General features: G+C 68.7%; 50 protein-coding genes and 1 tRNA gene (2 of these 51 only partly in view). 16 read left to right on the forward strand and 35 right to left on the reverse strand.

What is annotated here, in order from left to right:
• Positions 1–673, forward strand: the final stretch of a protein-coding gene (locus VIL67_RS07770; protein WP_332048303.1) for a hypothetical protein. 1,499 nt of this gene lie to the left of the window's left edge; the window shows 673 of its 2,172 coding nt (coding positions 1,500–2,172); its start codon lies off the left edge, out of view; its stop codon occupies positions 671–673.
• 77 nt (positions 674–750) lie between these two features.
• Complete coding sequence (locus VIL67_RS07775; protein WP_332048304.1) at positions 751–2,169, forward strand: mannose-1-phosphate guanylyltransferase/mannose-6-phosphate isomerase; 1,419 nt, start codon at positions 751–753, stop codon at positions 2,167–2,169.
• 10 nt (positions 2,170–2,179) lie between these two features.
• Here VIL67_RS07775 and VIL67_RS07780 read toward each other — a convergent pair whose 3' ends face one another.
• The gene (locus tag VIL67_RS07780) at positions 2,180–3,358 is read right to left on the reverse strand and encodes a hypothetical protein (RefSeq protein WP_332048305.1); all 1,179 of its coding nucleotides are present in this window, start codon (positions 3,356–3,358) and stop codon (positions 2,180–2,182) included.
• Positions 3,359–3,420: 62 nt separating this feature from the next.
• Between VIL67_RS07780 and VIL67_RS07785 the strand changes: the two genes are divergently transcribed.
• A complete protein-coding gene (locus VIL67_RS07785; protein WP_332048306.1) occupies positions 3,421–3,750 on the forward strand; it encodes a hypothetical protein in 330 nt (109 codons plus the stop codon).
• 14 nt (positions 3,751–3,764) lie between these two features.
• Here VIL67_RS07785 and VIL67_RS07790 read toward each other — a convergent pair whose 3' ends face one another.
• The 5 genes from VIL67_RS07790 to VIL67_RS07810 all read right to left on the reverse strand — a co-directional run bounded on the left by VIL67_RS07790 (position 3,765) and on the right by VIL67_RS07810 (position 7,565).
• Complete coding sequence (locus VIL67_RS07790; protein ID WP_332048307.1) at positions 3,765–4,073, reverse strand: hypothetical protein; 309 nt, start codon at positions 4,071–4,073, stop codon at positions 3,765–3,767.
• A gap of 52 nt (positions 4,074–4,125) precedes the next feature.
• Entirely contained in the window at positions 4,126–4,557 is a 432-nt protein-coding gene (locus VIL67_RS07795; protein WP_332048308.1) for a hypothetical protein, read from the reverse strand.
• A 161-nt stretch (positions 4,558–4,718) separates the two neighbouring features.
• Positions 4,719–4,961: a hypothetical protein gene (locus VIL67_RS07800; protein WP_332048309.1), complete on the reverse strand. Its 243-nt coding sequence runs from the start codon at positions 4,959–4,961 to the stop codon at positions 4,719–4,721.
• Positions 4,962–4,990: 29 nt separating this feature from the next.
• Positions 4,991–7,255, reverse strand: coding sequence for a Calx-beta domain-containing protein (locus tag VIL67_RS07805; protein ID WP_332048310.1), 2,265 nt, complete (start codon positions 7,253–7,255; stop codon positions 4,991–4,993).
• A gap of 79 nt (positions 7,256–7,334) precedes the next feature.
• On the reverse strand, positions 7,335–7,565 hold the full coding sequence (locus VIL67_RS07810; RefSeq protein ID WP_332048311.1) for a hypothetical protein: 231 nt from the start codon (positions 7,563–7,565) through the stop codon (positions 7,335–7,337).
• A gap of 261 nt (positions 7,566–7,826) precedes the next feature.
• Between VIL67_RS07810 and VIL67_RS07815 the strand changes: the two genes are divergently transcribed.
• The 3 genes from VIL67_RS07815 (at position 7,827) to VIL67_RS07825 (ending at position 13,706) form a co-directional block, all read left to right on the forward strand.
• Entirely contained in the window at positions 7,827–8,912 is a 1,086-nt protein-coding gene (locus tag VIL67_RS07815; protein ID WP_332048312.1) for a hypothetical protein, read from the forward strand.
• A complete protein-coding gene (locus VIL67_RS07820) occupies positions 8,909–12,004 on the forward strand; it encodes a beta strand repeat-containing protein (RefSeq protein WP_332048313.1) in 3,096 nt (1,031 codons plus the stop codon). Before VIL67_RS07815 ends, VIL67_RS07820 begins: the two co-directional genes overlap by 4 nt.
• A 166-nt stretch (positions 12,005–12,170) precedes the next feature.
• Positions 12,171–13,706: a methyltransferase regulatory domain-containing protein gene (locus VIL67_RS07825; RefSeq protein ID WP_332048314.1), complete on the forward strand. Its 1,536-nt coding sequence runs from the start codon at positions 12,171–12,173 to the stop codon at positions 13,704–13,706.
• 3 nt (positions 13,707–13,709) lie between these two features.
• On the opposite strand, the gene VIL67_RS07830 is transcribed toward VIL67_RS07825, so the two are convergent.
• Complete coding sequence (locus VIL67_RS07830) at positions 13,710–14,618, reverse strand: phytanoyl-CoA dioxygenase family protein (protein ID WP_332048315.1); 909 nt, start codon at positions 14,616–14,618, stop codon at positions 13,710–13,712.
• Between the two features lie 174 nt (positions 14,619–14,792).
• Between VIL67_RS07830 and VIL67_RS07835 the strand changes: the two genes are divergently transcribed.
• From VIL67_RS07835 to VIL67_RS07845, 3 genes are read left to right on the forward strand one after another with little or no spacing between them, the layout of a single operon-like run.
• On the forward strand, positions 14,793–15,752 hold the full coding sequence (locus VIL67_RS07835; RefSeq protein WP_332048316.1) for a glycosyltransferase family 2 protein: 960 nt from the start codon (positions 14,793–14,795) through the stop codon (positions 15,750–15,752).
• Positions 15,749–16,705 carry a lysylphosphatidylglycerol synthase transmembrane domain-containing protein gene (locus tag VIL67_RS07840; RefSeq protein ID WP_332048317.1) on the forward strand — a complete coding sequence of 319 codons (957 nt, stop codon included), beginning with the start codon at positions 15,749–15,751 and terminating at the stop codon, positions 16,703–16,705. The genes VIL67_RS07835 and VIL67_RS07840 overlap by 4 nt, the downstream gene beginning before the upstream one ends.
• Positions 16,705–18,087: an NAD(P)/FAD-dependent oxidoreductase gene (locus VIL67_RS07845; protein WP_332048318.1), complete on the forward strand. Its 1,383-nt coding sequence runs from the start codon at positions 16,705–16,707 to the stop codon at positions 18,085–18,087. Before VIL67_RS07840 ends, VIL67_RS07845 begins: the two co-directional genes overlap by 1 nt.
• Here the strand turns inward: VIL67_RS07845 and VIL67_RS07850 are convergent.
• The 3 genes from VIL67_RS07850 to VIL67_RS07860 are packed head-to-tail and all read right to left on the reverse strand — an operon-like array spanning position 18,041 to position 21,652.
• A complete protein-coding gene (locus VIL67_RS07850) occupies positions 18,041–20,011 on the reverse strand; it encodes a hypothetical protein (RefSeq protein WP_332048319.1) in 1,971 nt (656 codons plus the stop codon). The two genes, VIL67_RS07845 and VIL67_RS07850, sit on opposite strands and share 47 nt — an antisense overlap.
• 54 nt (positions 20,012–20,065) lie before the next feature.
• Positions 20,066–20,815: an ABC transporter ATP-binding protein gene (locus VIL67_RS07855; RefSeq protein ID WP_332048320.1), complete on the reverse strand. Its 750-nt coding sequence runs from the start codon at positions 20,813–20,815 to the stop codon at positions 20,066–20,068.
• A 6-nt stretch (positions 20,816–20,821) separates the two neighbouring features.
• Positions 20,822–21,652, reverse strand: coding sequence for an ABC transporter permease (locus tag VIL67_RS07860; protein WP_332048321.1), 831 nt, complete (start codon positions 21,650–21,652; stop codon positions 20,822–20,824).
• 163 nt (positions 21,653–21,815) lie between these two features.
• Between VIL67_RS07860 and VIL67_RS07865 the strand changes: the two genes are divergently transcribed.
• Complete coding sequence (locus VIL67_RS07865) at positions 21,816–22,382, forward strand: hypothetical protein (protein WP_332048322.1); 567 nt, start codon at positions 21,816–21,818, stop codon at positions 22,380–22,382.
• Here VIL67_RS07865 and VIL67_RS07870 read toward each other — a convergent pair.
• The 15 genes from VIL67_RS07870 to VIL67_RS07940 form a co-directional block, all read right to left on the reverse strand.
• The gene (locus VIL67_RS07870) at positions 22,356–23,651 is read right to left on the reverse strand and encodes a glycosyltransferase family 4 protein (protein WP_332048323.1); all 1,296 of its coding nucleotides are present in this window, start codon (positions 23,649–23,651) and stop codon (positions 22,356–22,358) included. The two genes, VIL67_RS07865 and VIL67_RS07870, sit on opposite strands and share 27 nt — an antisense overlap.
• Positions 23,648–24,784 (reverse strand): FkbM family methyltransferase, encoded by a 1,137-nt coding sequence (locus VIL67_RS07875; RefSeq protein ID WP_332048324.1) that lies wholly within the window; start codon positions 24,782–24,784, stop codon positions 23,648–23,650. The genes VIL67_RS07870 and VIL67_RS07875 overlap by 4 nt, the downstream gene beginning before the upstream one ends.
• A 293-nt stretch (positions 24,785–25,077) precedes the next feature.
• Positions 25,078–26,604: a hypothetical protein gene (locus VIL67_RS07880; protein ID WP_332048325.1), complete on the reverse strand. Its 1,527-nt coding sequence runs from the start codon at positions 26,602–26,604 to the stop codon at positions 25,078–25,080.
• Between the two features lie 37 nt (positions 26,605–26,641).
• Positions 26,642–26,938: a helix-turn-helix domain-containing protein gene (locus VIL67_RS07885; RefSeq protein ID WP_332048363.1), complete on the reverse strand. Its 297-nt coding sequence runs from the start codon at positions 26,936–26,938 to the stop codon at positions 26,642–26,644.
• A 154-nt stretch (positions 26,939–27,092) separates the two neighbouring features.
• Positions 27,093–28,676: a TolC family outer membrane protein gene (locus tag VIL67_RS07890; RefSeq protein ID WP_332048326.1), complete on the reverse strand. Its 1,584-nt coding sequence runs from the start codon at positions 28,674–28,676 to the stop codon at positions 27,093–27,095.
• A 15-nt stretch (positions 28,677–28,691) separates the two neighbouring features.
• Positions 28,692–29,723 carry a glycosyltransferase family 4 protein gene (locus tag VIL67_RS07895; RefSeq protein WP_332048327.1) on the reverse strand — a complete coding sequence of 344 codons (1,032 nt, stop codon included), beginning with the start codon at positions 29,721–29,723 and terminating at the stop codon, positions 28,692–28,694.
• Positions 29,720–30,757 carry a glycosyltransferase family 4 protein gene (locus tag VIL67_RS07900; RefSeq protein ID WP_332048328.1) on the reverse strand — a complete coding sequence of 346 codons (1,038 nt, stop codon included), beginning with the start codon at positions 30,755–30,757 and terminating at the stop codon, positions 29,720–29,722. The genes VIL67_RS07895 and VIL67_RS07900 overlap by 4 nt, the downstream gene beginning before the upstream one ends.
• Before the next feature lie 2 nt (positions 30,758–30,759).
• On the reverse strand, positions 30,760–31,887 hold the full coding sequence (locus tag VIL67_RS07905) for a DegT/DnrJ/EryC1/StrS family aminotransferase (protein WP_332048329.1): 1,128 nt from the start codon (positions 31,885–31,887) through the stop codon (positions 30,760–30,762).
• Entirely contained in the window at positions 31,877–32,536 is a 660-nt protein-coding gene (locus VIL67_RS07910; RefSeq protein WP_332048330.1) for an acetyltransferase, read from the reverse strand. Before VIL67_RS07910 ends, VIL67_RS07905 begins: the two co-directional genes overlap by 11 nt.
• On the reverse strand, positions 32,533–33,507 hold the full coding sequence (locus VIL67_RS07915) for an NAD-dependent epimerase/dehydratase family protein (protein ID WP_332048331.1): 975 nt from the start codon (positions 33,505–33,507) through the stop codon (positions 32,533–32,535). Before VIL67_RS07915 ends, VIL67_RS07910 begins: the two co-directional genes overlap by 4 nt.
• Positions 33,507–34,484, reverse strand: a complete 978-nt coding sequence (gene gmd, locus VIL67_RS07920) for a GDP-mannose 4,6-dehydratase (RefSeq protein WP_332048332.1) — start codon at positions 34,482–34,484, stop codon at positions 33,507–33,509. Before gmd ends, VIL67_RS07915 begins: the two co-directional genes overlap by 1 nt.
• 54 nt (positions 34,485–34,538) lie before the next feature.
• The gene (locus VIL67_RS07925; protein ID WP_332048333.1) at positions 34,539–35,900 is read right to left on the reverse strand and encodes an HlyD family type I secretion periplasmic adaptor subunit; all 1,362 of its coding nucleotides are present in this window, start codon (positions 35,898–35,900) and stop codon (positions 34,539–34,541) included.
• A 1-nt stretch (position 35,901) separates the two neighbouring features.
• Positions 35,902–37,623 carry a type I secretion system permease/ATPase gene (locus tag VIL67_RS07930; RefSeq protein ID WP_332048334.1) on the reverse strand — a complete coding sequence of 574 codons (1,722 nt, stop codon included), beginning with the start codon at positions 37,621–37,623 and terminating at the stop codon, positions 35,902–35,904.
• Positions 37,624–37,805: 182 nt separating this feature from the next.
• The gene (locus VIL67_RS07935; RefSeq protein WP_332048335.1) at positions 37,806–38,615 is read right to left on the reverse strand and encodes a class I SAM-dependent methyltransferase; all 810 of its coding nucleotides are present in this window, start codon (positions 38,613–38,615) and stop codon (positions 37,806–37,808) included.
• Positions 38,616–38,670: 55 nt separating this feature from the next.
• Positions 38,671–39,972 carry a hypothetical protein gene (locus VIL67_RS07940; protein WP_332048336.1) on the reverse strand — a complete coding sequence of 434 codons (1,302 nt, stop codon included), beginning with the start codon at positions 39,970–39,972 and terminating at the stop codon, positions 38,671–38,673.
• Positions 39,973–40,241: 269 nt separating this feature from the next.
• Here VIL67_RS07940 and VIL67_RS07945 point away from each other — a divergent pair, with 269 nt between their 5' ends.
• Together VIL67_RS07945 and VIL67_RS07950 are read left to right on the forward strand one after the other, a co-directional pair.
• On the forward strand, positions 40,242–41,630 hold the full coding sequence (locus tag VIL67_RS07945; RefSeq protein WP_332048337.1) for a flagellar hook protein FlgE: 1,389 nt from the start codon (positions 40,242–40,244) through the stop codon (positions 41,628–41,630).
• Positions 41,631–41,724: 94 nt separating this feature from the next.
• A complete protein-coding gene (locus tag VIL67_RS07950) occupies positions 41,725–41,928 on the forward strand; it encodes a hypothetical protein (RefSeq protein ID WP_332048338.1) in 204 nt (67 codons plus the stop codon).
• Between the two features lie 12 nt (positions 41,929–41,940).
• On the opposite strand, the gene VIL67_RS07955 is transcribed toward VIL67_RS07950, so the two are convergent.
• The 3 genes from VIL67_RS07955 to VIL67_RS07965 form a co-directional block, all read right to left on the reverse strand.
• Positions 41,941–42,210, reverse strand: a complete 270-nt coding sequence (locus VIL67_RS07955; protein ID WP_332048339.1) for a hypothetical protein — start codon at positions 42,208–42,210, stop codon at positions 41,941–41,943.
• Between the two features lie 117 nt (positions 42,211–42,327).
• Positions 42,328–42,591 carry a hypothetical protein gene (locus VIL67_RS07960; RefSeq protein ID WP_332048340.1) on the reverse strand — a complete coding sequence of 88 codons (264 nt, stop codon included), beginning with the start codon at positions 42,589–42,591 and terminating at the stop codon, positions 42,328–42,330.
• Between the two features lie 693 nt (positions 42,592–43,284).
• Entirely contained in the window at positions 43,285–43,638 is a 354-nt protein-coding gene (locus tag VIL67_RS07965) for a hypothetical protein (RefSeq protein WP_332048341.1), read from the reverse strand.
• Between the two features lie 626 nt (positions 43,639–44,264).
• On the opposite strand from VIL67_RS07965, the gene VIL67_RS07970 reads away from it, so the two are divergent.
• From VIL67_RS07970 to VIL67_RS07980, 3 genes are all read left to right on the forward strand, one after another.
• Positions 44,265–44,564: a hypothetical protein gene (locus tag VIL67_RS07970; RefSeq protein ID WP_332048342.1), complete on the forward strand. Its 300-nt coding sequence runs from the start codon at positions 44,265–44,267 to the stop codon at positions 44,562–44,564.
• A 113-nt stretch (positions 44,565–44,677) separates the two neighbouring features.
• Positions 44,678–47,407: a pre-peptidase C-terminal domain-containing protein gene (locus tag VIL67_RS07975; protein ID WP_332048343.1), complete on the forward strand. Its 2,730-nt coding sequence runs from the start codon at positions 44,678–44,680 to the stop codon at positions 47,405–47,407.
• Between the two features lie 399 nt (positions 47,408–47,806).
• Positions 47,807–48,103, forward strand: a complete 297-nt coding sequence (locus VIL67_RS07980) for a hypothetical protein (RefSeq protein ID WP_332048344.1) — start codon at positions 47,807–47,809, stop codon at positions 48,101–48,103.
• Positions 48,104–48,199: 96 nt separating this feature from the next.
• Here the strand turns inward: VIL67_RS07980 and VIL67_RS07985 are convergent, their stop codons facing one another.
• Complete coding sequence (locus VIL67_RS07985; protein ID WP_332048345.1) at positions 48,200–48,385, reverse strand: hypothetical protein; 186 nt, start codon at positions 48,383–48,385, stop codon at positions 48,200–48,202.
• Positions 48,386–48,863: 478 nt separating this feature from the next.
• Positions 48,864–50,417, reverse strand: a complete 1,554-nt coding sequence (locus VIL67_RS07990) for a sialate O-acetylesterase (RefSeq protein WP_332048346.1) — start codon at positions 50,415–50,417, stop codon at positions 48,864–48,866.
• Between the two features lie 911 nt (positions 50,418–51,328).
• Here VIL67_RS07990 and VIL67_RS07995 point away from each other — a divergent pair.
• Entirely contained in the window at positions 51,329–51,589 is a 261-nt protein-coding gene (locus VIL67_RS07995; RefSeq protein WP_332048347.1) for a hypothetical protein, read from the forward strand.
• Positions 51,590–51,617: 28 nt separating this feature from the next.
• Here VIL67_RS07995 and VIL67_RS08000 read toward each other — a convergent pair.
• The 5 genes from VIL67_RS08000 to VIL67_RS08020 form a co-directional block, all read right to left on the reverse strand.
• A tRNA-Asn gene (locus tag VIL67_RS08000) sits at positions 51,618–51,693 on the reverse strand.
• Between the two features lie 46 nt (positions 51,694–51,739).
• Positions 51,740–53,011: a hypothetical protein gene (locus VIL67_RS08005; RefSeq protein ID WP_332048348.1), complete on the reverse strand. Its 1,272-nt coding sequence runs from the start codon at positions 53,009–53,011 to the stop codon at positions 51,740–51,742.
• Between the two features lie 805 nt (positions 53,012–53,816).
• Positions 53,817–54,401, reverse strand: coding sequence for an NUDIX hydrolase (locus VIL67_RS08010; RefSeq protein ID WP_332048349.1), 585 nt, complete (start codon positions 54,399–54,401; stop codon positions 53,817–53,819).
• 113 nt (positions 54,402–54,514) lie between these two features.
• Positions 54,515–55,816 carry a pyridoxal phosphate-dependent aminotransferase gene (locus tag VIL67_RS08015; protein WP_332048350.1) on the reverse strand — a complete coding sequence of 434 codons (1,302 nt, stop codon included), beginning with the start codon at positions 55,814–55,816 and terminating at the stop codon, positions 54,515–54,517.
• A gap of 117 nt (positions 55,817–55,933) precedes the next feature.
• Positions 55,934–56,416 carry the 3' portion of a hypothetical protein gene (locus tag VIL67_RS08020; protein WP_332048351.1) on the reverse strand. Its footprint extends 1,683 nt past the window's final position, so only the last 483 of its 2,166 coding nucleotides appear in the window; its start codon lies off the right edge, out of view; it ends in the stop codon at positions 55,934–55,936.

A 56,416-nucleotide genomic window follows, 5' to 3' on the forward strand; every position in this document is an offset into this window, starting at 1 on the left:
CCACCGAGACGGCTCGGCCCTGTCGATCGACGGGCTGGGCGCCCTGCGGGCGGGCTCGGTCCAGATCGGCCCCGGCCTGGCCGGCTTCCCGCCCCTGGATGTGGCTCCCCCCGTCACCCATCGGCTGGACGCCTCCCGCGCCCTGTCGGTCGATATCGGCCACTACGCGCCGGGAGCCGCAGACAACGAGGTGCTTCTCTCGGACGGCGCCGACCGGCTCGGCGTCTATCTCTACGCCAAGGTGCGGACGAGCTTCACCCTCGGGGCGGGGGAGGACACCCTGCGGATCGCGGTCGCCGCGCCGCCGTCGCAGAACGGAACCGCGCCGGCCTTGGCGAACCTTAGCATCTCGGACGGACAGGTGCGGACCTTCGCGACGGTGCTCGATTTCTCGCCCGGCGACGATCGCCTCGAGCTTGGAGCGCTGGTCAATCAGGCGTCGCCGCGCGGAGCCGGGGCCGGTGACAATCTCGAAGCGGTCCTTGTCACGCTGTCGGGCGGTCTCGCCGCTGGGACGGTGGCGGTATTCGCGTGGGCCGGCGACACGTGGATCTATCGTCAGGACGCCACCGTCGGGGTAAACACCGGCGACGGTCTGATTCGCCTCGTCGGCGTCACGGGCCTGAGCGTCGGCCTGGCTGGCGGGGACTTCGACATTACCTACGGAGGCTGAGCCCTCGCCTGCTCCTGCTCGGCTTGCGGCCGGCGGCGCGCCTGCGGCATAAGCGACGCTCCTTCGAGTTGGGTGACATGTCTCCAAAGATCTTTCCGGTGATCCTCTCCGGCGGCGCCGGCTCTCGGCTCTGGCCGTTGTCGAGGGAGAGCTTCCCCAAACAGTTCCTGCCGCTGGCCGGTGAGCGAACCATGCTCCAGGAAACGGCGCTGCGCGTCGCCGACCCGCGGCGGTTCGAGCCGGTGACGGTGGTCGCGAACGCCGAGCATCGATTCGTGATCGCCGAGCAGCTGCGCGAGGCTGGCGCCCGGCGTCCCACCATCGTGCTGGAGCCCTGCGCCCGCAACACGGCGGCCGCGGTGGGCGCTGCGGCCCTGCTGGCTGCAGAGCAGGACGACGAGGCGATGATCCTCGTGATGCCTGCCGACCACACCATTCCCGAGGCCGAACCGTTCCTGGCGGCTGTCGACACTGGCCTGGGCGCGGCCGCGGCGGGCGCTCTGGTGCTGTTTGGTATCATCCCGGACAGTCCCGCCACCGGCTTTGGCTACATCCGGGCGGGCGCGCCGCTGGGTGGGATGGCCCGGAAAGTGGACGCCTTCGTGGAGAAACCCGATCAAGCCACGGCCGAGGCGTACCTGGCGAGCGGCGACTACTTCTGGAACAGCGGCATCTTCCTGCTCCCGGCCCGCGCCTTCCTCGCCGAGCTAGAAGCGCACGCCCCCGCGGTGCTGGCCGCCGCGCGAGCGGCGGTCGGGCGCGCCACCCGGGACATGGACTTTCTCCGCCTGGACCCGGACGCCTTCGCCGCCAGTCCTTCCATCTCCATCGACTACGCTGTGATGGAGCGGACGACCCGCGCCGCCGTGGTGCCGACGGAGTTCGTCTGGAGCGATGTGGGCGCGTGGTCCGCGCTCTGGGCGCTAGGCCCCCGCGACGGGAACGAGAATGTCCAGATCGGCGACACGCTGGCCGAGAATACGACAGGGTCGTACCTACGTAGCGAGGGGCCGCTGATCGCGACCGTCGGCGTCCGGGACCTGATCGTGATCGCCACCCAGGATGCCGTGCTCGTCGCCGATCGCCACGCCGACCAGGACGTCAAGCGCGTGGTGGAGCGGCTGAAAGCCTCCAATCATGTCGCCGCGGCCCAGACCCGCCGGGTGTACCGCCCGTGGGGCTGGTACGAGGGAATCCACACCGGCGAGCGCTTCCAGGTGAAGCGGATCACCGTCAAGCCCGGCGAAAAGCTTAGCCTCCAGAAGCACTTCCATCGCGCGGAACACTGGGTGGTAGTGAACGGCACGGCCGAGGTGCACGTGAACGGGGAGCAGAGGCTGCTGTCGGAGAACGAGTCCGTGTATATCCCTCTCGGGGCCACCCATCGCCTCTCGAACCCCGGGAAGGTGCCGCTCAACCTGATCGAGGTGCAGTCGGGCCCTTACCTGGGAGAGGACGATATCGTGCGGTTTGAGGACGTCTACGCACGGACCTGAGGCCCACGGCTCAGGCGCCGTTGTACGCCCAGGCCTGTGTCCCGTACACGCCCACCAGGTCGACCGCGAAGCTAGCGCCGTCGGCGACGTCGAACAGGAAGGCGTTGCTTGACTTGGCGTAGATGCCGATGTCGGCCTTTGCCGCCTCGCCAAGAAGCCAGCCGACCATGGCGGCCTTGGTGCCAAGCCCGCTGAGTCCGTCCTGGCCGTAGTACGCGAAGTATTCCGCCCGGGTCATCTGCAGACCGTTGAGGAAGAAGGTCGCGCTGAGGAGGCTTGTCACCTTGCCGTCGCTCGGCGTCCCCCCGAAGATCTCGGCATAGGCCTTCCGCGTGGCTTCGAACAGCGTGAGGTTGCCGTACTCCGAGTTGAACTGGAAGTTGCCTTCACCAAGCTTGCCCAGGTTCACCGCGAAGTTGATGTAGCGGTTCTCAAGACTGAAGTTCTGGTAATATGCGCTGTTCAGGTTGTTGGGGTTCGGGCCAGTCGGCGAAACGAGATAGTCGTAGCCCAGTTGGCTCGGAACCTTGCCCGTGAAGAATTCGTAGCTGAGGGTCGCGACGGTGGTGGTCGCGTCCGCACGCTGGATGATCTGGTCGATGGCCGAGCGGAGGGGAAGGCTTCCTGCGTCGACCTGAGCGGCGAGCCCATTGATGAAGACGTTCTCCGAGGGACTGGGGGCGCTCACTCGCAGCACGTTGCGGTACGCCGTAAGCAAGGTGCCGGTCGAGGAGACGGCGGTGTTGCGTCCGTCGCCGCCGATGTCCTCACCGACGCCCAGGGAGTAGGAGCCGCTCGGGCTAGAGACCAGTTCGTAGCTGACCGCCAGGTAGTAATAGCCGGTGGCTTCCGGTCGGAAGGCGACAATCGAGTCCCAAGGCTGGGGGTCGGGCTGCCCTGCCTGGTCCCCATCGACGAACAGGAGCCGGTATCCTGATGCATCGAAGATCGTAAGCCGCGTCTGGTAGCTTCCGGTTGACAGGATGTTGTAGGTGGCGTCAGCACGCAGGAACACCTTCACGTAGTCGACGGTTTCGCCTGGGGTCAGGGTCCCGTCGAAGACCGCGATATTCTCGTAGTAGAAAGAGGAGCTCGGCGTCGGCGCCAGTTGCGCCGCCGGCGAGCCCCACGCGAGACTGCCTGTGAGAAGTTCCGCGTCCGCGGGTGTCCAGCTGGGATCTCGGGGCATGGTCTCGCCTGGCCTTGATGTGCGGCCCAGCTAAGAGGATGTTCAGCATACCCGCAAGTCGAATGTGGCCACATCGTGGCGGCTGCGCCGCCGCGAGCCCCGCAGATCCGGAGCCGACCCTGACCCACCGCCTGAACACCAATGACCGAGCCGTACACCCCGCCCGCGTCTCGCTGCCGCACAGCCAGCGGCTCGTGTTCGACGTCGCCGGGGCGGAAGGCGCTGTGATCCTCCTGGAGGATGGCCGGCCGCATCAGCGCCACGCCCGTGTTGATGCGGCCGTGCAGGCGGCGCGCGAGCTGGCCGCCGCCGCCTGGATGGCTGGGCTTCGCGCCTCGGTGCGAAGGGTGCACGAGGACGGCGCGATCACCCCGCTTTACGCCTACGGCTGAGCGCGCAGGCTTAGCTACGCCTGCGGAGCCCCGCGTCCGAGCGCGGCCTCGAGCGCGTCGATCGTCTCGAGCGCCTTGCGGCTGACGTTTTCCGACGCCTGCTCGCTTGAGAGCGCCGGGTCGGCGGCGGCCAACTCCTCGGCGCGCCGGCAGGCGCGGATCATCGCGACGCCCGCCTGATCGATTTCGGGGGAGCCCCCCCAATCCGCGCGGATCCGCGTGAAGGCGGCGCTGGCCGCCTCGGCAAGTCCGGCGTGGCTCGGCGTGCGCAGCCGCTCCCGGAGGGCTTCCAGTTCGGCGCTGGTTTCGACGTTCTGACTCATGATCTGTCCTGGTTTCGCACGGTCCCGACGGCGGAGGCCCGCCAACCGGGGGTCATTGCAGCGTCGGCGTATCAACCGCTCCTGACGACGCCGCGCTCGCAGTGTCGCGAAGTGCGACGGCGATCTCCCGCGCGGCCGCCGGGTCAAGCGGGAAGTTGTACTGCAGCCCGTTGGCGAGTTCCAAGCGCAGAACAAGGTCCACGGTGTCACCGCTCCGCCGCACGAGGACAGCCCAGGCTTGGGTCGGCAACATCTCCGGTGGGGCCATGACGGCCGCGTTTGCGTCACCCTGGTAGGTCGCGCGCCGGCGGTCGTCGGCAAGCCTCAGGGCGGTAGACACAGCAGCCTCGAAGGTCGCCTGCAGCGGTCGTGGGACAAGGATCGTCACCGGCTGACCCTCTGCGACAACTGCCACCGCCGCCATCTCCCCGTCGTCTGTCGCACCGGCGGAGCTGATCTGCTCCAAGATCACGCCCTTGCTCATGCGGGGGTCCTACGGGTCACGCGGCGGCAGAGCAACCCTCCTCACGTCGGGAGGGAACCTTGGCCCGGCAGCCGCATTGTCAAGCTGATGGGACCGGCGCGCCGGATCTGATCACTCCAAGAGCTTAGCCCCCGGTCTTAGACCGGGGGCTTTTTGCAAGCTCAGGTGTCGGCGGCTCTCGGCTCCGCAGCCTGCGACGACGGTTCCGGACGGCGCGCCCAGCGCCGGCCGTAGATCGCCTTCATCCGACGATCGACCGTGCGCGGCCCGACTGGGGCCAGGCCGGCGGCCTCCAGCTCCGCATTGATCGCGGCGGTGACGAGGCGCAGCGGCGGGTGCTTGCGCCCGCCGGTGCTGCACGTTTGGCGGATCAGCTGGTCAAGCAGCTGTCGCGTTCTGCTCATGCGCTCGCCCCTCGCCCAACCTCGATCAGTCACAGAATGTAGTCGGGCGATCCATAGGCCGCGATGAGGTCAACGCCGAGGGGCGCGCCGTCGGCAAGATCGAGCAGGAACGCCTCGTTGGCGCGGGCATAGACGCCGACATCCGCCTTCGCGGCCTCAGCCAGCAACCAGCCGACCATGGCCGCCTTGGTCCCCAGGCCGGCGGCGCCGTCCTGGCCGTAATAGGCGAAGTACTCCGCCCGCGTCATGTGCTGGCCGGCCAGGTCGAAGCTGGGCGTGAGGATGGCCTCAAGCTTGGCCTCACCGGGAGCCGACCCAAAGATCGTCGTGTAGGCCGTGCGCGTGGCATCGGCGAGACTGAGGGCCGCATACTTCGCTTCGAACGCAGCCCGGCCTTCGCCAAGCTTGCCAAGATTAACGGCGAAGTTGATGTACCGGTTCTCCAGGCTGAAGCTTTGGTAATAGGCCGAATTGATATTGTTCGGGTTGGGGCCCGACGGCGACACCAGGTAGTCCAGCCCCCCCTTGGTCGGCGTGTGGCCGGTGAAGAACTGGTAGCTCAGGGTGGCGACGGAGGTGGTCGCGTCGGCGGCCCTCAACAACGCGCTCAGCGCGCTGCCATAGGGTTCCGCGCCTGACCCCAGCGTCTGCCCAGGCGCGGGCGAATTGCGCAGGATGTTCTCCTCCGCCCGAGCGACCTGTTCGGCCGCGCTGAGGCCGACGAGCTTGACGACGCGATCCGCAAAGGCGAGCTGCTCGATGTTCACTAGGGTGTCCCGGCCCTCGGGCGTGTAGGTCCGCAGATCCTGCACGATCCACTCACCCGATCCGGTCGACCACCAGGAATAAGACCCGGCCATGCCGTCGTAATCAGCGGTGTCAACGCCCGCTCCCCCATCCAGTCGATCGTCCCCGGCGAACCCTTGCAGGCGGTCATCCGCTGCGCCACCGCGCAGCCTGTCGGCCGCCACCGTGCCGAAGACGGGGCCGTGCACGTCGTCATTCAGGACGACGCCGCGCAGTTCGCGCATGCCGAGCGGCGTTCCGTCAAAGCTGGACAGGGCGAACCGGAAACCCTCGTCCGCTTCCGCGGCGACATCGCCCTGGAGGCTGAACTCGACGAACTGAACGGTCTCCCCCGGCGCAAACACCACCTGACCAGCGGGCAGCGCGCCACCCAGAAAATCCGCCCCATTCACGGGCGCGTCGGTGTCGCCCGTGATGGCGTAGTTCACGCTGCTCGTCGCCTCGGCCGGCTGGCTGCGGGTGACCTGAATTCGCACAAGCGTGGCCCCCGTGGCTCCTTCCTCCACTTCGATCCGGGTGGTCTGCAAGGCGACGGTCGGCTTGGGATCATCATTGCGAATCAGCCCACTCGCGACATCGCCCGTGATCTGCCCCCCCACCGCGCCCGTGAGGCGGACGACAAAGGTCTCGTCGTTTTCATATAGATTGTCGCCGCGGACCCCAAAGCTCACCTGGCGCACCGTCTCCCCGGGCGCGAAGGTCACGGCGCCGGCTGGCAAGGCTCCGCCCTCGAAGTCGCTGGCGGACGTGGGTGCGAAGCCATGGCCCTCCACCCGCCATTGCACGCTCGCGCCCGCTGAGGCGTCGCCGCTCCTTCGGATCTCGAAGCTGAGAGGCACCACGCCCGCTCCGCCCTCGCTCGCGCTCAGCTCCAGAGGCGCGAGGCTGATGGTCGCGGCAGGGGGAGGCGGTGCGGGGGGCGGCGGGGGCAGCGATGGGGAGGCGCCTGCCCCACCGTAAAGCGTGCGCGCCGCCAGGACGTCGTCGCTGGTCAGTCCTCCGTCGGTGTTCTGGGCCGTCATGGCGTAATACATGAGGCTGTTGGGATCGGAGGCGTGGCCGATGCCGATGGTATGCCCCACCTCATGCAGGGCGATGTGGTAAAAGGAAGAGACGGTATAGGCGTCCACGTCAAAGTAGAGCTGCGCCCGGGCGATGGACCCGCCGCTCGACCAGTACTGCGCCTGAGCGAGGGTGGAAGACTGACCGGGGGCGCCCGACCCGTCAATGTACCGATTGCCCACCCGGATGCCGACCTCAGCGGAGTCGTCAACCAGCACGAAATCTATACCGGCGATCGCCTCCCAGGCGTCGAAGGCCGCCTGCACAGAAGCGCGATAGGCGGCGGCGATCGGCGAATCGAAGGCGGCGTAGCCGCCGAACTGCGAGGTGAGGGCGGCGTAGGCGCCGGTCCCGAAGCTCCAGGTGACCGAGGCGGGCGCGCCGTTCGTCGGCGAACCCCACTTGGCGCCCATATAGGCCGGCATGGCTAAGCTCTTGATTGGCGTGGGAAAGAGGGCCTGTCTCTAACCCGCCGGGCGCCCTGCGGGACGGCGGCCAAACGCCTCAGCCCATCCTTGCGGCCAGAGCGATCGTGAGCCAGATGAGCAGGAGCGTGGCCACGGCGATGGACGAGGCGGCGACGAAGCGGGCCAGCGTCTCCTCCAGCCGACTTGGCCTGAGCCGTGACCGCTCCGCGCCGAGAACGACGTCCTCGGGACGCACCACCACGCGCTGCGGCAGGCGCTCAGGCGACTCGCGCGAGTCGCCGGTATCCTCCGGGGCCGGCCGCTGCATGCCGCCCCTATATTATAAAGCATAAGGGGCGTCGTCCCCGAACCCCCGTACGACGGCCTTCGCGCTACGGCCGAGCTGGGTTAACGGGCGGTTGGCGGGGCCGCGAATCCGACGCTGCCTGGCCACAATCCGCCGACGTGTGGCATTTCGGCGCCGCCCCACATATCGGGGGTTGCGGGACTATGGAGTTTACTGTAGCCAGACACTCGACCCACCGTGCGATAGAGCGCGGGGGGAGACGCTCTTGGAGAGATCCCACTAATGGCTTACACGTCAGCCGAACTCATCACGTTCTTCACGAACGCGAATGCGGGTAAGGCTCCGACGGCTGCCCAGCAACTGCTGCTGCAGTCGTACGCGACCCAGACCCAGACCGGCGCCCTGTCTGACACGGCGGCGCTCGATCGCATCATCGACCTGCTCGACAGCACGACCGCCGTGGCTGTGCAGTCCTACCAGTTCTTCACTGGTTCGACCCCGAGCGCGGCCGGCATCGACTATCTGGTCGACAGCCCGCTGAACCCGAACGACCTGAACGACGCGACGGGTCAGTACGCGGTCCTCAACACTGAGAACCGCTACATCAACTTCGCGATCAATCTCGGCGCCACCGCCGAAGGCGCGGGGCGGGCCCAGTTCGCCGCCACCTACGGCACCCTGAGCTTCCGTGACGTCGTCGCGGTCGCCTACGAGACGATCATCGGTTCGTCGGCCGCTGCGGCCGCCGGCATCGATATGCAAGCGGCCATCAACTACCTGTCGCGTCCTGAGAACGAAGCCTACCTGCGCGCCTTCGTGCGTGAGAAGGCTCCGGGCGTGGACGTGGAGCTGGGCATCCGCGCCGCCGTCGTCGGCCAAATCATGTCGGCCGGCGCCACTGCGGACGTTGGCAATTACAACGCCGCAACCGAGCGTCTCCTCACCGACATGATGGATGGCGCCTTCGCCGGCGGCATCACCAACGACGCGGGCGTGAACCTGCTGACGGCCTATCCGAACGCGCCGACGGGCGGGAAGACCTTCACCCTGACGACCGCCCCGGACACCGCCGCTGTCGCCGGCTCCACCGGTGATGACGTCTACGTCGCCACCAACACGACCCTCAGCGCAGCTGACGTGCTGAACGGCGGCGCTGGCAATGACACCCTGCTGTACGCCTCGACGGGCAACGCCGCGGTGAACCAGGCTGGCTTCCAGTCCTCGAGCATCGAAACCTATGCCATCACCAGCGACGCTGTGGGCGGCACGACCTTCGACGCCTCGAACGCCAACGGCCTGACCAGCATTGTCAACGACAACAGCTCGTCGGACCTGGTGGTCACCGGCCTGAACAGCGTCCCAACGTGACGGTGAAGAACACCAGCCAGCCCTCCGGCGCGACCGTGAACACCACGGTCAACTACAACGCCGCCGCGGTGCAGGGCGCCACGACCGTCCAGCAGGTCACCCTCGAGAACGTCTTCAATCCGGCCTTCCCGGCTGGCGCGGTGTCGTCCTCGACCGTCACCGTGAACGGCGTCGAGACCTTCAACGTGGTGGGCGCCGGCACGGCGGCCTCCAACCTGAACGCCTTGGTCTCCAACACCCTGAAGACCGTGAACATCTCGGGCGGTCAGGCTGTCACCATCGGTGCGATCACCTTCGCGGGCGCCACCGGCGTCGTTGATGCGAAGGCGAACACCGCCGGCGTGGACGTCACCCTGACCAACTCGGGTGCTGGCGTTGACGTGTCGGTGACCGGCGGTGCGGGCGCTGACCGCGCTGACTTCTCCGCCGGCTTCGGCGCGAAGGACAGCTACGTCGGCGGCGCGGGCACGGACACCATCGTCCTGCAGAACGCCACCGCGGTGGCCGGGGTGACCGGAACCCTGAGCGAAGTCGAGGTTCTCGAGATCTCCGACGCCGCTTCGGGCACCGTCGCTCTTGACGCCTTCACGGGTGTGAACCGCGTGACCTACGCGGGCGGCCTCGGCGGCGCCACCACGCTGTCGAAGACCGGCGCTGCCGTTACGGTCGACACGGCCGTCGGTGCGACCGCTCAGAACCTGACGATCGCGGCCAAGACGGACAGCGCGGCGGACTCCGTGACGCTGAACCTGACCGGCGTGGGCGCCAACGACAAGCTGGGCGTGGTCTCCGCGAACGACGCGGAAACCATCACGATCAACGTGTCGGACGATGCGGCCGTGCTTGGCACGGGCGTCTTGACGATCGACCAGATTGTGGCGGGCGACGCCAAGGCGATGGTGATCAACAGCAACGCCGACCTGGTGGTTTCGGCCACGACCTCGGCTGCGCTGACCTCGCTGAACGCCTCTGGCTCCACCGGCGACCTGACCATCACGGCGGGCCTGTCCACCACCTCGGCGGCGACCATCGTGCTCGGCGCAGGCGATGACCAGCTCCTCAGCGGCACCACCAAGTTCGCGGACACCGTGACCCTGGGCGCTGGAGACGACGTCCTGGCCTACACCAGCGTTGCTCAGTCGGACGACGACATGGACACCGTGACGGACTTTGTGTCCGGGACGGACGCCCTTGACCTGTCGAACCTGAACGGCGCCGGCACCGGCACCACCCTGAACGGCATCGTTTCGGCCACCCAGTTCGTCGGCAACCGGGAAGGCTTCGGCCTCGCCCAGGGCGCGCTGACGGCCGGCGACGGCGCGATCGAGGCGGTCTACGACACCGACGCCCAGATCCTCTGGGTCGACTCGGATGACAATGGGCAGCTCGACAACGCCGACTTCCGGGTGAAGCTCTCGGGCGTCACGAAGCTCACTGCGGCGGACCTGAACGTCCAAATCGCGGGTGCGACTGTGACCCTGGCGGCGGGCGCCTCCAACGTTGGCCCCACCGGTACGCCGGTTGCGGCGAGCGGCAACACCACCGCGGCTGACGACGTGATCACTGGCACCTACGCCAATGTGGTCGGCGACGTCATCAACGGCGGCCTGGGCAAGGACACCCTGACCGTCACCGGCGACGCGGCAGCTCTCACGAGCCTGACTGCGGCGGGTGCGAGCGGCGTGGCGCTGACCAGCGTGGAAACCGTGACCTTCTCCGAAGTGAACGGCGTCATGAACCTCGGCGGCAACATCGGGACGGACGTGAAGAACGTCACCCTGAACGGCGCCAATGCGGCTCTGACGGCGAACGCCACGGCGGCGGGTCAGACGTTCGTGGTGAACAACACCTCGGGCGCCAACACCTCGACCATCGGGGATGTTGGCCTGGCCAAGGTGTCGATCACGACGGGCGCCGCGGCCGACGCGATCGGCGTGGGCGGTGCCTCGAGCACTGTGAACGCCGGGGCTGGCAACGATACCGTCACCCTGACGGCGGCGATCGCCGAGACCTCCACGGTTAACGGCGGCACCGGCACCGACACCCTCGCGGTGACGGGTGCGATCACGGTCGACCTGACGAAGGGCAGCTTCACGAACCTGGAGAGCCTGAACCTGAACGACGCCGGTGCGGCGGCCCAAGTGGTCACGCTCAGCGACGGCTTCCGGTCGGTGCTCTTCGGTGACGCTGGCGACGACGTGAAGGTGACGGTGGCTCGCGCCAACGCCCTGACCACGATCAACGTCGGCGCGGCTGGCGACGGTGAGCTGATCCTCACCAACGCGGGCACGGTGGATCTGACCGAAGCGACCGTCGGTGCGGCTGGCGACATCGGCAAGCTCACGCTCGCCGCTGGCGGCAACAACGTGGTGGTGGATGGCGGCAGTGTGGTGGCCTTCGATGCCATCGCGGGCGGCGCCGGCACCGACACCGTGACCCTCGACCTCGAGGGGCAGGCGGTCACCTACGGTACGGCCGTTGCGGGCGAGGGCACGCTCTCGGCGATCGAGAACCTGGTGGTGCTCGACACCACGGGTGCTGGTACGCTGAACCTCGCCGCCTCGGACGCTTCCGGGCTGAAGTCGATCGACGCCTCGTCGCTCAACACCGCCACCACGGTGGACATCTCGGGTCTGACGACGGCCAACGGCGCCACTACGGTGCTGCTCGGCTCGAAGGCGGACACTCTGGCGACCGGCATCAGCGGTGCGGGTAACAACAACCTGACCGTTGACTTCGGCACCGGCAACGGCACGGTGACCGATATCCTCGCCGGCGGCACGGGTACGTTCACCTTCGCCATCGACTCTTCGGCGGGCGCCACCACGACGCTGAACATCGCCGCCACCACGGCGGACCTGGCGACGGGTGACACCTTCGACTTCAACGGCGCTGTCGTCGGCATCACTGCCGCCGGCGCGGGCGTTGCGGGTCAGGCGATCGTGACCTCGGCTGGTGGCAACACCACCATCCTGTGGGATGCGAACGGCGACGACATCTTCGGCGCTGGCGACATCCAGGTGACCGTGGTCGGCCAAGTGCTGGCTCCGGCGAACCTGAGCATCGTCGACGGCAACCTGGTGGTCGTCTAAGTCACGAGCTCCAGCCGCCAGACTATCGGCGGCTGACTGAGACGGGAGCCCCGGCCCTTTGGGCCGGGGCTCTTTTCTTTGGGGGTTGGTCGGATTCTGCGTCTGCGCTAGGTACCGGCAACCGTGCCCGCGTGGCCGGACAAGATGATCGGGATCAGGACAGTCGATGGCTTGGAACGAAGGTTACGTCACGGACGTCAATTACACGCACGGTTACTATCCCGAGCTAAATCCGGTTCGCGCGCGGTACCTTCTGCTGCAGGCGGGGTTCGCTGTGCCGACGTTCGGCACGGCCTGTGAACTCGGCTTCGGCCAGGGCATGTCAATTGTCATGCATGGCGCTGCGCAGCCGAAGACCGAGTGGTGGGGCACCGACTTCAATCCCGCGCATGCAGCCTTCGCTCAGGAGCTGAGCGGCGACCCAGCGCGCGCTGCTCGCCTCCCGGACCAGAGCTTCGAGCAGTTCTGCCGCCGCTCGGACCTGCCGGACTTCGATTTCATCGGCCTGCACGGGATCTGGACCTGGGTTTCACACGAAAACCACGGGATCATCGTGGATTTCATCCGCCGCAAGCTGAAGGTGGGGGGGATCCTATACATCAGCTATAACACCTATCCCGGCTGGGCGGACCTGGCGCCGCTGCGCCACCTGCTCAAGCGCCACGTGGAGGTGATGGGCGCGCGCGGCAGCGACCTGTTTGGCCGAATCGGCGCCGGCCTCGATTTTCTGGACCGTGTGGTGGAGACGGACCCCTTCTATGTGAAGGCGGCGCCTCGCGCGGTGGAGCGGCTGAAGCAGCTGCGGGAACATAACAGGAATTACATCGCGCACGAATACCTGACGCATGACTGGCACACCATGTACTTCGCGGAGCTTGCCAAGTGGCTGGAGCCGGCGAAACTGAGCTTCGCCTCGTCGGCAGGACCGCTGGACCAAGTCGAGAGCCTCAACTTCAATCCCAAGCAGCGGGAGCTGCTGGCTAGCGTGCACGACCCGGAATTCCGGGAGTCCCTGCGCGATTTCCTCCTGAACCAGCAGTTCCGCCGCGACTACTGGATCAAGGGGCCACGCTCGCTGTCGGCCGGGGAGAAGCTACGTCAGCAGCGTCGCCAGAGAGTGGTGCTGGGCCTGCACCGCCCCTCGGTTTCGCTCAAGGTCCGCGGCGGCCTGGGGGAGGCCGAGATGCAGCCGGGCATCTACAATCCGATCCTCGACTTCCTGGCCGATCACCAAGTCAGGACCGTAGGGGAAATCGAAGCCGCGGTGGCGCCGGCGGGCGTGAACATCGCCCAGGTGCTGTCGGCGGTGAATGTGCTGGTGGGCACCGGCGCTGTGCACCCGGCGGAAACGGAGGAGCGCAGCCGGCAAGCCCGCGAAAGCGCCCGCACGCTCAACAGGACCATCACCGAACAGGCCGCTCACGCTAGCGAGGTGCAGTATCTCGCCAGCCCTGTGACCGGGGGCGGTCTGATGGTTGGCCGCTTCGAGCAGATGTTTCTGCAGGCGCTGCGCGCCGGCAAGAAGACGCCGGCCGATTGGGCCGCCGCCGTGTGGTCGGAGTTCGCGGCGCTCGGCCAGCGGGTTCTTAAGGACGGGAAGACCCTGGAGACGGCCGAGGAAAACGTGGCTGAGCTCACCCGCCAAGCCGAGAGCTTCGCGGCGGAGCGCCTGCCCGTGCTGCGGGCGCTGGAGGTGATCTAGCGCCTAGCTCGCGCCGAGCACGGCGCGCGCGAAGGCCGCCACCTCCGGGCTCAGCGGGTACATGTGCTGGTACTGCACGATCTGCTTGGCGATCAGGCGGATGCGGGCGGCGAAGGGCAGCGCAGTGAGCGGCGCGATCAGCGGCTGGTTAAACGGCGCCTCGTCCGCCCGCTGGAACTCCATGGCCATGCTGATCCGCGGCTTCTCGCCAAAGCGGCTGGAGCGGGCGCCCCAGTGGAGGACAGCCTGGTTCCAGCAGAAGAAGTCGCCCGGCGCGCCGGGGAGGGCGCGAACGCTGGGGAGGTCGATCTGCCACTTGTCCTCCTCGGGCGTGTTGTAGGCCGGGTCCCGGTTGGCCGGCAGCATGTACATGCAGCCGTTCAGCGGATTGGAGTCGGAAAGGGGGATCCAGATCGTCAGCGAGATGGGGGTCCCGTCGGCCCGAAGCGCCTTGCCGCCCTTGTCCCGATGCGGCCGCCACCCGGCCTGCTCGGCGGCCGGGTCCACGTGCCAAGCCCAGAAGTCAGGGAGCACCCGATAGTCGGGTCCGAGCAGGTCCGCCAGGAGGCCGCTCATCCGGTGAAATGCGGTCCAGGCCTCGTCGTACACAAAGAGGAAGGGCGCCGGGATGCCGGCGCGGACGAGGCGGCTGACCGCGTCGGCCAGCCTGGGCGCCAGCCTTTCGAGTTCGGGGTCATGCTCACCGAAGTAGCCCTCCAGCCGCATCCGGGCGCGGGCCCGCGACATGGCGTCGGCCCCTAGGCCGTTCGAGCGGGCGTTGGGGGGCAGGGTCGTGCTGAGGGTCAGCTCCGGGCAGAGCGCCCGCCAGTGCTCTTCGGTCACCCATAGGCGGAAATCCCCCGGGTTCGGCCCAGCGGGCGTGAAGAATACGCTGTCGGCTTCCTCGACCATGGCGGCTTCCCGGCGATTAGTGGACGGTCTAATGGCGCGATCGCAAGCACGAGTCGAGCGCGTCCGCAACGCTGCGACATCCGGTGTCGCCATGATGACTTGTCGCCGCCTTGGCCATACCCTAGGTTGCCCGGCCTCCACGAGCCTCCAGCCGCAGTCACGTCCGGGCTTTGCATGTTCCTGTCCGTTATCGTGCCCTGCTTCAACGAGGAGGAGGTCCTACCCGAGACCCATCGGCGACTTGGCGCCGTGCTCGATAGCCTCGGCGAGGATTACGAACTGCTGTACGTGAACGACGGCAGCCGTGATCGCACCCTGGCGATGCTTCGTGATCTGGCGCAGCGTGACCGGCGGGTTCGCGTCATCAACCTGTCCCGGAACTTCGGCCACCAGATCGCCGTCTCGGCCGGGCTGGATCACGCGCAGGGCCGAGTGACCGTCATCATCGATGCGGACCTGCAGGATCCGCCCGCGGTGATTCCGGAGATGATCGACAAGTGGCGCGAGGGCTATGACGTGGTCTACGGCCAGCGCCGCAGCCGCCCGGGTGAGAGCGCCTTCAAGCTTGGCAGCGCGCGACTGTTCTACCGCTTCCTGAACCTGCTCTCGGATCGGCCGATCCCACTCGACGCAGGAGACTTCCGGCTGCTTGACCGCGCCGTCGTCGATGCCATGCGGGGAATGCGCGAGTACGATCGGTTCCTTCGCGGCATGGTGAGTTGGGTGGGGTTCCGTCAGTACGCCTTGCCGTACGATCGGGACGCGCGGTTCGCCGGTGAGAGCAAGTATCCGCTGATGAAGATGCTGCGCCTAGCGGCGGACGGCATTCTCTCGTTCTCCGTGACGCCGCTCCGGGCCGCAATCGTCCTCGGGCTTGTCTCAGCGGCGCTTGCCTTCCTGGGCATCGTCTATGCGATCGTCCTGCGTCTCACCACCTCCACATGGGTCAGCGGCTGGACCCTGCTGTTTGTGGCCATCCTTTTCATGGGCGGCGTGCAGCTCGTCACAGCCGGCATCATCGGCGAGTACGTGGGCCGCATTTACCGGGAGGTGAAAGGCCGGCCCCTCTATCTGCTGGCCGCGGACGACCGCGATCGCGGCCCGGAGCGCGCCCGCCCGCCCGTAAGCCGGTGAAGGCGGCGCGCATCCTCGCGGGGTTGGCGATCGCCGGCCTCTTCGCCTGGCTGACCCTGCGTGGCGTCGACCTCGCCGGCGTGCTCGCCGCCTCGCGCCGGCTCCAGCCGGCCACGCTCGCCGGCGGGAGCGTAGCGGTGGCCCTGGCCTTTGGCCTGCGGATCCTGCGCTGGGAAGTGATGCTGAGGCTCTACCGTCCGAGCCTCCGGCCGGGCGCGGCTGCAGTCCCGCTGCTCGTGGGCTTCGCCGGCAACAACGTCCTGCCGTTCCGGCTGGGCGACCTCGTTCGCGTGTTCGGCTTCGCCCGCCGCCTTCAGATCCGTCCGGCGCCCCTGGTGAGTTCGCTCCTGGTGGAGCGTGTTCTCGACCTTCTGGCGCTGCTGCTGATCGCCATGCTGGGCGCCGCGCTCCTCGGCGGCCGCGGGGGGCCGCTCGTTCAGGGGCTCGCGGTGCTGGCCGGGGTGACGGTCGCCGGGGCGTCGGCGGTGCTGTGGGCGGCGGGTCCTATCGTGGGCCTGCTGCTGCAGGGCGCGCGCCTGCGTCGCGTCCGACGCGTGCGGATCCTGCGCCGCCTGCTGGCTTTCGCGGCCCGGGCTGCCTGGTCTGTGGCTATCCTTCGTCGGCGTCTCCTCCTTCTCGGAACCCTGTCTGTAGCGGCCTGGGCGGCCGAGGGCCTGGTGTTCCTCGCCATCCTGCGCGGGATGGGGGACACCGCTGACGCCCGGGCCTGGTTCGCGCTCGCGCTGGGGAATCTGGGCACTCTGCTTCCCGGCGCGCCGGGGCACGTGGGGACCTTCCACTTCTTCGCCAAGGAGGCGCTGGTGCGCTATGGGACGCCGCCCGAGGTGGCGGCGGCGGAGGTCATCCTCGCCCACGCCCTGTTGTGGATGACCGTGACGGCCGCCGGCGGCGCGGCCTATGTGCTGGCCTGGCGCCGACGGAGCGGAGACTAATGACCGAAGATGAGATGCCGGCGCGTGAAAAGCCGCGCGGCCGGGTGATCGTGGTCGGGGCCGGCTTCACCGGCCTGACCGCCGCCTACCGGCTCGCGCGGGCGGGGCTCGACGTGACGGTCTTCGAGCAGGACACCGAGGTCGGCGGGCTTGCCGGCAGCTTCGAGGTGGCCGGGCAGAAGCTGGAGAAGTTCTACCATCACTGGTTCAACAACGATCGCCACGTCATGGCCCTGGTCCGCGAGCTCGATGCTGAGGATCAGGTCGTTCTGAGCCCCACGCGCACCGGCTCCTACTATGCGAACACCGTGTTCCGGCTCTCCCAGCCGCTGGACGTCCTGCGCTACCGGCCCCTGTCGCTGGTTGGCCGCCTGCGGCTGGGCTTCCTGGTCATCCAGGCGAAGCTGGTGCGCAACTGGCGGGCGCTCGAGGACGAGACCGCCCAGTCTTGGCTGCGCCGGATGTGCGGGGCGGAGGTCTACGAGCGTGTCTGGGAGCCGCTCCTGCGCGGCAAGTTCGGCCGGTACGCCGAGCGGATCTCGGCGGTGTGGATGTGGAACAAGCTGGCCTTGCGGGGCGGCAGCCGCGGCAAGGGCGGGGAAGAGGTGCTCGCCTACTACCGGGGGGGCTTCGCCGCGCTCGCGGAGCGACTCTCGGGCGAAATCCGCTGGAGCGGCGGACAGATCCGGCTGGGCTCGCCCGTCACGGGATTCGAGATCGAGGACGGCCGCATTGTGGGGGTGCGGACCGCGCAGGGCGTGGAGCGGGCGGACGGCGTGATCTGCACCACGCCGCTCCCGGTCTACGCGGACCTGGTGGCCCCGCACGTGACCGCAGACCATGAGCAGAGCCTGCGGCGAATAGATTTCATCGGCAACGTCTGCCTGACGCTGGAGCTGGACCGCAGCCTGTCGGATACCTACTGGCTGAACGTGACGGATCCGGACTTCCCCTTCGTGGGCGTCATCGAGCACACCAATTTCCAGTCGCCCGCCGATTATGGCGGGCGACACATTGTCTACCTCTCCAAGTACGTCCCCACGGACTCCGAGCTCTACGGCATGTCCGACGACGCGGTGTTCGAGTACGCCCTGCCGTACCTGCAGCGCATGTTTCCGGAGCTGGAGCGCAGCTGGGTGCTGGCGCACCACACCTATCGGGCGGCCTATTCCCAGCCTCTCGTGGGCCTGCGGTACAGCGAGTTAATTCCGGAGCCCAGGACGCCGCTGGCGGGCCTCTACCTGGCGACCATGGCGCAGATCTATCCCGAAGACCGCGGGACCAACTACGCCATACGGCAGGGCGAGGAGATCGCGGCCATGGTGGCGGCGGATCTCAGCGGGCCCTTGCCCGCGGAGACAGGACGAACCGGGTCTCCTTGAGGCCGACGCCCAGCGCCCGGTCGTCTGGGCCGAGCCCGAGGGCGCGCGGCGTCACCGGGTCGGCGACGGCGATCTCGACCACGATTTCTGGAGCGCTTCGCAGCTCCGTCGGCAGCGGCAGCGGGAAGACCTGCTCGTTCAGGGCGCCGAGCTGGAACGTGTGGGTGACGCCCTTCTCCTGACCCTCCAGACGAACCGTGGCCGTTCGGCTGGGGCTCCGCTCGTGCAGCAAGGCGAACAGCACCACCTCGAGCCGAGCGTCCGCCGCCGGGTCGGCGAGGCCTGTCGGAGCGGGCAGGACGAGCCGCATGCGTCGGGCCTGCGACCAGACGCCGCCCGCCTCGGGGACCGACCAGCCCTCCGCCAGGTAGGGGGCGCCCGTCCCGCCGGCGCGGAACAGCACGGGGGGGGGACCCCATTCTCCCGTGAGACACGCTCCGTCGTAGAGGGCGAGGGAGCCCTGCGGCCGGCCGCGCTGGCAGGCTGGGCGTGAGAACTGCGGGTCCGCGCGCGGGGCCGCCAGGAACCTGGCTTGGCGCAGGTCGGCGGGCCGGTCGCGGAGCAGGATCGCCAGAACATTGGCGTCCCGAAGGGCGTGCAGCCCGACCACGGAGGCGAGATAGTCCACCATGGGCGGTTGGTCCGAGGCCGAGAAGTAGATGGGCTGAGCGTTTGGCAGGCGGTTCGCCGCCCGCAGCGCCTCGACCTGTCCCAGGAGCGCGGCGATCTGCGGGACGGGCAGGAAGCTCGGTCGGTGAAGGGTCACATAGCCCACCAGCGCCGCCAGGGCCGCGGGGGCCAGAACCCGCGGCCACGCGGGGCCTCCGCGGCCGAAGTCCCGGATGCGCGCAGGGAGCACGAAGGCGACGACGAGCGGCAGGCACGCCGCCAGCAGGCTGAGCACGCCGAATCCATGCTTCAGCACAGCGTAGGGGGAGGAGAGGCCCAGCAGCGTCCAGGCGAGGAGCTGGACGAAGAAGGCCCCCGCCGTGGCCAGGCCGAAGGCGAACACGAGCTGCCCGGCGCGCGATGCTGGTCGGGCGGCGCTCGTCGCAAGGCTCGTGCGCCACAGCCCAAGAACGGAAAGTCCGGCGAGAGCCGCCGCCAGGACGGCCACGCCTGCGGGCCCAAGCGGCGCGCCGAGGTCGATGACGCCGTCATTCTCCGAGATCTTCATCATCGCCCGGAACACCGGGTTCAGGAGCAGGGCGGCGGGGACGAGCGCCAACCCCGCCAGGGTGGTGAGACGCGGCCGGCGACGCTGACGCAGCGCCGCCTCGAGAGCCTCGATTGCGAGCAGGACCAGGAACACGCCGGCCAGCTTGATGGCCGGCAGCAGGTGGACACATCCGGCCAGGAAGGTCGCCGCGGTGGCGCCCAGCAGGAAGGGAAGGCCGCGCGGCAGGCGGGCGACAAGGCAGGCGAGGGCCAGCGCCGCCGCCTCGCCCACGAGCTGGGCGAAGAAGAAGTTGTAGACCACCTCGCGGCCGAAGACCCCCACCCAATGCGCGGCGAGGGCCGCGGCCGCGAGGCCCGTCGAGAGCATGGCGGGCAGTGAGACGCGCGCAGCCAGCGCGAGCAGGAGCGTCCACGCCGTGAGCGTCGCGGCCGCGGCGAGCACGGTCATGGCGCTCAGCGGATCCATTCCGGCGCGCATCAGCAGTCCGGAGAGGCGATGGGCTATGTTGGGGTAGACGAACATCTCGGCCATGAAGCTGGCGCCGTCGGGCGGCAACTGCAGGGCGTCCCGGAACACGATCGCGAGCTGCAGGTGGTGGGCCACGTCCACCGAGGTGGACAGCAGGCGCTCGTGGCCTAAGGCGAAGGCCAGGATGGCGAGCCCGCCGGCGGCCACCGCCCAGCCCAGGGCCGCACCGCCGACATTCCGTCGTCCGGCCCCCGTCGGGCCCCTTCCGCCGTGCATGCCTGTCTCCGCCCCCGAGGTGATGGTCGGGTTTAGCGCGGGATTCGCCCGCCGTCAGGGCGCGGGCGCGTGCAGCAGCTCGTCGAGTTGGGCGATGTCCACTACCGGGGACGCCCTGCCGCCGTCGAGGCGCATCACCTTGTTGCAGTACGCCCGCAGCAGGTCGTGATCGTGGGAGGCGAGCACCAGGACGTTGGCCCGCTCCACCAGTCCCTTCAGCCGCGCCTGAGCGTGTTCCTGGAAGTCCGCGTCCCCAACCGCGAACCACTCGTCCATCAGCAACACCTCGGCGTCCACCGAGGTGGCCACCGCGAAGGCGAGGCGCGCCTGCATGCCCGCCGAATAGGTCTTGAGCGGCATGGCCAGATAGGGACCGAGGCCGCTGAACTCACTGATCGCCTCCAGTCGCTCCTGGATCGCCGCCGTGCTCAGCCCCGCGACCCGCCCGCGCAGAAAGATGTTGTCTATGCCGGTCGCGGTGGGATCGATGCCAAGGCTGAGGTCGAGCAACGAGGCCACGCGCCCGTGGATCTCGATCTCGCCGACGTCGGGGAGGTAAGCGCCCGAGAGGGCGCGGAGAAGGGTGGTCTTTCCCGAGCCGTTGTGACCGACGAGCCCAAGGCGGTCGCCGCCGCGCAGCTCGAAGCTCACGTTGTCCAGCGCCGTCACCACCTGCAGGCCTCGCCGCGCGGCCGAGAGCCGGCCGCCCACGGCGACCCGCGCCAGGTGCCGCTTCAGGGACTTGGCGTCGAGCCCGTAGACCGGGAAACGCAGCGTGAGCTGCCGGACGGAGACGGAACTCATGGGGGCTCAGAGGTAATGCACGATGCGCCGGCGCGTAATGACATAGAGGCCGAACGCGAGCGCCCAGCCCGCAAGCGCCAGGGCGGCCAGTATGGCGTAGGCGCCCGGCTCGCCTGGCTCTCCGAGCAATGGGCGTCGCACGGCGGCGATCATGTAGTGGAAGGGATTGAGGGTGAGCACCAGGTGACGCTCGGGGATCGCCTCCGGACGCCAGAACACCGGCGTCATGAACATGGCGAACTGAACCACCGCGGCGACGATCTGCGGGATGTCGCGGAAACGGGCGGCGACGATGCCGACCACGGTGGTCACCCACACCAGATTGACCACCACCAGGGCCAGGCCCAGGAGCGCGGCCGCAAGATCGATCTCCCGCCAGGGGGTGAAGAGCGCCAGCACGACCACCACGATCACCACGTGGTGGGCGAGATTGATCAGGTTCCGCAGTACGGTGCGGACCGGAAAGATCAGCAGCGGGAGGGAGGTCTGGCGCAGCATGCCCGCAGCATGGGTGAAGGTGTCGCAGCTCTCGACGATCGTGGTGGAGATCATCCCCCAGATGACGATCCCGAGCGCCAGGAAGGGCACGTACTCGGCCAGTGAGAGGCGGAAGAGCTGCGCGTAGAGCAAGCCGATGCCCGCAACCATGGCCGCCATCGACAGGGTGATCCACAGGGGACCGAGGATGGAGCCACGGTAGCGCGCCACGATGTCGTGCCAGGCCAGCGAAACGGCGAGCCCCGAGCGCCCCAGCGCCCGGCGCACATCGTCGAGGGCGGCCCTGGCCTCCGCCAAATGGCCGCGATGGCCGGTGAGATGAGTATATGCGGAGGACATGGCGGGTTTGGCAGCCCCGCTCTTATCGGCTGGACCCCGCGCCTTCAAGTCGACATGGCCGGTCGGGGCGCCCTTGTCACAGCAGGCTTGCATTCCGCGCTCGGGGGCCGCAAAGCCGGAAGGCAGCGCCGCCTGCGGCGCCGGCGAGCCGAGCGGAGTCCCGATGATCGCCTCTATCGTCACCCTGGCCCTGTGGCCGCATTTCCTCACCCCCGGTCTCGAGCCCGAGGTGCGGCGCCAGCGGGTGGGCGGGTGGACGGCCGAACGCCGACTCGACCGATTCACGGGCGAGGTGAGCTGCCGCCTGCACCGCGGGCCGGTTCGCTACGAGAGCGGCGTGGTCACCTTCCGCCTCGGACGCCGGGTCAGCACGGCCAATGCGCTTTACCGGGTGGACGCGGGCCCCCCGCGGCTCGCGGCCGACGCCCGTTTCGAGGCGGTCAGCCTCGGAGCACGCCTCAGGTACGACGGGGTGCGCAATCCGACCCGGGGCGAGGTCCACATCCCCTACCGCCTCGTCCAGGGGGCCAAGACCGCCCATGTTCAGTCGCGGCCCGAAGGCGCCGTCACCCCCTTCCAGCTGGCGGGGCTCGACGCGGCGATCGCGAGCGCGGCCGATGCCGGCTGTCGGGACTACACGCCCGATTTCGGCCGCCGGATCGTGGTCACCCGCCCCGCCGAGGTGGTCCTGCCCCCGCCGGGTTCAGTCGGCGAGCACGCCACCCAGTGAGTGGACGAGCCGGTCGATGACCGGGTCCCCCCGAGTGAGGCCAAGCCTCACCATTTCGTCCGCGAGCGCGGCGCCCAGGCGGAGCAGCGGAAGGCGCGCCTCGGTCTCCACAAGGAGCGCCTCCAGGCGGGCGGCGTAGCGTTCCGGAGCGAAGGTGTCGCTCGCCCAGGCGCTGGCGTCCGCGCCTATGCGCCGTCGCAAGGGCTCCTCGGACGCGAGGCGCTCCAGCTGAGCCGCGACGGCGGCGGGTGGAACCTCCGGCGGAACCTTGAAGACCAGGTGCTCCGGCAGGTCGGCGTAGAAGCCCGCATCGGCGACCAGCACCGGGCGCCCGGAGAGCAGCCCCTCGATCGCCGACGCCGAGCCGCCCTCCAGCACCGGGTCGCGGAGGCAACTGATCACGTCGGCGGCCGCAAGCTGCGCCTCCAGATCTGCGTCCGAGACAGGCCCGAGTATCCGCAGGCCACGGTAGCCGAGCTCGTCAGCAAGCCGCTCCAGCCGCGCCCTCTGCACGTCCTCGACGGGCCCAGCCAGCCGGTACTCGACCGTCTCGCGCAAGTGGGGAGACCCGGCGATCGCGGCGATGACCCGGTCCATGCACTTGTTGGGGTTCATCACGCCCACGGTGAGGACCACCAGTGGACCGCCCGAGCGCGGGGGCAACGGCGGCACCGCCCGAGCCGTCCAGGAGAGCGGGAGGGTCGCCACCGGGCCCGGGCAGGCGGCCTCCAGCCGCGCCGCATAGAAGCTGGAGTGGGCGACGGCGGCCCGGCAGCGCCGGGCGATCCACTCGGTCATCGGCAGGTGGCGCGCGATCTCGGCTTGGTTCAGCGCGCCGCTGCGCACCTGGCGGGCGTGGGCCTCGCTGCCGAGACCGTAGGTGAGAACCACCTCGCCGTCGTGGACGTCCGCGCCCAGGCCGCGGTCGAACAGCCATCCGGCGAAGAGGTCATAGAGATAGAAGTCGTGGAAGATCCCGACGCAGTCCTGGGCGTCCAGCAAGGGGAACAGGCCGGCGTGGAAGGTGAAATAGTCGCCGATCTCCGCCACCACCAGATCGAACCGCGTCCGGATCTCGCTCGCCGGCATGTCGCGCCAGTGGGTCAGGGGGAGGGCGGTGGCGTGAAGCGCCCCGGGCGGGCCGCGATCCTGCTGCAGGTCCAGGAGTTCGACCTCGTGACCGCGACGCGACAAGATCTCCGCGACGCCGATCCCGGAGCGGCCGATCGCGGAGCGTGCGTCGGCCGGGGTGGCCCAGAGGAGCCTCATCGCGGCAGGCGCCGCTCGGCCTCGCCCCCAGGCCGCACGAACACCAGGTTGGTGGACTCCGCCGCCTGCAGGGCCCTGCGCTGGTTCGCACGCACCCGCACGCAAATCCCGCTCGGTTCCTGGATGGCGTACGGCGTCAGGCCGTAGAACGTAAAGGCGCCAAACCAATCCTGTGGGGAGATCCCGACCCGCTCCAGGTGTGACGGGCCGTACTCCACGATCAGCGCGAGGTCCGGGTTTCGCGCCAGCGTGTCGGCCATCCCGGCCAGCACGTCCAGTTCAGCGCCTTCCACATCGATCTTCGCCAGATCCAGCGGCGCGCCCGCCAGCAGGCGGTCGAGGGTCTCGACCTGCACCTCGACCACCGCGGCCGCCTCACGGTCGGGGAGGGCGTAGAGCGAGCTGTGGCCGAGCACCGCGCTCTGGTGGAAGCGCGCGACGCCCGGAGCGCGGCCGACCGCCACGGCGTGCAGTTCGACCCAGGCCAGGCCATTCTGGTGCAGCGTCTTGCGCAGGTGGTCCCGCGGGCGCGCCTCGGGCTCGAAGGCGTAGACCCGGCCCGCCGGACCGACCGCACGGGCCGCCGCCAGGGTGAGAAGGCCCAGGTTCGCGCCGACATCCGCCACGGCCATGCCCGGTCGTGCAAGATGACGGATGACCTGACGCACTCCGGGCTCGAAGCCTCCCGCCGTGGCGTCGGCCAGCATGGTGAGGACCACCGGATCATCCTTGGGCGCCAGCACATAGCCATCGCCCAGCCGCACGGCGATCGAGGCGTCGTCGTAGGGCACTAGCGGCCGGACCTTGACCTCGATCTCGTCGAAACGGGGCCCCACGGTGGTGGCGAGCAGGGTCGCGCGCGCCTCCACCTGGGCGAGAACCTGGTCCACCCGGTCGAGGCGTGTGTGGACGTCGGCCCGCCAGGCGTCTCCCGACCGCCCCTGGTCGGCCACGGCGGCGAGCGCCTGGCGCTGGAGGTTCAAGACGTCGCGCTGAAGCCGCACGGCCTCGCCCGTCTCCGCCATCAGCGCCTGCTGCATACTCGCTTGCCGATCAAGGGCGCCGAGCACCTGCTCGAAGCGGCTGCTTAGCAGGCCAAGCGCCTCCTCCTGCCGTCCGAGCGTCTGGGACACCGAAGCGTCCAGGGTGTTGAGACGGTTGTGCAGCGGCGCCTGGAGGAAGCCTCGAACGAATTCCGCAGGCCGCTTGAGCGCGCCGAGCCGGCGTCGCCACGCCGGCCGCGGCGGTTCAACGGCCGGCGGAGCGCTGGGGGAAGGTGAGGCGGAATGGGTCACGGTCTTGAAGCGCCCGTCTTCGAACGCAGCGCCCGCGTGCGGCGCGACGCCGGGCCCGAGCCCGAGCGGGATCGACAGCCGGATGCTCCGGCCAAGCTCCTCTCCAGCATCCAAGGCAGGCTCCGCGCCCGTCAGCCGGCGTGCGGCAGGTGGAAGAGGTCGGAGATGGAACTCGCCAGACCGATGAGGCTGATCGAGCTCCCGTCGGCGAAGTTGAAGGTGATGCTACTGGCGTTCATAAGCAGGGCGGCGCTGTCGAGCAGCCGCGCGTCGTACATCACCACGTCGTCCCCCGTGACGATGGTGGTCGCCTGGGGCGTGTGGCTCACGAATGTCGAGATGGCCCGCTCCAGCACATCCTGCTGCACATCGCTGAGATAGCTCACCACCGGGGGCGCCGGCGGACCGTGGCCTGCTGCCGGACCCGGAGCGGGGTGGTCGCCCGTGGCGGGCGCCGGCGCCTGGGGCTGCGCCGGCGGGTCGGCCGCGCCAGGGCCGTCCGACACGGGGCCCTCGGCATGGGGCGCTCCGGGCGGCGGCGCCGGCACGACGTCGGTCGACGGCGGTACGTCGATGGGCGTGGAGCCGGGCTGCGGCGCGACGGCGTCGGTCACCAGCAGGTGCACCCCGCGGGCGATCAGATCGCCCAGGAACTCCGGAAGCTTTTCCAGCTTGACCATCGGCCGGTCCGCGTCCGTTCGTTCGAGGACTCGTTCCACGAGCTTCACGGCCGCGACGTTCGGCAGCGGACCCGCCGCAACCTCGATCACGAAGAGGGTCTCGGCGGGCGCCGGGGCTGCGCTATGGGCCAGAGACTGCAGTGGCTCGCGGGCCGCCGACGGAGCGGCGCCGTCGGCCAAGTCCGAGAGGACGCCGGCAAGCGCAAGAAGGGCGCCGAGCTCCCGTGGCGGGGCGTTCGCCACCATCGCGGCGAGACTGTGCTCGGGAAGCGGTTGGGCAGAGGACGATGAGTTGGGGTGGGCCCGCAGGCCCAGGAGGGCGCCGTCGCCGCCCACAACCTGCGCTCGGGGAAGCTCGACGGCCCGGGGCAGGGGGCGCCCCGCCTCGGGCGGCGCGGCGGCGCTGCGCTCGGCGGCCATCAGGCCGACGGCGCTGGCGACGATCGCAAGCGTCTGCTGGGCGTCCACTGTAAGCGGCGTCCGCCCGTCCGCGAGCGCGATCGAGCTTGCGCCGCCCGCCAGCTGGCGCTTGGTCTGAGGCTTGGTATCCCCGCCCTCGTCGGCGCGCGCTTCGCTGGTCTTGAAGAAGGCGGTGCCCACGACGGCGATCAGCAGGGCCGCCGGGTGCATGAACACGTTGGACCGCCCCTTGGGCCGGGTCTGGACCAGCGGGTGGCGCGCGATGAGGTCCTCGATCAGGCTCGCGAAGTCGCGCCCGCGCGCGGTCCCCTCAAAGGCTGGACCGACGAGGATGTACTCCGAGCCCACGCGCGCGAAATGGATGAAGACCTCGCCGTCATCCTGGCGGCAGAAGCAGAACCAGGGATCCCCCTCATCCGTCAGCCCGCGGTCCGCTTCGAGGCGCAGCCCGGCCTGAAGCAGGGCGCTCTCGACGCGGTAGAATTCCGCAAGCTCGCGCTGGCTCCAGTCGCGCTTCGGCGCCACCCAGTCCCGCAGCGATACGACGCGAGCGCCCATCCCCCCCCCCCGCTTGAGTCTGTCCCGGTGCGTTAAATCACGCCGGGAAGAGAATGTCGTGCGTGATCGGATCGTAAAATTTCATGATCGAGCGGACGAATTCCGCAGGCGGCACCCCGAGCGCCTCCGCCCAGTCACGGTACCGGTCCGGCGGGATCCGGCCTCGCCCTGTCTCCAGCTGCGAGATGAAGGTGTAATATTCCGCACCGACCTTGGCGGCCAGCTGCCGCTGGGACAGCCCAGCGGATTCCCGCCGCTCCTTGAGCCAGCGGCCTGCCTCGCGGCGGAGGTCCTGCACCTCAGCGGAAGTTCGTCGTTGCGGGTTGCCGTACATGCTCTCGCCTCGCCTGGCGAACACCAGGTGCGCCCAGACTAGACTGTCGGCGTGCGGGGTTCAAGCTTTGCGACATAGTAAAATGCTGTACCCTCGTGGGGAGGCAAACCGCGGCCGCCCATCGCTCTGGCCGGCGAGAACCCTGGTGTCGCGATCAGCGCGACGGGCGACGAGCCGGTTCAGCGGCTTCCCGCTCCTGCACGCGGGCCCTGCGCCCCCGGTTGGCGCGCGCCACCAGCTCGGAGGTGAGCTCGATCTTGACCGCCGTGCGGGTGTCGGGCGCCGCCGGCAGAGCCGAGATCGACGGGGGCGTCAGGTTCTCAATCGTCGCTGGCCGCCGCGCGCCAAGCGGGGGGGCGCCCACGCGGTCGAGGGTTGCGACGGCGCCGGTGAGCGGTCCAAGCGGGCTGCCGCTGACGCTCCTCAGGTTGTCGGCGGGATCGTAGCGTTCCACCTGCGGCGCGAGCGTCTCAGTCGAGAGCATGCCCAGCGCCGCGAGCAACTGCGCCCGCCTCTGGTATTCCGCCGCCCGCGAGCGGACCAGGTCCAGCTGCGCGGCGCGCAGCTCCGCCTCGGCGTTGAGGACGTCGAGGGTGCCCCGCAGCGCCAGCCGCTCCTCCTCGCGAACGCCGATGAAGGCCACCTGGTGGTCGCGCACCTCCTCGTCTTGTGTGATCAGGGCCGTGCGTGAGGCCGCAAGGGATTCCCAGGCCTCGGCCACCGCCGAGATGACGAGCTTGCGGGTGGCCTCGATGTTCAGACGATCCCGATTGTTCTCCTCGACCGCTTGCCGAATCTGCGACGACGTGACGCCCGAAGTGAAGATCGGCTGTGTGACCGCCAGCGAGGTGGTCAGGCTCTCCACTTCGCCTGCCCGGGCGTAGGGCAGGGTGGGCTGCCGGGCGCCCTCGACCCGCAGCGCGACGTTAGGGCGGCGTCCGGCGCGGGCCTCGGCCACTCGGGCGCGAGAGGCACGCTCGTTGAATTCCGCGACCAGCAGGTTGGGATTGTTCTCCTCGGCCATGCGGAAGGCCGCGGTCACCTCCCGCGGCGGCTCGGGCAAGGCCGGCTCCGGCGCCAGCTCCCCCGGCGCCTTGCCGATGGTGCTCACGTACTGCGCACGGCTGACCGCCAGCTGGCCCTCGGCGAACGCGAGCTGGGTGCGGGCTGACGCCAGCCGCGCCCGCGCCTGGGCGACGTCCGTGGCGGTCACCACCCGCTCCTCGCTCTTGGCGAGGGTGTCGGACAGCTGTTGAGCGAGCACCTTCACGGCGTCGGCGCTGATCCGCACCACCTCCTGATCGCGGCGCACCGCGGTGTAGGCGTTGATAACCCGCTGCAGGAGCTCGGCTTCGAAGCGGCGGAGGTTCTGGCGCGCGACCAGAATCTGGCTGGTCGCCTGCTCGATCCGCGCGCTCTGCCGACCGCCGGTGTACAGCGGCTGGGTGATGGTGGCTGACCAGCTGGGATTGAAGGCGTGCGCGGTCGTGGGGCCGCGGTCGATCTCCTGACGACCGAAGGTGTATCCCACGCTCGCCTGCGGCCCGAGCGCGTTGCGGGCCTGGACCGACAGCTCGTCCGTTGCGCGCACGGCGGCGCGCTGCCCCTGCAACCCGGCATCGGTCTGGTAGACGTAGGCGATCGCCTCCTCCAGGGTCTCGGCGCGGGCGCAGGATGCGCAGACGATCGCGGCGACGGCGGCGGTGGCGAGCAGGGTCGGGAGGCGCGGACGGGACATGGGAGCCTTGTAGCGTCAGGCCAGCAGACGCGCGAGCACCTTGGACCAGCTGAGCTCCCGGCGCTCCCACTCCGCCTTGGCCGCGGCGCCGCGCTCCCGGGCCGCCCCGGGCGACGCGAGGCTCGCGAGCCCGGCTGCGAGCCCCTCGGCCGTCGGGGGCGCGATGGCGCCAGTGGCCTCCGAGACGATCTCCAGCAGCCCGCCGGAGTCTTCGGTGGTGAGCACCGGCTTTCCGCAGGCGAAGGCCTCCATGGTGACGTAACCCAGGGAGTCCTCGTCGAACGGAAGGTAGGCGCAGGCGCGGGCCCGCCGCGTGAGTTCGGCGATCTCCTCACGGGGCCGCAGGCCGAGGCGCAGCTCGACCCGGCCGGCAAGGTCCAGCGCCGCCACCTGCCGGCGCAGGTGATCCGCGTAGGCCTCCGTTTCCGGAGGGCCTGCGATCACCAGCCGCACGTCTGGGGGCGTCTGCGCCATGGCTTCCACCAGCAGGTGCTGCCGCTTTCCCGGCGCCACGCGGCCGCCCGCGAAGATGTAGCCGTCATCAGTCTCGGGGTAGAAGAGCGCCTCGTCGTTCAACGGCGGATAAAGAACTTCGCTTCCGAAGCCATTGTACCGGCGCAGACGCTCCTGGGTGACTGGGGAGTTGACATAGATCGCCCGACACTCCCGGAAGCAGCTGTCGTCGGCCCGCCGGATCGCCGTCTTGATGCGCCGCTGGTCGGGCGTGTCCCCGAGACCCTGGCCGGCGTCAGCAAGATCGTAGGCCTGCCGGAACTGGTGCAGCAGCCAGAGCACCTTGTTGTGGTGCGGAACGAGATAGGCGGGGAACTTCAGCGCGATGACCCGGTCGACGTTCGTCAGCCGCAGGCCGCGGTGGATAAGGATCTCCTCGATCAGCCGCTCCGAAGGCTCCCATCGGAAAGGCAGGCGCATCAGCTCGGCCGCGACCCCGGGGGTGGCGTTCAGTCGCGCGGTGAGCGCTTCGGCAAGGAATTCGGCGCCCCCCTTGATGAAGGGCGCGGCGTTGTTGACCACCAGGACCTTCATCCGGTGAGCGCCTCCACGACGCGGTCCCAATCGATCCGGAGTTCGCGCACGCGCTCGCCGTTGGCCTCGCCCAGCCGGCGCGCAAGCCGGCGGTCCTGCCAGAGTTCGTCGAAGGCCGCGGCGAGAGCCACCGGCTCCGGCGGGAGCACGAGCCCGTTGCGGCGGTCGTCCACCAGCTCGAGAACCCCGCCGGAGTCGGTGGTGGTGAGCACGGCCTTACGAGCATGCGCCGCTTCCAGGGAAGGGTAGCCGTAGGAGTCCTCGTCAATGGGCAGATAGGCGACCGCCAGGGCGTTGGCGAGCCGGTCAGCCTTGTCGTCTTCGCTGATCCAGGCGTCCTCGAAGATCACCCGGTCCTCGACGCCGAGCTCGCGCAGCCGGCTACGGACCTCGGCCGCGTAGGCGGCGCTCGACGCTTTGCCGCAGAGCCGCAGGCGGACGGGGGTGCGCACATGGGCCATGGCCTCGATGGCGAGCATCTGCCGCTTGTGCGGCTCCACGCGCGAAACCAGCACGATTTCGTCGCCATAGTCCTCATGGATGAACCGTTCGGGACGCCACAGCGGGGGGTAGAGCGGCTCGGAGGCGACCCCGTTGAACCGCTCCATCCTTTCTGAGACGACCCGCGAGTTTGTGAACACCCGGCGCGCCTCGCGGAGCGCCGCCGTGTCGAAGCTCATCAGCCTTCGCCGGCTCGCCGCCTGCCGAGGATGCTGCGGCCCCGTTCCGTAGCCCTGGTCCCACAGATCGTAGAAGACCCGAATGTGATGGATGAACCAGAGCACCTTGTTCGGGTGCTGAAGCACATGGGACGGCGGTCGGAACGCGATCAGCCGGTCGCAGCTCTGCGACAGGTCCATCAGGCGGTAGGCGGCCATCTGGCCGAGCACATCGTCCGGCTCGTCGACGAAGGGGAGGTAAAAGCGCTCCACCTCGTGCCCGTGGGCGCGCAGCATCTCCTCCGTCCACTCGACGATGAAGCGGGCGCCGCCATTGACGTGCGGCACGAACGAAGAGGCCAGGACGATCCGCATGCTCAGCCGGAGACGGCCTCGGCCAAGGCCGCGCAGACCCGCTGGATGTCGCCATCGCTCAGCAGGGCGTGGGTCGGCAGGTTGATGCCCCGCGCGGCGCAGCGCTCTGCGTTCGGGAAACCGTCGCCGGCCAGCGGCTGGTACGGCGGTAGAATGTGCATAGGGTAGAACACCGGACGCGTCTCGACGCCGGCGCGATCAAGCCGGGCCATCACCTCGTCGCGAGAGACCTCCACCTCCTCGCCGAGCAGGACCGTGTACATCCAGTAGACGTGCTTCGCCCAGGGCTCCTCCACGGGCAGAACCAGCCGGTTCCCGAGGGGCGCCAGCCCCGCGTTGTACGCGGCCGCCACCTCGCGCCGCCGCTCCAGGTGGTGGTGGATGCGTTCCAGTTGGCCGAGGCCGATGGCCGCGGCGACGTTGGTCATGCGGTAATTGTAGCCCACCACCTCAAACCAGTAACGCCGGTTCGGATCCATGCCCTGGCCGCGGTAGAGGCGGAGCCGCGCCGCCAACTCATCATCGTTTGTGGTGACCATCCCGCCTTCGCCGGTCGTGATGATCTTGTTGCCGAAGAAGCTGAAGGTGGCGCAGGTCCCCAGGGCTCCGGCCATCTGGCCGCGGTACTGCGCGCCTGCGGCCTCGGCGGCGTCCTCGAGGATCAAGAGGCCGTGCATGTCGGCGAGCGCGCGCAGGGGCGCCATGTCCACGGGGTGTCCGTAGAGGTGGACGGGGATGATCACCTTCGTGCGCGAGGTGATGCGGGCCGCCACCGCCTCGACGTCGAGGTTAAGCGTCCGCGGGTCGCAGTCGGCGAGGACGGGCGTCGCCCCGCAGTAGGTCACCGCATTCGCCGTGGCGATATAGGTGAGGGTCGGGATGATCACCTCGTCGCCTGGCCCGACGCCCAGAGCTACGAGAGCCAGATGCAGGGCTGTGGTGCCGTTGTTGGTGGCGATGGCGTGCTTGACGCCGCAGAAGTCGGCGAACCGGGTCTCGAACTCGCCGATGAACCGCCCCGCAGAGGAAATCCAGGTCGAGTCCAGGCACTCCAGGACGTACTCGCGCTCCCGCCCGTCGAGCAGCGGCGCAGCCACCGGAATGCGCGGCGCGGCGGTCTCATTCTGCAAGGTCTTCGCTCCTGATGTCGTTCCTTGTACGCGCGACTCGCGCGGGCGCCCCATAGGCGACGGCCAGGTCGGGTATGTCGCGCACCACGGCGGCGCCGGCCCCCACGATCGCCCACCGCCCGACCCCCACCTGGGGTATGGCGGAGACGCCCGCCCCCAGGAAGGCCCCAAGGCCGACCCGGACCCCGCCCGCCAGCGCGCACCCCGGCCCCACGTGGACGGCTTCGTCGAGCCTGCAGTCGTGGTCCACCACCGCGCCCGTGTTGACGATGGCGAGCGGCCCGACCGTGGCTTCGGCGTTGATGACGGCGCCCGCCATCACGACCACACCGGGTGCAAGCCGGGCGGTCGGCGAGATCGCGGCCCGTGGATGGATCGCCTGGGCCAGCTCCAAGCCAGCCGCCTGCGCCCGGGCGGCCAGCCGCCGTCGCAGGCTGTTGTCGCCCACCGTCACGATGGCATGGGTGACCCCCTCTGTGCGCAGCCGGGGCAGCACGTCATCGCCACCGAGCACCGGCGCGCCGAGGAGGGATCGGGCGGCGGCGCCTGGCTCCAGGACCCCCGCCACCTCGTACAGGCCCGCCGCCCGAAGAGTCTCCAGGACCACCTTGGCGTGCGGCCCGCCCCCCATCAGCACGAGCCGGCTCACAGCGGCCGTTCCCCCGACGCGATGCGGCCGCGCCAATCCTCCAGGACCCGCTGCAAAGTGTCCTGCCAGGGCGTGGCCGGCGACCAGCCGAGCTCGCGCCGCGCCAGGCCGGCGTCCCCGCAGGCGCTCGCCACGTCGACCGCCCGCACCGGGCCGGCCTTGGCGATCTCGAAGGACAGCGGGCTGAGCCTAGCCATGCCTTCCGCGACGCTCTGGATCGTCCGGGCCACGCCGGAGCCGATATTGTAGACCGCTCCGGAACGCCAGGCCCTCGGTCGCCGCACAGCCAGCAAATAGGCCCGGCAGGCGTCTTCCACATCGAGGAAGTCGCGCGCGACCTCGGGCGCGGCAAGCTCGATCTTCGCCGGCCGCAATCCAGCCTCGGCCGCGGCGATCTGTGCCCCGATATAGGAGACCACCAGGTGGGGCGGCTGGCCGGGGCCGGTGTGGTTAAACGGGCGAAAGCGCAGGACGCGTTGGCCGCGCGCCGCCCTTTCCCCCAAGGCGAGATCGGCGGCCGCCTTGGTGGCGGCATAGAGATTGGCGGGCGCCATCGGCGTACGTTCGTCCACCGGACCCTGCGCGTCCTGCGCGGCCAGACCGTACACATCGGCTGTGGAGACGTGGATCAGCGCGCTGTCGGGCGCGTGCGCCTGCAGCGCATCGGCGACCGCGAGCGCCCCAAACAGGTTGACCCGCCAGGTCAGGGCTTCGTCCCGTGCGGCAAGCGCAGGGTGGGTCACCCCGGCGAGGTGGATGCAGACGTCGGGGCGCGTCGTCCGGATCACCTCGGCCACCGAGGCCGGATCGGTGAGATCTATGGGCAGCAGCCCCTGGGCGCCGTCCGCGGCGGACCCGGCGGCATGGATCTCCGCCTCCGGCAGGGCCCGCCGCAGGGCGGGAGCGAGGTGCCGCCCAACAAAGCCGGAAGCGCCGGTCACCAGCACGCTGCGGGGCGCTGCGTCCCGCATCAGCCCTGCGTGCGGCGCGCCAGGTCGGCGTCCACCATCTCGTGGATCATTTCCTCAAGGGTGACTGTCGCCTCCCAGCCAAGCGCCGCCTTCGCCTTGCTTGCGTCGCCGATCAGCAGGTCGACCTCGGCCGGGCGGAACAGCGCCGGATCGATCACCAGATGGTCCTCGACGTTCAGGCCCACATAGGAGAAGGCGATCTCACACATCTGGCGCACGGTGACGGTGCGGCCCGTGGCGATCACATAGTCGTCCGGGGTTTCCTGCTGCAGCATCAGCCACATGGCGCGCACGTAATCGCGTGCGTGACCCCAGTCCCGTTTGGCCTCGATGTTCCCAAGTCGCAGCTTGTCAAGCTGTCCAAGCTTGATCCGCGCCACGGCGTCGGTGACTTTGCGCGTGACAAACTCGATGCCGCGCAGCGGGCTCTCGTGGTTGAACAGGATGCCGGCCGAGGCATGCAGGCCGAAGCTCTCCCGATAGTTCACCGTCGCCCAGTGCGCGTAGAGCTTGGCCACGGCGTAGGGCGAGCGCGGGTAGAAGGGCGTCGCCTCGCTCTGCACGGCGTGCTGCACCAGGCCGAACATCTCCGAGGAGGAAGCCTGATAGAAGCGGGCGGAGGGCGCCTCCATGCGGATCGCTTCGAGCACGTGGACGGCGCCCAGCCCGGTCACTGTGCCGGTGAGCAGGGGCTGGTCCCAAGATGACTTCACGAAGCTCTGGGCCGCCAGGTTGTAGACCTCGTCCGGCTGGACCTGGCGCACGATCCTCATGAGCGAGGAGACGTCGGTCATGTTGCCGTCGACCAGGCGGACGTCATCGATGATCCCAAGCCAGCGCAGCCGGTCGCCGATGACGTCGGCCGAGGCCGATCGGCGCATCAGCCCATGGACCTCGTAGCCCTTCTCCAGGAGGAGCTGCGCCAAGTACGCGCCGTCCTGACCGGTGACGCCGGTGATCAGTGCCGTCTTGCTCATCTGCCTTCTCGTCCAGGGCGGCGCCGAATCATTCGGCAGGTCCGGAGCCGCTGCCTATTCCTCCCGGCCCGAAAGGCGAAGCGCATTCGTGAGCGGCTGGAAGATGTACTCCAGCACGGTGCGCTCACCCGTGGGAACGATGACCTCGGCTGGCAGGCCCGCCTGGAGCTTGCCATGGAGTTCGTCCGGCAGCTCCTGCTGCGCGACGTGGATCACGCCCAAGAAGTACGGGGCCTTGGTCGCCTCATCCACCAAGCGGTCGCCCGATATGGACTGGATCGTGCCGTTGATCAGCGGCAGCCGCCGCGAGTGGAACGACGGGAAGCGAACCTCGGTCTTCATCCCAGCATGCACATTGTCCACGTCGGTAGGCGAGAACTGGGCGTGAATCACGAGCTCCTCGCGATCAGGGGCGATATCGACAATCGGCTCGCCGGGTCGGATGACGGCCCCGACCGTGCTGACGCGGACGCTTTGCGCGACGCCGCTCACGGGCGCCACGATGCGAATCCGCCGGACGGTGTCCTGGGCGACCACAAACCGCTCCTGGCTTTCGCCGAGCTTCGTCCGCACGTCGGCCAGGTCGCCGCTGGCTTCCTCGTAGAATTGTCGCTTGATCTGCGACATCTGGAGGTTCGCCTCGCCGATCGCCTTCTGCGCCTTCGCACGATCGGCGATCAGGCGGCCGATCCGCCCCTGCACGCCGGCTCGCTCGCGCTGGATGGCGAGGAGGCGCGGCTTCGGCACCAGCTCCCGCTCGTACAGCTCCTTGAGACCGGCGATCTCCTCTTGCAGGTAGGCGCTCTGCTCGCGAAGGCTTGCGATTTCTTGGTCGATGCCATTGATCTCGCTGCGGTATTGATCAAGCCTCGCCGTGAGGATCGAGATCTGGCCTTGGAGGGCGGAGCGCCGCTCGGTGAAAATCCGACTCTCGTCGGCAAGCGTGGAGCTCACGAGCGGGTCAGCGGTCTGCCGCATGAGATCGGCGGGATAGCTCGGCGCCGGCAGGTTGTCCCGTTCGGCCAGCAGACGCGCCTCCTGGGCCTGCAGGCGCACCGTCTGGGTCCGCATGATGTCGTAGCTGGCCCGCGCCTGGGTCGGATCCAGTTCGTAGAGCACCTGCCCCGCCTGCACCCGCTGGCCCTCGGTGACATGAATGGCCCGCACGATCCCGCCCTCGAGATGCTGCAATGTCTTGCGGCTGCTTTCCACCGAAACCAGACCGGGCGCGATAACGGCGCTGTCGAGCGGCGCGAAGGCCGCCCATAGCCCGAGCAGGCCGAAGGTGCCGAGGATGATCGCGTAGCCCATCCGGGACACCCGACGGTGGTCGAGCCCCTTCGGTGAGGGCGGCGGCCCGTCCGGCAGCTTCTGGATGCGTTCGCGGAGCTGGTTCGTGAGGTTGGTCAGTGACATGTCAACTCGTTCGCTGCGCCGCCTGCGGTGCGATGCTCGGGGCGGGACCCATCAGTTGGCGAAGGACCTCGTCCCGCGGCCCATGCAGCGCCACCGTGCCTGCCTGCATGACCAGGATGCTGTCGGCGGCGCTGAGCAGGTTCATCTTGTGGGTGACGAACACCACCGTGGAGCCGGCCGCCTTCAGCTTACCCACAGATTCAATGAGCGCCGCCTCGCCGGCCGCGTCGAGGCTGGCGTTCGGCTCGTCCAGCACGATCAACGCGGGCTGCTTGTAGACCGCGCGGGCGAGGGCGATCCGCTGGCGTTGGCCGCCCGAGAGGGCGGCGCCGCCTTCGCCGATCTGGGTCTCGTACCCATGCGGGAGCGCTTGGATCAGTTCGTGGCAACCCGCTAGCTGGGCCGCGGTGACCACCGCCTCCGGATCCACGTCGCCGAAGCGCGAAATGTTGTCGGCCACGGAGCCGGAGAACAGCTCGACGTCCTGCGGCAGATAGCCCACGTGTCGGCCAAGCTGCCGGGGATCCCAGTGCTTCATGTCGGAGCCGTCGAGCCGGATCGCGCCCTGTACGGTGGGCCAAACCCCCACCAGGCCGCGGACCAGGGTGGACTTGCCCGCCGCGCTCGGGCCGACGATGCCGATCGCGCGGCCCGGCTCCACCCGGAAGCTGGTGTTGAAAAGCGACGGCTTGGCGGCGCCGGGCGGAATGATCGCCGCCGATTCGACGGAGAGAAGTCCCTTCGGCGGAGGTAGCGGCATGGCCTCGCTCAGCCTTGGCTGGTCTCGGAAGAGCGCCTGCAGCCGGTCCCAGGCGCTACGCGACTGAATGAAGGGCTTCCACTGGCCGACGGCGCCTTCGATGGGCGCTAGCGCGCGGCCGACCAGGATCGAGGCGCCGATCATCGCGCCGGGCGAGATGCTGCCCTTGATGGCGAGGTACGCGCCGCCGCCGAGGATGAGCGTCTGCACCACCTGTCGAAACACCTTGATGGCCGCCATCACGCCGCCGCCTCGGTCGCTGGCGGCGGCCTGGTACGAGATGAGTTCGTCCCGCCGCAGCTGCCAGCGGTTCTGCAGGCCGCCCCACATCCCCATGGCCTTCATCACTTCGGCGTTCCGCAGGGTGGCGGTCGCGTAGTTCTGCGCCGCGATGGCGGCGGTCGTCGCCCGCTGGATCGAAGTGCGCGTGACGTAGTCGTTGGCGACCGCCAGGCCAAGCATGATCAGGCCGCTGATGATCGCGAGCACGCCGAAGAAGGGGTGCAGGAGGAAGGAGATGACCACGAAAATCGGGACCCACGGGGCGTCGCAGAAGGCGATCAGACCCGCCCCCGTGGTGAACTCCCGCACCGTGTCGACGTCGCGGAACGCTTGTACGCTCTGCGGCTGGTTTTGCAGGCTCTGGCGCAGCACAGACTCGAATGTGGTGCCTCGGAGGTGTTCGTCGAAACGAACGCCTCCCCGCACCAGCACCTGCGTCCTCAGCGCCTCCAGGAAGCCGTAAACGAGGAACAGGAACACCGCCACAAGGGTGATCACGAGCAGGGTGAAGGTGTTCCGGCTCGATAGCACCCGATCGTACACCTGCATCATGTAGATCGGGCTGACCAGCGCTAGGATGTTGATGAACATCGAGAACACGATCGCGCTGAGGATCGCCGGGCGCGCCGACTTCAGCGCCTCGTCGAGCGGGGTCGGGTCCTGCACGGGTTTCCTGGCCATGGTCGCCTTCTCGTCGGGGCGCGGCTGCTAGCCGCAACCTATGGCCTTAGTGTGGCCGGTGCGGAGGATTTCGCTTCTCGCCGTAGGGGACGGGAAGCGCAGAAGCGCGCCGGATAGACCCGTTATCGCGCGCGGACAAGCGGCCTTACGCCGCGCCCGCTCATTGCAGAGACGCCGTTGGGTCACACGGCTTGGAAGACGTAGTTGATGTAGTCGCCTTTCCGGACCTCGTCCACCACCTCAAACCCTGTGCGTTCGGCGAGCACGCGCGCCGAACGTCCGAGCAGGAACAGGGTGTGGAACCGGGTATGGGCGTAACTGTACTCGTAACACGGTGAGGCGTGCGCCATCCGCCCGCCGTCGCGCAAGATCCGGCGGAAGTCGCGGAACTGCGCCAGCGGCTCCCGGAAATGTTCGATGACGTTGTTGGAGAAGATGCCGTCGAAGCGCGCGCTGATCTCTTCGCGCCGGGCCACCACGTGCGGACTGGTGGCCTGCGCGCTAGGCTCGTAGCCCCAGACGTCCCAGCCTTCCGCCCGCAGATGGTCGACCGTCCGGCTCCAGCCGCCGCCACAGCCCCAATCCAGGTAGAGGCGGCCGGGCTCCGGCCGCAGGCTGTGGAAGGTGCGGATCTCGTCCTCGGTGAGGTCGGCTTCGGAATACCGCGCGTAGAGCATCTCGTACTCGCGGGCCATGAACGCCTCGTCCACGTCCAGCACCTTCTGCGGCCCGAAGACGCAGCCACAGCGTGGGCAGCAGTAGCGTTCCAGCCGGCCGCCTCCAAAGACGCAATGGTCCTCCAGCACCTCCCAATCCCGGTGCGGCGCCTCACGCTCGCAGACGATACAGCGAAGCCGCCGCTGGGGCAGGTGCGCCGCGTAGGCTACGTCGAGCGCACGCCAGAAGGCGGCGCTGAAATGCGTCTCGGCCCGCTCGCTCGCGCGTTCGAGCCTCGCTAGGCGGGCTGCAAGGTCCAGATCGGCGTCGGTCAACTTACCCGGCTCCCCGTTCTCTGCTGCCCTGCTGCCTCGCGAGCTGGGCGCGCGCTTAGGCGGAGGTATAGACATACTCCGGCCGCCCATAGACCCCGATCAGATCGACTCCCGCGGTGTTGTTCAGTCCGAGATCCGTGAGAAAGGCCTCGTTGGCGCGGGCGTAAAGCCCGACATCCGCCTTTGCCGCTTCCGCGAGCAGCCAGCCGACCATCGCAGCCTTGGCGCCGATCCCCTCGGGTCCGTCCTGCCCATAGTGCGCAAAGTATGCCGCGCGCGTCATGGCGGTGTTGTTGAACTGCAGCACCGGGTCCAACAGGGCGTGGACGAATTCATCGGAGGGGCGGGCGCCGAAGATCTCCGCGTAGGCGACGCGGGTGGCCTCGAACAGGCTCTGGCCGCCGTAGCGCTCCGCAAACGCGCGGGAGCCCTCGCCAAGCTTGCCCAGGTTGACTGCGAAGTTGATGTAACGGTTCTCGAGATTGAAGCTCTGGTAATAGGCGGAGTTGAGGCTGTTCGGGTTCGGCCCGTCGGACGAGACGAGGTAATCCAGGCCGGCGAGGGTAGGCACGCCGCCCGTGAAGAACGCATAGGCGAGCGTCGCCACGGAGGTGGTGGCGTCCGCCGCGTCCGCCATTCGCGCCAGAGCGTCGACACGTGACAGCAGTCCGTTGCCCACGTCCAGCGCAACGTCGAACCCTCCAGAATGGTCCGCCCGGAGCACGCGCCCGTAAGCGCTCTGGGTTACGCCGTCCACCCGCGACAGATCGAGCGTGGCGTCGGCGAACTGCAAGGCCTCGAAGTTGAAGAGTACATCTCGCCCGTCGGCGGAGGGCGTTCTCAAGTCCAGCACGCTCACGCCGGGCCCGCCGGACGTCACTCGATAGCTGGCGCGCAGCCCGGAGAAGGCGGCGGTGTCGCGCCCGCTTCCGCCGTCAAACAGGTCGAGGCCGCCGAGCCCGGTCACCCAGTCGTCGCCCGCCCCCAGCCGGAAGGTTTCCCCGGCCGATGAGCCGGTGAGCGTATCGGCGCCGCCAAAGAGCGACTGGAGGAAGGCGGCGGTGTCCCCCGCCAAGACGGTCGTGAAAACCTGCGCTCCCGCTAGCGAAAGGCCTGCGACGGAAAGGACGGTCAACCCCTGGAACTTGACGGAGTACCCGTTCACAGACCCGCCAACGATCTGGGACCCGCTCTGCTGGAACCCCTGGCCCGAGAACTCATGGGCCCAGCCGTCCGCCGCGACAATCCGGACGAGGGCGCCGTTCTCCAGGCTCGCTTGACGGCCGGCCAGTGGCGCGAGGTCCAGTTCGTCAAGATCGAAGCCGCCTCCGAAGGCGCCCAGTGAGATGGTGGCCATATGGATCGTCTCCGCATCGGCCCGGCGCCGGACCCTGCTCAGGCTTGCCGCGCATCCCCGGGGGCCGCAAGCCGTGCCGCGCGGGATGCGCCACAGGGCCGCGGCCGGGCGTTCCCTGCCGGGCAAAAAACGACCGGCGCCCGCCGGGTCAGCGAAGCGCCCGCAGCGAACGCGTGAAAAAACAACGGCCTGCGGATGGTACGGCGATTGCTCCCCGCTCTCCGTGGCGGCTTGGCCAGTGCGGCAGGCTGCAAAGACGGGGAAGAACAATGAGCATCAATTCCGCCATGATGGCGGGCGTGTCGGGCCTGGTGGCCAATTCCTCCGCCCTGGCCGCGATCTCGGACAACATCGCCAACGTCAACACGGTGGCTTACAAGCGCAACCAGGTGAATTTTTCGAGCATCGTCACTGCTCAGATGGAAGGCCGCTACTCGGCCGGCGGGGTGCGCGGGGTGACCCGTCAATTCGTCAGTCAGCAGGGTCTTGTCCAGAGCTCCGGTTCGGCCACCGACCTGGCGATCAGCGGCGAGGGCTTCTTCATCACGACGCAGAAGCCCAACGAGCTCAGCGGCAGCGATACGCGGCTCTTCACCCGGGCCGGATCCTTCAGCATGGACGCCGAGGGCAATCTGGTGAACGACGCCGGCCTCTATCTGCAGGGGTGGCGGGTCGAGCCGAACGGGACGTTCGACGTGAACCCGTCCGATCTCAATCGCTTGCAGACGATCAATGTGCGAGGGCTGGGCTCCGCCGTCTCCCCAACCACGCGCATCCAGGTCAGCGCCAATCTGGACAAGGACACCACGATTTCGGACGCGGTCACCAATGGCACCTATGCGGCGACCGCCGGCGCCAGCATGTCCGACTTCGCCGATGATGCGACCACCGGCACGGAGCCGGACTTCACGGTGCAGGTCAACGTGGTGGATTCGCTGGGCAGCACGCGCAGCCTGACCATGGCCTTTCTGCGGAACGATGACCCGCTACAGCCCAACACCTGGCACGCGGAGATCTATGGGGATCCGGGCGAGATCGACAACGGCGGGGGGGCTCCCGGTCAGCTGGCGGCGGGGCTGATTGCGTTCGGCACCGACGGGAGCATCGACCTGTCGAGAACGACCCTCTTCGGTGCGCCTGGCGATCCGGCGGAGCTCGTTCTGGACGCCTCCGGCGGCACGGCCCCCAAATGGGACGACGCACTCGGCGTGGCGGCCCAGACCCTGCAGTTGGACCTGACCAAGTTCACCCAGTACGCCCAGCCGTCCAACGTTCGGACGGTGAACTCCAATGGCGCCGGCGTCGGCAACGTGGTCGGTGTGCAGGTGTCGGCGGAAGGGGTCGTCTCGGCCATCTTCGACAACAGCCAGGTCCGAGAGATCGCAAAGGTGGCGATCGCCACCTTCCCGAACGTGGACGGCCTCACCGGGGTGAGCGGCAACGCCTACCGCGCGTCTGCGGACGCGGGTCAGCTCGTGATCAAGGAGCCGGGACTCGGGGCCGGTCGGATCGCGCCGTCCAGTCTCGAGGCCTCCACTGTCGACCTCTCGGCCGAGTTCACCGGCCTTATCACGACCCAGAAAGCCTATTCGGCCTCATCCAAGATCATCACAACTGCAGACCGGATGCTGGAGGAATTGATCAACGTCATCCGCTAGGGTGGCGCGACTTGGCCGCGGCGAGCGCCTGATGGCGCTCCCGCGGCCTAAATCGGAACGAGACAAGGGCGGCCTTTGCGGGCCGGCGAGGTTCATGGATTTCATCTGGGCCATGCAGCAGATCCACGAAGGTCGTGCAGTAGCGCGGCGCGACGCGGACGGCGGGGTGCGGGTGATCCGACCGGAGGCCCCCCGCGTGGACGTGAGCCGCGTGCCTGGACTGCTCGCCGGGCCCTCCTTCACCGCCACGCCTGAGGACGCGCGCGCCACGGACTGGGAACTGCATCTCGAGCACTGAGGCCCAGACGGCTTAAGCGCTGCCTTCCGCCGGCTTCAGGACCTCGGCGCGTTTCTGCAGATTGGCGAGGCGACCAGCGAGCTGCGGAAGAAGGCGTGTCGCGATGGCGATCCGGGCTACGACCCGTCTCTGAGGGGTCGGCCCGTCGACGGTCACCGTCTCACCGAACGTCAGAATGGTCGCGTCGCCCTCAACCACGATAGAGATCAGCTCGGACGCCCAGGTCACCGGCACGTGCCTGGGGTCGGTGACAGGGGTCTGCGGAGGCTTGGTCTGGGGCATGGAGTCTCCCTTAGCGGCGGCTGCGCCGACCGAAGCCTTACCATAAAGCGGCGCGGATGCAGGCCCGGCGAAGCGCGAGGCCTGGCCTGCTCGCCTCCTGTCGAAGGGCGCCGGGGTTCAGCGGGCGGTCCGGCCCGCCCGGCTCCTGCCCGGCGAACGCGGTCCACCGGAGACCACCCCGAGGCGTCGGTCCGCGGGCGCCCGCAGCGCCGCCTCGAGAGCTTGCCGGGCGGCTTCGGCTTGCTCTCGCTGTTCGATCGGAAGGTCCTGCATCTCCAGCGCGTCGACGAGAGCTACCACGAGCCGGGAGTAGGTCTCCCGGTGGCGCTCGACTGGCAGGGACCTCAGGATGACCTCGGCGAAGTAGATGAGTTCCGTCATCGTCTCAGCTTCCTGACTCCCGAACCCGCGCGCCGCGGGACGGTTCCGAGCGAGGATGTCCGCAAACTAGGCCCCCGCCACCACGATGTACAGTTATTACTGGATGCAGATCCATCAAGCCGGGTGGGCCGCTCATCCGCATATTCGAGGCCTTCCCGGCATTGTGGTTCCATCCACAGGAGTCCTGTGGATAGGCAGATTCCCCAATCCGCGCGCCCCGGCTCACGCCAAGGGCTGCAGCTTGGAACGCTTGAACAGGCGGGCTGGGGAGCGGACGGGTCCGCTGCAGCCCATGCAAGGCGGCGCGCGATCTGCCGGCTGCCCCGCCCGCAGGCCCCAGACGACACGACTTGCTGGCCCCGAGCCGGTGACGACATCGCCACCCCAACCAGCGCGGTCGGCCGGGGGAGTTTGAGGAATTCGCCACCTCACCTCGTTCGAGCACCCTGGCGATGTCGCTCCGGGGCGCTTGAAGCTGGGGTGCGGTCAGGCCGTGGGGACGGGCACGGTGAGAAACCCCGCGTCTCGGCCGGCGGCGGGCCAGCAGCATGGGCGCTGCTGGTCGACCCCGGCCCATCTCATCCCGAGGTGTGGCCTTCGCATGGACCGGCCGCTGCCGCTGCTTGCTGACGCGGGAGCGCCGCAGTCAGCCCGCGAGCAGAGAGATCCTGGCGGAGACGTCGCACATATCGTCTAGCGTCGCAGGGTGTCCCTGAATCGCTCCACGTCCTCACCCGCCACCAGCACGCTGACGCCGCCGCCGCTTGCGAACTCGAGGCCAAGCACGGCGTCGCCCGCATCTGTCCAGCCCACGCGCCAGCCGCCGAGATGGAGCACGAAAGCCTCGGTCGAGCCGCCTGACGCAGCTGCGTCGCGCAGTCCGGACACGCCAAGCAGCAGCGCCCCCAGGCGGCCCGCCTCGGCGGCAGGTATGGCCACCCGCGCAGGCCCTGTCTCGGTCTGCAGGTGAAGGAGGCAGTGTTCCCGGTCATCGGTGAGGTTGACACCTTCCACCAGGGTCACAGGAAGCGCGGGGAAGCTGGTCATGGAAGCCTCGGCGGGGGTGGATTCGACGTGTCTATAGCTGGGAACCCGGCCGCTCCCAATCGGCCTTTCCTTGCTGTCCTGCGCTGCGGTCGAGCACAAACAGCCGAATCCATTGCTGCTCACGACGGGTGAGGCGGACCCGGCCGGCGACCATGCGCCGGGCTAGCCGCTCGGACACACAGAGCCTCCGGGCGAACGCCGACAGTTCAGCAGGCGAGGCGCGCAGCTCTCTGACGAGCTGGGGCGGAAGCAGGGGCGGCTCCGGAAAAGAAGATTTCGGCATGGCCGCCTCTCTAGCGGGCGGCCCCGCCCTCCGGCACGCGGCAGGCCGCCGCACCACCAGGGGGGGGGGCGGGGCCGTCGGTCTTGGCGATCGCCACTTGCGAGGATTCGCCGGCCACGATCTTCATGAGAGCGGCCCGGCCGGCGTTTACTTTCGCATCCCCGCCGAGTTTTACGCTCCCCCGTGGCGCTGGGCCTGAGCTTTCAGAACGGTGAGCCGCCCGCTTGTAGCTAGAGCGATTCCCGCCGAGCGCGAAGGGCGGCGCTTGGGCGCTGGCAGGATTGCGGCGGCTCGAGTTAGGCTGCGGCGCCCGCGCGGCGCGTGCGGGCCTGGAGGACATTGCATGCCTGGCGCTCCCCCGCCCGAGATGACGCCAGAGCAGCGATCGCTGGAGATGCTCGGCCGCGTGCGGGCTTTCTCGAATCTCGCCGACTTTCTGGATGGCCAGCGCAATGAAATGTCCGCCGTCGCGGCGATAATGGCTGCGGCGGACGACGAAGGCGCGGAGGAGCGGCTGGCGGCGGCGAGCCTGGCTGTCATCCAGCTTCTTAATGCGCGCAAGGCCCTTGAGGTTTGGCTGGAGCAGGAGGGCCAGGCCGCCGCGGATGAGCTCCTGCTCATGCAGGTTCTGGCGCAGCCCTAGGCCGTGCGCGGGCTTCGCCCGCTCCTTCCTGTGGGTTGCGCCGCCTGCGGAACGTTTGCTGTTGCTCGCCGAGCGTCGTTCGCCCATGGTCCGGCGCATCGGGGGAGAATGGGATGCCGGTATTCCTGGGCGGGCGCTGGGCGCCGACGGGCTCGACCACGGTGATCACCTGGTCGTTTGCGAGCTTCAACTATTCGACGTTGCGTACCGAGTACAGCGGGTACGAAGACTTCGATTCCTCGATCAGCGCGAGCTTCCGGGCGACGATCTCAGCCGCCTTCCAGGCCTGGGAGGCGGTCGCCAATATCGACTTCCAGGAGGTCGCCGACTCCGCCGCCGTGAACATCCGCGTCGGCAATGTGGACATCGATGGTCGCGCGCCGCCTGGTGGCAGCTCCACCCTCGGCGAGGCGCAGACCTGGTCCAGGAACAACTACTACACGGTTTCGCAGATTCGCTTCGACGTCGACGCCTACGACGACAACAATCTGTACGAGGTCGCGGTCCACGAGATCGGGCACTCCCTGGGCCTGGGCCATGCCGCGCTGCCCTCCGCGGTGATGTACTTCCAGACCAACGACCTGAATATCAGCGGGCAGCTCAGCGCTGACGATATCCAGGGCGTGGTCACGCTCTACGGCGCCCGCGGCGCGCAGGCAGGCGTCGACGACTACGCAGCTTCCACGAGCACCAGCGGGGTGGTGGCGGTGGGCGCGGCCGTCACAGGCGTGATCGAGGCCGCTGGCGACACCGACTGGTTCCGGGTCAGCCTGGTGGCTGGTCGCTCATACCGCTTCGACCTCGAGGGCGCGGCCACCGGCCGGGGCACCCTGGCCGATCCCGTGCTAGAGGTACGATCCTCGACCGGCGGCCTCCTGCAGTCGTTCGACGACGGCGGAGCGGGGCAGAATTCGCGCGGAACCTTCGTGGCCAGCAGCAGCGGCGCCTACTACCTGTCGGCAGGATCTTACGCCGGGGCGGCGGTGCGGACCGGCTCCTACCGGCTGGCCGTGACAGATTTGTCGCCGAGCGACGACTACACCGCATCTACCGCAACCAGCGGCGCCGTGTCTGTGGGAGGCTCGGCGAGCGGGGTCCTCGAGTCGGCAGGCGATGCGGACTGGTTCCGGGTCGAGTTGGTCGCTGGGCGCACCTACCAGCTGAACCTCGAGGGGGCGAGCAGCGGCGCCGGGACGCTCAGCGACCCGCTCCTCGAAATCCGATCCTCCACTGGCTCGCTCCTGCAGTCCTGGGACGATGGCGGGGCCGGGCAGAATTCCCGCGGCGTCTTCGTCGCCAACAGCACCGGCGCCTTCTATCTGGCGGCGTCGTCGTACACCGGAGCGGCGATCCGCACAGGCAGCTATCGCCTCTCCGTCACCGACCTCACGCCCGTCGACGACTACGCCAGTTCGACCGCCACCACGGGGGCGGTCGTGGTGGGCGGGGTCGCCACGGGCGTGCTCGAGACTGCCGGCGACAGCGACTGGTTCCGCGTTACGCTCACGGCAGGCCGCACGTACCAGCTGAATCTGGAGGGATGGGGCGGCGGCCAGGGCGCGTTGCCTGACCCGCTGATCGAGGTCAGGTCGTCGGTGGGGGCGCTCCTGCAGACGATCGATGACGGTGGGAGCGGCAGCAATTCGCGGGGCGTGTTCACGGCGACCACGGGCGGGACCTACTTTCTCGCGGCCAACTCGTACTCGGGGGCCGCAACGAAGACTGGCGCTTACCGCCTCTCCGTCAGCGAAATGGCCGCTGCCGACGACTACGCGGGTTCGACGGGGACGACTGGGACCGTCGCCATCGGGGGCGCGGCGTCTGGCCTGCTCGAGAGGGCCGGCGACTCGGACTGGTTCCGCGTCAACCTCGTGGCGGGGCGAAGCTATCAGTTCAACCTCGAAGGCGCGTCCACAGCCGTTGGAACCCTCGTGGACCCCCTGCTTGAGGTGCGGAACGCGTCGGGCGGTCTGTTGCAGACCTTCGACGACGGCGGCGCCGGGCGCAATTCCCGGGGGGTGTTCGTGGCCGACAGCAGCGGCGCCTACTACCTCGCCGCCGCTTCCTACGACGCGGCGGCGAGTCAGACCGGAAGCTACCGCCTCTCCGTGACCGACGTCACGCCGACCGGCGGCGGATCGCCGGCGGTCCTGAGCGCGGCGGCGAACATCCTCCGGGGGGCGCCGAACGCCTTTGTGCTCGATCTGGCGCAGCAGGTGGCGGGTGGAACCCTGAGCTACGCCGCGGCGGTCTCCGCCCTGGTCCGCGCCGCCGACGCGACGACATCGGTCGCGACCCTAAGCTACGAGTTCTTCACGGGTCGGATCCCCTCGCTCGCGGGGATCGACTACCTGGTCTCGCCGACGGGGCCGAACGCCAACAACCTGAACTCGCTCTACTATCAGAGCTTCGGCCTGGAGAACCGCTACATCAATTTCGCGGTCAACCTCGGAAAATATGGGGAGGGGGCGCTGAGCTTCGCCGCGTCCTTTGGCGGGCTGACGCTCCAGCAGGCGCTTGTGAAGGCCTACACGACGGTCTTCGGCGCGGCGCCCACGGCTGCGAACCAGCTGCACCTGCTCAACGACCTCGTGCCGAACGGCTCGGGCGGAAGCTTCACCCGCGCCCAGTATTTCGAGACCTATGGTCGCGATGGGCCGAACGGCGTGGGCACCAAGGCCGCCATGGTGGGCTGGCTCCTGGCTGAGGCGGAGAAGGCGGATCTTGGCATGTATGCGCGCGCCAACGCCGCCTTCTTGGCGGACTTGGCGGACGGCGCGGCCTGGAGCGTGGACCTGGTGGGGGTGTACGGTCGTCCCGAGTACATCTTCGTCAACACCTGAAGCTCGCCGGCGGGGTGCTCGTGATTCCGCGGCTGGAGGACGCTGCGGCAGGCCGTCAGGCGTCCAGCCGCCGTCTCGGCTGGGCACCCGAGCGGGATCGAGCCGCCGTCCGGAAGCTCAGGGCTTGGCGCAAGACGGCCCTGTGTACGGCGAAGCCTCGGGCGGCGAGGACCTGGACGGTGGGGGCGCCGTTCTCGCGGCCATAGCGGAGGCGCAACTGGAGCGGACGCTGGGGGCGCCGCGACCGGTCGGCGCCTGCTTCAAGCCGGAAGCACGGGCCGGGCCTGACTCGGCGCGGCCGACGGCCAGCCAGCGCCTGCGACTACCGATCCGCGCCGGAGGGGCCGCAGAGGGCCTACGCGGTTGCGCTGGGCGGCCGCAGGCCTCAGATGGGCCGGCATGAAGCAGTTCATCGATCTGGTCGGCGGCTCGGGCACGGAGTACCGGTTCCGCCTGTGGGGGCCGGGGGAGGCTCATCCCCCGATCGCCGGCAATTTCGCGGTCGTCCGCGTCACCGGCGGCGGTGAGTCCGAAATTCTAGGGGTCGGCCACGTGCTCGACCTGTCCCGGCTCGACAGACCATCCGGAGACCAGACAGCCCTCTATACCCGACTGAACATCGCGTCGGCCCGACGACTCGCCGAGCACGAGGACCTGGCCTCGCGCCACCCCGTGCTGAGGGACGCTGGACCCTAGACGGCGGCCCCGCTCAGGTCCGAACACTTTGCGCGCCGCGCTCTTTGGCGTGCGCTGCACCTCACGGCCGTCCCGGGGTTGCGAGCACACGACTCTTCATCGATCGGCGGCGTCCCGCACGAAGTGATCCAGTGACCGACCGGCAAGGCCGGCGCAAAACAGCCGGTGCGCGTGCTCGTCCCAGGCGGGGATCTCCGGGATGAGCACCTCGCACCCGTCAGAGGTGCGGTACATCTCCATGAGGATACCGCCGCGGCTGCGGCGCGGGGACATCTGCTGCACGTGCATCGGGCTCTGCGCGGTCTGGTTGTCGTATGCGGCGACGGAGTCGCCCAGGGTCCGTCAACCCATCATTTGACGCTTGTTTGCAATCCCCGTGATCACATCGTTGCGAGTCGATGGCGAGGAGCGCTCTCTCCGGGAGCGGGACATCTCGTCCCGCTCCCGCCGTGTGACGCTTCACGGATGCAGGAACGTGGGAGAGATCGACCCTGCCGCCCACATTTGGGCATGCGTCGGCGTCCACCCAAGGGCAGAAGCCCAGTTTGGGCTCCAGCGCCTGCGTGCGCCGCGGCCCGCCGCCGCTGCCGGGAGCCATGGTCTTGCCGGCCACGCCACCGGTTGGGCGGCGCTCCACCCGAGGCAGGCCTTCGTCAGCGGATGCGCCGAGGGAGTGTGGCGGCGACGCTGGCCGGCGGCCTGACGCCGGTGACCTGAACTCGCATCGAGAGGCTCGTGGGTGTTGTGGTGACCCTCGCGTTCAAGCCGGCGTATAGGCGTAATCCTCCCGGGCGTAGACTCCGACCAGGTCGACCGAGAAGCTTGCGCCATCGGCGAGGTCCGCCAGGAACGCGGCGTTCGAGCGCGCATAGACGCCGAGGTCCGCCTTTTCCGCCTCCGCCAGCAGCCAGCCCACCATGGCGGCCTTGGCGCCAAGACCGTTGACGCCGTCACCCCCGTAGGCGGCGAAGTATTCCGCACGTGTCAGGGTGCGCCCACTGAGGTCGAAGCTCGCCTCGAGGATCGCCGCCACCTTGGCTCGCCCGGGGGCTCCGCCAAATATGGTTTCGTAGGCCTTGGCTGTCGCGTCCTCCAGGGAGAGGGCGCCGTAGCTGCCGACGAAGCTCTCGCGTCCCTCGCCCAGCTTGCCGAGGTTCACTGCGAAGTTGATGTACCGGTTCTCCAGGCTGAACCGCTGATAGTAGGCCGAGTTGATGCTGCTCGCGTTGGGGCCGTCAGGCGCAACGAGGTACTCGATCCCCTCCGCGGTGGGGATCCGCCCGGTGAAGAACTGGTAGGTGAGGGTGGCCACCGAGGTTGTGGCGTCCGCCGCCCGCACGATGGCGGCCACCGCGGCGGCCTCGGTGAGCTGCCCGTTCGACAGCTTCGCCGCGAGGTCCGCGGTGAGGCCGGCCACCGAAGGATCTCCCAGCGGAACGCGGAGAATATTGTCAACCGCTCGGGCGACGGGGAGGGGAAGGTGGGCGGTGGATTCCTGCCAGCCGGCGTAGAGCCGGAAGTACTCCGAACCGATCAGCCGGAATCCTTCCGGCGCGTAGTGCAGGCTGTCGCCCTGCATCGGGAAGCCGGCGGTGTCGAAGCTGGCCGCGTCCGGATCGAGGTCATCCACATAGCGTTCGCCTCGGCGAACCGCCTCGGAGAACGGCGGCGCCTTGCCAATCTGGAAGAAGCCGATTTTGCCGTGGCCGTCCCCCATCCATTCGGCGCGGATCGCCGCAAACAGCTGCTGCAGGTTCTGGCCGTAGGTCTCCGCCAAGTCGGCGCGGGTCGCGTCCTCCTCGCCCTGTCCCCAAAAGACCGCGTCCGGCCGCTCGCCGCCCGCGGCCTGGCTCGCTTGTCGCACGAGTTCCGTGACTCGGTCGAAGAGCTCGTGCTCGCTCTCCGGCGACCAGTCATACGCCCAGAGGGCGGGGTCCAGGCCGAGGCGGGTGCCGCCCTCCGCGTGCTTTACGATGCGCAGGACCTCGTCGGGGTACGCCGCGCGGAAAGCGAGGGCGAACTGAACCTCCGGGCCCCAGGTGTTCGGGAAGTTGGGATAGCCGGTGTTTACGCCTGGCTGCATGGGCCTCCATGCCGCCGCCGCCGCATCCCAGATGAGAATCTTGGGGTCCGGACTCCACGGGGGGGGAGGAGCGGGATGGCTCTGGTAGCCGCCAGTGTTGGATTGGCCGGCGAAGACGACGAAGGCCATGTAGGTTGCTCCCCCGGTGGTGCGCCGGCTCCAGCTATTCGTCTCGCACAGACTCCCAAGCTGGACCTTCGGTTCCGCGGCGCCCTGATGCGCAACGCACATTCCGCGTCGCGTCCCCCGGCGCTAGGGCCTGAGCGGGAGGGCGGATGCTCGCTGGAGAGCTCGGCTCTGAGCGTGAGCTCCAGGGCTTCTCGGAGCGCGAAGGCGCCATGCTCGGCCGGTCGCCGTCTGAGGAGGCATGCAGGGGCCGCCCCGCGCGACACACGCCGCCGAGTACTTCCGCAGCTCGAGGGAGCATCAGCGTTATGCGCTTGAAACCGGGCTGCGGCGATCGGGGCGCCTACGCGCTTTCGCAGGGCCTGACGCGCCTCCGCACCGACACCGACCCGGGACGCAGCGCACTGACATTGCGCGGCGCCGGGGCTGCAGCGGCTCCCTCAGGACGCCCCGGACCCGGACCGGGACTCCTCGACGGCGCTCGTGCTGGACGCCAGTGGGTGGGGCAGGTTCCCGGACACCGACCAAGCGGCCAATTCCGAATATCTTTGCCGGGACGCGGGGGTTCGCGTCGACCACTGCGGTGAGCCGTTCGACAACCGTGGCGGGATCACCGCCAGCATCGTCAAGCACGTCAAGGACCGGTGGCTAGGGGCTGCAGCCGTGAGCCGAGCGGCAAGACCAGTCGCGCCGAGCTGCAGCCATCGCGACTGGGCTTTTTCTGGGAGCGCCCGCGCCAAACCGGTTCCGACGCCTCCCGGTCGCCTCTAGCAGGAACCCGCGGAGTCTACTTGCCCCAGGGCGAGCGCAAGGCGATCAGCTCCGGCCGGGTGCTCACCGACCGGCTCCACGGCGCAGTCGAAGGCCCTGACGCGGCGAGCGAAGGCTCAGGCCTGGCGCTACAGCGCCCGCAGGCGCGCGCAGCGTTCGACGGCTCCCGTCCGCGCAGGCCGTGGACGGGGCGAGTCAAACCGGTTGGCTTGACGGCACCCGTCGCCCGCGGGCTAGCTTGCGGGGTGACGGACGGCCCGTATCCCTACTACACCCTCATCTACTGCACCGCCGACGGCGCAGGCTTCCCCGCGGTTTCGGCCTTTCCCGATGACCAGACAGCCATCGCCCACGCGCGGGAACGGCTGGCCAGGGAGAGTCTCGACCATCTGGTGGCGGTGGTGGTCGGCCGAGGGCCGGAGCACGATTTCGCGCTCGTAGGGGCGTGGGCTTGCGACAGCCGAGGCCGGCTCACCTGGGACTCGCCGCGCGGCCGGACTCGCTGAGCCCGGCCTCTTGACCACCTGCCCAGTCTGGCTCCCCGGGCAGGACTCGAACCTGCGACCCGGCGGTTAACAGCCGCCTGCTCTACCAACTGAGCTACCGAGGACCAGCGCGCCGCCTGTCTAGCTGCCTGCAAAGGCGGTGTGAAGGGATCACCCGCCGAAGCTCCAGTCTCCCGAGCCGTAGCTGCCCACCAGGTCAACCGCGTAGGGCCCGCCGTCGGCCAGGTCGGTCAGGTAGGCCGCGTTCGCGCGAGCGTAGACCCCCAAGTCGGATTTCTCCGCTTCAGAAAGCAGCCACCCGACCATAGCGGCCTTGGTTCCTACCCCGCCGAGACCGTCCTGGCCGTACTGGGCGAAGTACTCGCCGCGGGTCATCTGAAGGCCGGCCGCATCCACCGGGCTGTTGATGATCGCGTTCAGCTTTTCGTCCGTCGGCGCCGCGCCGAAGATCTCCGCGTAGGCCTGACGCGTAGCTTCGAAGAGGGTAAGGCCGCCGTAGGCCTGAGTGAAAGCTGCGCTGCCTTCCCCGTGTTTGCCGAGGCTCATCGCGAAGTTGATGTACCGATTTTCATGGCTGAAGCCCTGGTAATAGGCGGAGTTCAGGTTGTGCGGGTTCCCCCCGTTCGGTGAGACGAGGTAGTCGAGACCCGCCTCGGCGGGCGTGTGGCCAGTGAAGAATTGATAGGTGAGCGTCGCCACCGAGGTGGTCGCTCCAGCCGCTTGGACGATCGCGTCGATGGCCTGCTGTGATCCCATCTGGCTGGCCGCGAACTTCCCGCTGAGTTCGCCTGTCAGCTGCGCCGCGTTCGAGTGCCAAGGGTCCGTCCTCAGGACCTCTTGGACGAAATCGGTCACCGAGGTTCCGGCGGTCGGCGTCGCGCCCCCGGAGGAGATGGCGGACGGCGCGGTCTGGAGTGACCAGGGCGTGTCATAGCCGGCGAACTTCTTGACGTATTCCGACACCGGCGTGCCGTACGGGTCGCGCATGTTCATGGCGCCCCCGGTGGCCAGGTAGTCCTTCAGGTTCCAGACCCCGACGAGATGCGCTCCGGCGATCAGGCCCGACATGGTCACCTGGCCCCCGTCGACCCACTGGCCCACGTACTTCAGCAGGTCGAGTTGCTTCAGGTCGGCGTGGATGTTCTCGAACCAGGCCTGCTGGGCGGCGTCCTGCGCGGCCGGACTGGCCAGGAAGCTCGCCTTGTCGAAGACGCCGAACGACGCCGCCTTGCCAGTCCACTTGCCGATGAAGTCGATGGCCCCTGTGCCGTCGTTGCCCTCGTAGAACCCGATGGCCTTCAGCGCCTCTTCCCCGAACTGGAAGCGGCCAAGGTATCCGACGCTGCTCACAAAGGCATAGTTGTTGCCTGACTCGTTCTGGCCCAGCGCGCGCAGCAGGTCCGTGTAGCTTCCCGTGCTCATCCGTCATCCCCTCTATCGGAAGTGCGCCGGACCGCTCCCGATCGCGGCCCGGCGCTGGAGGCGCGCCGCCCGTACGGCGCGCCAGTTGGCAGGTTGTCTCGGAGTGGCCCCCCGGCTCGTTGCAGGCGCGAAACTTGCGGCTAGAGCGGGCCGCAATGTGGCGAGGGCCCGCCACAAACCTGCGACAGGTTGACCGTGCCAAGCTTGTTTCCCGAGGCGTGCCCCAGCGGCGAAGGCCTTTTACGTCGCCTTGCTAGTAGATCAGGTGGAAGCGGCGAGCCGGACGGCTCGATGTAAGGTTCCGCCCCCGGGCGATCCGCGCCCGGCAAAGGCGTGCGAGACGCCGGCGGCGCCACCGGCGTTCGCCTGAACGCTTGCTGGAAGGCGTGTTCGCGGCTGCGGAGTCGGCGTCGCGGTTCCGCGCGAAGATCAGGTCCGTCGGCGGGCCTGATCGGAGGTGCGCGCCCTAGCTGCGTCCCACCGGCCGGAACGCCTCTCCGCCGCACAGCGCGCGTGCAGCAGGAAGGCTGAGCTCCCGGTTGAGTCGACACGGTCGACGCACCTTCAGGAACGGTCTCCAGATGCGGTGCACACAATCGGTGCATAGCGGCGGCAGGGCCAAGGACCGACGTGCGTCGGCGCACGGGAACTCCCGTTCGCGGCGCTCAAGCCCGGTCGGGCCCAGCGCGCCTGCCTGTGCGGTATCCTTGCTGGGAGACATCTGACATCCTGCCGCGAGTCCTGGCGACTCGAGCTCGGAGTTAGCAGTTTACTGTACACCGGCGCAACGACGGGTTTCGCCGGCTCAAAAGCCGTCGATGGTCGGAAGGAGGCCGAGCCGTCCAATCGCGTGAAGGCCGACGAGCAAAGACGCCGCCTGCATGCTCGTCACGATCTCGCCCTCGAGCACCGCACGGAAGGCGCTCTCCGGGGGCGTCCAGCGGCTCCGGATGTCCTCGCTGGCTTCGGGGTGTGGCGCTCCAACCTGACGAACGCCGGTAGCTAGCACCGTGTGGATCCGGTTGCTGTGGCTGGAGGGGTTCGGGGATGTCACCTGCAGAAGTCGCAACTCGGCGGCTTCGCAACCTGTCTCCTCTTTCAGCTCGCGGGCGGCCACCACCAGGGGGTCGCTTTCACCGGGATCGAAGCGGCCGGCCGGAATCTCCAGGGTGACCACGCCCAGGCCATGTCGGTACTGCTCCACGAGCAATACGCGATGATCCGCAGCGAAGGGCACGATGTGGACGAAATCGGGGTAATCCAGGACGTAGAAGGGCGACACGACAGCGCCGGCAGGCGTCACGCAGGTCTCCTCGCGTAGCCGGATCCAGGCGTCCTCCCGGAGCACCGTCGAACTCGTCACCCGCCACGGCTGGATCTCCACCGACATGTCCCCCTCCAATGCGCCCGCGCAGGCTCTGCGGAGCCTGTCGTCCGGCAGCGCGGCTTAGCCGCACGAAGCGGGCTGCGGTAGTGGTCTTCCGCGCTTTCGGGGCCCCTGCGTCAGGACGCGCTCGAAAGATAATTCATCACGGCGTCCCGAAGCTGGCGCAGCAAGCCCTCGAAGCGTGCCGCATCCGGCTCGAGAAGGGTGAAACGAAAGCCGTGCAGATCGGAGTTGAACCCCGTGGAGAGCGGGACGACGCAGACACCTGTTGCGGCGAGAAGGTGATAGACGAAGCGCGCATCCAGCGCCGATCCCAGGTGGGGGCGAATGATGGCTTCAGTCGCCGTAGGGGCGGCCAGACTCTGGCCCGGCTGGAGCGCGCCGGAGCGGAAGACCGCCGTCATGTAGAAGGCCCCTTGCGCCGGGTGCACGATGAGTTCGGGAATGTCAGCCAGCACTTCGGCGGCCCGGCGGGCGCGTTCGGCATAGGCGTCCACCCGGCCTGCCAGATAGGGTGTGTAGCGCGGATCGCCCATGACGCGCGGGAGAACCTTCTGGGGCAGGGTTGTGGCGCAGACCTCGAGCATCTTGGCCTCGAGCAGGGAGCGGGCGAACCGCGCGAAGCTCGGATCCGCATCCCGGTTGTAGATCTCGATCCACCCGCAGCGGGCGCCAGGCCACGGAAACTCCTTCGAGATGCCCCGCATGGCGATGGCGGGCACGTCCCCCACAACGGCCGCCAGCTTGCGCATGCCGCTGTCGGGGAACGCCAGATTGGAATAGATCTCGTCGGAGATGATGAAGAGCCCGTGCCTGCGGGCGATCTCGACCATCGCGGCGAGCGTCTCCTCCGGATACACGAAGCCGGTTGGATTATCCGGGTTGATGATGATGATGCCGGCGATCTGCGGGTTCGCGCGGATCTGCGTCTCCAGATCTGCGAGATCGGGCCGCCATCCGTTCCCAGGATCGAGGCGGTAGGTGAGATGCGGTGAGCCGGCGTGCGCGGCTTCTGCCGAGGAGTGGGTGGGATAGGCGGGGTTGGGACCGATCACGCGCGCCCGGGGGTGAAGCGCGCCGTAAATGGTCGAGATGGCGTCGCCCAGCCCATTGAAGAAGAGGATGTCGTCGGCCCCGATCTGGATACCGCCTTCCAGGTTCCGCTCGCCGGCGATGTAGACGCGCGCCTCCTCCAGCCCACGCGTAGGCGAATAGGCGAAGCTTGACGCCTCGGATGCGGCGGCGGCCACGATCTCACGGATCCACAGGGGCGGCGTCTCGCCCTTGGCCACCGGGTCGCCGATGTTTTCCCAGTGAATGACCTGACCTGAGGCCTCGATCGCCTTTGCGACCTCGACGATCTGCCGGATTTCATATCGCAGGCTGTCTGCGCCGGGATGTACGATATTGGTTCGCAAGCGCCGCCGCCGTGGTCGATGAGGTTCTATTCATGGTCTTGCGCCGCTCACGCGAGCGCCGCCCCTCACGGCTGCTATACGGCCGCGGCGCGTCAGGCCAGAGGCCGGACGCTGCGGCTAACCGACCACGTCCATCACCGAGCCAGGACCGTAGACTCCCACCAGGCTGACCCCGTCCCGGATCGAACCGTCGGACAGATCGAGGTAGAAGTTCTCGAGGCTGCGGGCGTAAACCCCGATATCGGCCTTTGCGGCCTCCTGCAGCAGGTAGCCGATGGCGGCGGTCTTAGTCGCCAGATCAAGGTTCTCCGCGGGCATCCGCTCCCGCGCCACCTGCTCGAAATACGGCCTCGACTGCTCGATGCCGGCGATGGCGGCGGGGTCGGAATAGCCGATGATCCGATCGTAAGCGCTGACCAGAGCATCGTGGAACGACAGCGGTCCGTAGGTCGCTGCGAAGGCGCCCGCGCCCTCTCCGTGAAGCCCCAGGTTCGAGGCGAAGTTGATGTACCGGTTCTCCTGGTTGAACACGGCGTAATAGGCTGAATTCAGGCTGTTCGGGTTGACCGCGGGATTCACAAGGTAGTCGAGCCCGCCGCT

Source organism: Phenylobacterium sp. (genome assembly GCF_036563385.1).
Lineage (GTDB): Bacteria > Pseudomonadota > Alphaproteobacteria > Caulobacterales > Caulobacteraceae > Phenylobacterium.

Excerpts from the sequence above, each read along its gene's own strand:
- VIL67_RS07890 (WP_332048326.1), bottom strand. The coding sequence starts at position 28,676 with ATGTCCCGTCCGCGCCTCCCGACCCTGCTCGCCACCGCCGCCGTCGCC.
- VIL67_RS07965 (WP_332048341.1), bottom strand. The coding sequence starts at position 43,638 with ATGACCAGCTTCCCCGCGCTTCCTGTGACCCTGGTGGAAGGTGTCAAC.
- VIL67_RS07860 (WP_332048321.1), bottom strand. The coding sequence starts at position 21,652 with ATGTCCTCCGCATATACTCATCTCACCGGCCATCGCGGCCATTTGGCG.
- VIL67_RS07775 (WP_332048304.1), top strand. The coding sequence starts at position 751 with ATGTCTCCAAAGATCTTTCCGGTGATCCTCTCCGGCGGCGCCGGCTCT.
- VIL67_RS07830 (WP_332048315.1), bottom strand. The coding sequence starts at position 14,618 with ATGGTCGAGGAAGCCGACAGCGTATTCTTCACGCCCGCTGGGCCGAAC.
- gmd (WP_332048332.1), bottom strand. The coding sequence starts at position 34,484 with ATGAGCAAGACGGCACTGATCACCGGCGTCACCGGTCAGGACGGCGCG.
- VIL67_RS07790 (WP_332048307.1), bottom strand. The coding sequence starts at position 4,073 with ATGAGTCAGAACGTCGAAACCAGCGCCGAACTGGAAGCCCTCCGGGAG.
- VIL67_RS07945 (WP_332048337.1), top strand. The coding sequence starts at position 40,242 with ATGAGCATCAATTCCGCCATGATGGCGGGCGTGTCGGGCCTGGTGGCC.
- VIL67_RS07955 (WP_332048339.1), bottom strand. The coding sequence starts at position 42,210 with ATGCCCCAGACCAAGCCTCCGCAGACCCCTGTCACCGACCCCAGGCAC.
- VIL67_RS07900 (WP_332048328.1), bottom strand. The coding sequence starts at position 30,757 with ATGCGGATCGTCCTGGCCTCTTCGTTCGTGCCGCACGTCAATGGCGGC.
- VIL67_RS07870 (WP_332048323.1), bottom strand. The coding sequence starts at position 23,651 with ATGAGGCTCCTCTGGGCCACCCCGGCCGACGCACGCTCCGCGATCGGC.
- VIL67_RS07930 (WP_332048334.1), bottom strand. The coding sequence starts at position 37,623 with ATGGCCAGGAAACCCGTGCAGGACCCGACCCCGCTCGACGAGGCGCTG.
- VIL67_RS07960 (WP_332048340.1), bottom strand. The coding sequence starts at position 42,591 with ATGACGGAACTCATCTACTTCGCCGAGGTCATCCTGAGGTCCCTGCCA.
- VIL67_RS07980 (WP_332048344.1), top strand. The coding sequence starts at position 47,807 with ATGAAGCAGTTCATCGATCTGGTCGGCGGCTCGGGCACGGAGTACCGG.
- VIL67_RS07880 (WP_332048325.1), bottom strand. The coding sequence starts at position 26,604 with ATGGGCGCTCGCGTCGTATCGCTGCGGGACTGGGTGGCGCCGAAGCGC.
- VIL67_RS08010 (WP_332048349.1), bottom strand. The coding sequence starts at position 54,401 with ATGTCGGTGGAGATCCAGCCGTGGCGGGTGACGAGTTCGACGGTGCTC.
- VIL67_RS07780 (WP_332048305.1), bottom strand. The coding sequence starts at position 3,358 with ATGCCCCGAGATCCCAGCTGGACACCCGCGGACGCGGAACTTCTCACA.
- VIL67_RS07865 (WP_332048322.1), top strand. The coding sequence starts at position 21,816 with ATGATCGCCTCTATCGTCACCCTGGCCCTGTGGCCGCATTTCCTCACC.
- VIL67_RS07855 (WP_332048320.1), bottom strand. The coding sequence starts at position 20,815 with ATGAGTTCCGTCTCCGTCCGGCAGCTCACGCTGCGTTTCCCGGTCTAC.
- VIL67_RS07825 (WP_332048314.1), top strand. The coding sequence starts at position 12,171 with ATGGCTTGGAACGAAGGTTACGTCACGGACGTCAATTACACGCACGGT.
- VIL67_RS07795 (WP_332048308.1), bottom strand. The coding sequence starts at position 4,557 with ATGAGCAAGGGCGTGATCTTGGAGCAGATCAGCTCCGCCGGTGCGACA.
- VIL67_RS07845 (WP_332048318.1), top strand. The coding sequence starts at position 16,705 with ATGACCGAAGATGAGATGCCGGCGCGTGAAAAGCCGCGCGGCCGGGTG.
- VIL67_RS07810 (WP_332048311.1), bottom strand. The coding sequence starts at position 7,565 with ATGCAGCGGCCGGCCCCGGAGGATACCGGCGACTCGCGCGAGTCGCCT.
- VIL67_RS07990 (WP_332048346.1), bottom strand. The coding sequence starts at position 50,417 with ATGTGCGTTGCGCATCAGGGCGCCGCGGAACCGAAGGTCCAGCTTGGG.
- VIL67_RS07805 (WP_332048310.1), bottom strand. The coding sequence starts at position 7,255 with ATGCCGGCCTATATGGGCGCCAAGTGGGGTTCGCCGACGAACGGCGCG.
- VIL67_RS07975 (WP_332048343.1), top strand. The coding sequence starts at position 44,678 with ATGCCGGTATTCCTGGGCGGGCGCTGGGCGCCGACGGGCTCGACCACG.
- VIL67_RS07785 (WP_332048306.1), top strand. The coding sequence starts at position 3,421 with ATGTGGCCACATCGTGGCGGCTGCGCCGCCGCGAGCCCCGCAGATCCG.
- VIL67_RS07850 (WP_332048319.1), bottom strand. The coding sequence starts at position 20,011 with ATGCACGGCGGAAGGGGCCCGACGGGGGCCGGACGACGGAATGTCGGC.
- VIL67_RS07915 (WP_332048331.1), bottom strand. The coding sequence starts at position 33,507 with ATGCGGGACGCAGCGCCCCGCAGCGTGCTGGTGACCGGCGCTTCCGGC.
- VIL67_RS07925 (WP_332048333.1), bottom strand. The coding sequence starts at position 35,900 with ATGTCACTGACCAACCTCACGAACCAGCTCCGCGAACGCATCCAGAAG.
- VIL67_RS07895 (WP_332048327.1), bottom strand. The coding sequence starts at position 29,723 with ATGAAGGTCCTGGTGGTCAACAACGCCGCGCCCTTCATCAAGGGGGGC.
- VIL67_RS08005 (WP_332048348.1), bottom strand. The coding sequence starts at position 53,011 with ATGAGCACGGGAAGCTACACGGACCTGCTGCGCGCGCTGGGCCAGAAC.
- VIL67_RS07970 (WP_332048342.1), top strand. The coding sequence starts at position 44,265 with ATGCCTGGCGCTCCCCCGCCCGAGATGACGCCAGAGCAGCGATCGCTG.
- VIL67_RS07815 (WP_332048312.1), top strand. The coding sequence starts at position 7,827 with ATGGCTTACACGTCAGCCGAACTCATCACGTTCTTCACGAACGCGAAT.
- VIL67_RS07835 (WP_332048316.1), top strand. The coding sequence starts at position 14,793 with ATGTTCCTGTCCGTTATCGTGCCCTGCTTCAACGAGGAGGAGGTCCTA.
- VIL67_RS07800 (WP_332048309.1), bottom strand. The coding sequence starts at position 4,961 with ATGAGCAGAACGCGACAGCTGCTTGACCAGCTGATCCGCCAAACGTGC.
- VIL67_RS07885 (WP_332048363.1), bottom strand. The coding sequence starts at position 26,938 with ATGTACGGCAACCCGCAACGACGAACTTCCGCTGAGGTGCAGGACCTC.
- VIL67_RS07940 (WP_332048336.1), bottom strand. The coding sequence starts at position 39,972 with ATGGCCACCATCTCACTGGGCGCCTTCGGAGGCGGCTTCGATCTTGAC.
- VIL67_RS07950 (WP_332048338.1), top strand. The coding sequence starts at position 41,725 with ATGGATTTCATCTGGGCCATGCAGCAGATCCACGAAGGTCGTGCAGTA.